This is a genomic window from Corynebacterium sp. HMSC28B08 (assembly GCF_001806865.1).
Classification (GTDB): domain Bacteria; phylum Actinomycetota; class Actinomycetes; order Mycobacteriales; family Mycobacteriaceae; genus Corynebacterium; species Corynebacterium auriscanis.
The window spans coordinates 57672-115342 of the sequence record NZ_KV786159.1; the positions used below are offsets into that span (position 1 = coordinate 57672).

Sequence of the window (57671 nt, forward strand, 5' to 3'; positions counted from 1 at the left end):
TCCGTGCGATCGCCGAGTTGGCATCGCGGGGAAAGCGATAGAAAAATCCCGCCTGCAAACGTTCTAGCCTCCCTGCCACAAAGGGAAAGAGGAGAAGCAATGCTAGGCGGGATAGTGCTCAACACCGTGGGGTGTTGAACCAAGCAGGCACTTAGGCCATCTTGTTGAAGCGAGCAGCCATGCCGGACTTCTTGTTCGCCGCGTTGTTGCGGTGAATGGTGCCCTTGGTGACGGCCTTATCGTAGAAACGGGAAGCAACGCGCAGCTGCTTCTCGGCGCCTTCCTTATCGCCCTGCTCTACCAACGCGTTGAACTTACGCGTTTCGGTGCGGAGACGGGAACGGATAGCCTGGTTGCGCTTACGAGCGATCTCGTTGGTGAGAACGCGCTTCTTCTGCTGCTTGATGTTTGCCATGGTTGGCATACCTCTTTCTATACAAATATTGGTTCACGTACTGAACAGTGACCGTGCAGCTGGGCGGGGTGTTTGTGCCTTCGTGATCTCTGACATTCCACCCAAGGTCCTGTGAAATGCGACGAACGCTCCAACCCAGCTAAGGTTGTGAACTTTGCATAATCTACCAGCTCACGGCTTGTGAACCAAAAATAGTTCGTGGCTGCGGGAAGGTCCAACGCAGTCTGCTGTGACCTCCGTATTGCCTTTCGGCATGACGAGGGAGTTGCAGCTCAGCGTGAAACCCGCGCGAAATTCTGCATGGCCATCCGGATTTCCTAATGCCACCCAAAACGCTTGCGCAATTGGGTGGCGATGCGTTCATATCTCCGTTCCGGCATGGAAACACCCCGGCGCTGGATGGATGCCTCGGGGAATTGCAGTACTTTGTCCAAACGCACCCAGTTCTCGTCGGCGTCGTAATTCCAAGGGCCATGCCCAATCCGCAACCAGTTGTCCTCGTTAGCATGGTCTGTATTCGAGCTGATCAGCAAACCCATGAGGTGGTTCCGATTACGACCAACGATGACGACCGCGCGCCGTTCCAGCTCACCCGATTTGTGGGTGCGGATGTTGACCCACACCACCTCGCCGCTATCAGCTTGGCCATCCATGTCCGGGGCATAAATCACGGAACGGGCTAGATCACGGGTTGGGGTTTTGACCGTTTCATCGCGTTCGCGAATGGTCTGCAGACGTGAATCAGTGAGTCCCAACTGGGAATCCATTTCCTGCAACCCCTCATCGAGACTGCCCGAACGCTGGAAAATGGAACGCAGGACGCGCCCTAGAGGATTGCCCTTTCGCTCACTCATGCTGCACCACGTTAACTAAATTTCCGCACTGCACATCAACGGTTGAAACCCGAAGCGGGAGGCGGAGGATTGGGGGATATTTCGGATGTATCGCTCAGCATAGTGGGTGGGGTGTGCCTGCGTGTGCGAGCGGGGGATTTCGCCCCAATTTGGGCTGTTGCGCGCGGGTGATTGGTGGCTGTGAAAGAGGAATATGGTGGCTGTGAAAGAGGAATATGTCGCCGGTGGTTCGCATAGTAGTGTGGACTGGTAAACGAACTAGGAGGGCACCCCATATGGCCGCGAAGCAGAAAAACTATGCGACGGAGACTTTTACCGACCCTTCTCGCATTCGAAATTTCTGCATTATCGCTCACATTGACCACGGCAAATCCACCTTGGCGGATCGCATTCTGCAGATGTCGGGGGTAGTGGATGACCGTGACATGCGCGACCAATACCTCGACAACATGGACATTGAGCGCGAGCGCGGTATCACGATCAAGGCGCAGAACGTGCGACTGCCATGGGTGCCTCGAACAGGTGCACACGCTGGCGAGGAATTAGTGATGCACCTTATTGACACTCCCGGCCACGTGGACTTCACGTACGAAGTTTCCCGTGCATTGGAGGCCTGTGAAGGCTGTATCTTGCTGGTTGATGCTGCGCAGGGAATTGAGGCGCAGACTTTGGCCAATCTGTACCTCGCCATGGAAAACGACCTGGAGATCATCCCAGTCCTCAACAAAATTGACCTGCCTGCGGCGGATCCGGACAAATACGCCGCGGAGATTGCCCACATTATTGGTTGTGAGCCAGAGGACGTGCTACGGGTTTCCGGTAAGACCGGCGAGGGTGTGCCGGAGCTGCTGGACCGCGTGTGTGAGCTGGTTCCTGCGCCACAGGGCGATTCTGATGCCCCAGCGCGCGCTATGATTTTCGACTCGGTCTACGACATCTACCGCGGCGTGGTGACCTACGTACGCATGATGGATGGCCGTCTTGAAAGCCGCCAGAAAATTCAGATGATGAGCACTGGTGCGACTCACGAGACCCTCGAGATCGGCGTGGTTTCTCCGGAACCCGTTAAAACCAAGGGTCTGGGCGTGGGCGAAGTGGGTTACATCATCACCGGTGTGAAGGACGTCCGCCAATCTAAGGTGGGCGATACTATCACGTGGGCTCACAACGGTGCGGATACCCCACTGAAGGGTTACGCCGAGCCCAAGCCTATGGTGTACTCGGGCCTCTTTCCCGTCACCGCTGCACAATACCCCGACCTTCGCGAGGCTATTGAGAAACTACAGCTTAACGACGCCTCGCTGACCTTCGAGCCCGAGACGTCCGTGGCTCTCGGTTTCGGATTCCGTTGTGGCTTCTTGGGGCTGCTCCACATGGAGATCACCCGCACCCGCTTGGAGCGAGAATTCGACCTAGATCTGATTTCCACCGCCCCCAGCGTTGTGTACCGCGTGGTGAAGGAAGATGGGGAAGAACTACTCGTGCGCAACCCCTCGGATTGGCCGGGCGGCAAGTTGCGCGAAGTCTACGAACCCATGGTGGACATGACGATCATCGTTCCAGAAGAGTTCCTAGGCGGAACAATGGAGCTGTGCCAGTCTAAGCGTGGCCAGATGAAAAACATGGACTTCCTTTCGCAAGAGCGCGTGGAGCTGCGTTACCGCATCCCGTTGGGCGAGATCATCTTCGACTTTTTCGACATGCTGAAGTCCCGCACCAAGGGCTATGCATCCCTCAACTATGAGGAAGCCGGCGACCAACTGGCCGATCTGGTGAAGGTGGATATCCTGCTGCAAGGTGATCCGGTGGATGCCTTTAGTGCCATCGTGCACCGCGATAACGCCCAGTGGTACGGCAACAAGATGACCGTGAAGCTCAAGGAGCTCATCCCGCGGCAGCAGTTTGAGGTGCCCGTCCAGGCTGCGATCGGTTCGAAGATCATTGCCCGCGAGAATATCCGCGCGCTGCGCAAGGACGTTCTTGCCAAGTGCTACGGCGGTGACATTTCGCGTAAGCGCAAGCTGCTGGAAAAGCAGAAGGAAGGTAAGAAGCGGATGAAGTCCATCGGCTCGGTTTCCGTGCCGCAAGAGGCCTTCGTGGCTGCTCTATCTACCGATTCGGAGTAGACCGATTCGGTGCAGCGAGTCTGCACCTGAAGAGGGGCTGTGCTTGTGACGCGCAGCCCTTTTTGTTGTAGGAGCCTGTGGCTGCGCTCGTTGTGGCTGCGTCAGTTATGGTTGCGCTCGTTGTGGCTGCGCCAATTTTGGTTGCGCTCGTTGTGGCTGCTCATCGAGACAATTCCGGGCGTTCCTCATCGAGCAATAACCGCACCTGGGCGGCCAGGCGGGACAGGTCGTCGAGGCTGGCCTCGTGGTGTCCCCGCCCGTGACAGTAATCCAGCAGCATATACCCAGTTCGCTGCATGTGCTGGTGCCGTTCCCACACTTCATCGGCCCGCAACGGATGATTCGCCGCCAGAGACATTACGGTGCGCCGTTCCGTGAGCAACTCGTACTGCAAGTCGCGGCGCTCAGGTAGGGCACGGCGGGGCGTCGTCACCAAAAGAGCGCCCAGTAAAGCGCCCATGGCACTGCGGCAGTTCTTGGCTACGAAGCTGTGATAGCGAGCCTCGGCTTTGGGGCGGAGGAACCACAGTACTGCCACGCTGGCCAGGACCGCGATGAAAACCTCCAGGGTTCGAGATGCGAGGACATGCCCAATGTTCTGGGTGGTGGAACTGCCCATCATCAGGGCGATGGGAGTGGTGAAGATAACGGTAATGGCGTAATTCCGCACCACAAAGATTTCCGCGCCGAATTGACCGATCGCCAAGACTGTGAGCATCCAAAATCCGCCGATCTCAAAGTGGTGAAGTAGCGCGAATATGCCGATGCCGACGATGGAACCGAACATTCGCTGGATGCCCCGTACCATCCCAGGGATACGTTCCGGTCCCCATTGCAACATGATGACTGCTGAGACCACGGCCCAGTCGGGACGGTCGAATCCCAGCGCGATACCAACGGCGGCTGAGATAACGCCGGCGAAAGCCATGCGCTGCGCGGCCACCATAGCGTGGGAATCCCACGTCAACGAACGATTGATGCGAGTGCGGACATCCGGCCGGGCCAGGGGAATGGTGGCCCGGGAAGGGTCAACGAGGGCTGGGGAGTCGCTCAGTTCATCGCTGACGGGAATCACGCCGGACGTGGCATTGATCCGCATTAAATCTTGCCGGGCTTGCAAAGTGCGCTCTACGAGGTGCGACAACTCGGGACGGATGATGCGACCACCGTTGATGATGCCCGCAGAGTCCAGCGCCGACCACGCGCCGGCCAGTGCTGTTTGCGCCTTATGATTGCCGGCGATCGAAGGGTTTTCCTCGAAATCTCGTACTGCCGAGCATAGGTTATCCACCGTTGTTTCCTCCGGCCCATTGGGATTCACGAAAAACGCGGCCATGCCGAAGATCAAACCGGACAACACGCCGAAGGCACACCACAGGCCCACATCCAAGGGGGTGAGTCCTCCGCGTGCGCTCATCGAGGCGCCACCGGTCACCATGATGATAAAAAACACTCCGGGAGGTGGCAGCAGTAGCGCGTTTTGGATGAACGTGCCCACCAAGCCGAAAATAATGGTCAGCGTGGCCGTCAATCCCAGCCACCAGATCGTGCCACCCGCATCGATGTGGCCCCACACCACGTGGCCCACTGCATTACCTGCCATCACGCCCCCGATTAGTAACGCGCCGGAGATAAGGATGTAGCGCCACCGAGTTCGATAGGGCTGCCCTTCGCCGTAGATGACAGAAAACACACCCGCTGCTAGCAGCAGCATGTGCTGTTCAAAACCCAACGCCAAGCAGATCAGCCCGGGAACGTACAGTGCCAGTGCAGCACGAGTGGCACCCGGCCATCGCGGGGCTGATGTGTGCATCGTGGTGAGTAGGGTCCAGGGGTGTGGTTGTTGTGGTCTTGGTTCAGAAAATTCACTCACACGTTGATTCACACATATAGCTTAGTCTCGCTCACGCGGGCTTGTTTGGCCTAGTCCCGCTCACGCGGGCACGTTTAGCCTAGTCCCGCCCACGCGGGCTCGTTCATCGGCTGGTTAGTGCCCGCCGATGGCTGACCCGAGTTTGCCCTAAGTCCATAGTTTCCCCGGTGGCCGCACCGCTAGCAAAGCTGTTTGGATCAAGCCTGCGCCGGCCCATCCGGCTCGAGTGGGCATGGGGGAACTCCGCTGCAGCGGCAGCCATCGCCAGTTTCTCGTCGGATTGCAACACCAGTGTTCCTGCGGTGTTTTCCGTCGAATACTCCACAGCGTGTGCGCGCTCGATATCCGCCAAGCGCTCGCACACGCTGGCTACGAACCCCGTCATCCAACTGCGCCGTTGAGTCTGCACGGAAATACCCACCACGCGGGCGGGCAGCGAAGCATCATACGCACCGGCCAGCATGTGCGAGACCAGCAATCCGTGCAGCATAATCACCCGATCGACATGGTGCGGGCGGCCGAACATGATGGCTTCCTCCACACGCACCGACCCACGGACTTTGAAGCGCAGCGTGCAGCAGTGCAACGCGGCGCTCAGACCATTGAAGAGGGCAAACTGCATGTCCGAATACGCGCCATTGAATTCCTGCTTATGGCGCTTGATCTGCGAACTACCCGCATGCGCGCCCGCTCCGTGCGCACTCGCCCCCTCGGCGGCCAACGCCGCAGCCGACACACCATACTTGGCCATCAACTCAAACGCCTTATTCTCAAACGTTTCCCCCTCCGGCGTGCCCTGGCGATCGCGCGCCAGCGCCAGCAGCTTGTGCACCTTCTCCTTCATCGCTGCGAGGTCGTCACTTCGTTGACTCATGCCACACCTTCCCCCTTGTAGGTTCTGTTTTTATTCCGACGCCCTGCGCCCATCACCATCACTGTGCTTCGCACCCTAGCACCCAGCGGCGACATCGCTTGCGGGATGCGTTGAGAACTTGGTGTGTAGGAGGTCGGTTTTCCACAGTCTGCTTAGCTTGGGGATTACCACCGGCCAACCGTCGGTACAGTGGAACGCATGAGCACCACTTGGTTCACGAGCGACCTTCACCTCGGTCATCCTTTCGTGGCTAACCTACGCGGATACGACGATGTCGATGAACACGATCAGCGCATCCTCGACAACCTGCGTGCCACGTTGGGCGCGGGCGATACACTGTGGGTTCTCGGCGATTGCTCCAGTGGTTGGGGACCACAAGAAGAACGCGCACTGCGCTTGCTGGGGGATACGTTTCATCACATCAGAACCCAGCTGGGTGTGGATTTCACGGCACATTTAATCTCCGGAAATCATGATTCCTGCCATCCGATGTACACCGATAGTGCCGCGGCACAACGCGACTTCTTGCGGGTTTTCGATTCCGTGCAGCCTTTCCAGTACTACGAATTCGCTGGCGAACCCGCCTGGCTGTGCCACTTCCCGCGGCCAGGTTTCGACCACGAAGGGATGGATTCCCGGCATGATGAACTGCGCTTGCGTGTGGATCGCCTTATCCATGGGCACCTGCACTCCCCAGCCCCGATAACGGGCCGAGGACAGGTGGATGTGGGCCTCGATGCGTGGGGGATGAAACCTGTGAGCGAGGACAGAGTGCACACTGCCCTCTTGAGAAGTTTTGAGGAATTTCCCATGGACTAATATTGTGGGGGCTGATCAGTGCGCCAGATCACTATTCCACTGCCACGGATAGTTGGAAAGGCGCCCAGTGCAGAACGGAATCTATCCTCGTGAAAAAGCTCAACAAGGCTGGGGGAGCATCTTTTTTAGTCGCCGTGGTTTGTGCTACGGGTCTTCAGGTTTCCGAGGCGCCAGCACAGGCGGCTCCGTGGCAACCACCGCGCTTCGAGCTGCCACGCGTCCCGCTGCCTGCTGCATCGAACCCGATGGGATCGCTGCAGAATGTGCCGATTCCTGGATTGCCGGGATTCCCGCAACCCAAGCCCAAGCGTCCCGGGGTCAAGCCTGTAGTGCACCGAGTGATCACCGGGGTTCCTGGGCGAACCACCATCGCCATCATTCATGACAATGGGGCAACGTCGCTGACTCCAAACGCCAGGGAATCTCGACCAGGTTTGTCCATCGTGAAGATGTATATGGCCGATTACGTTTTGCGCTACCGAAAGCCATCCGCCCAAGACAGGATGCTCTTGGAACGGATGATTCGCCTATCCGATGATGGCGCGGCGTCGACAATTAATCGGAAGTATCCCGGTGCCATTAACGCAATCGCCCGCGATTATGGCCTGACCAGTACAAAGGGAGCACCCCACTGGGAAACTCCGTAACAAGTGCTTACGATTCCGCCACGTTTCTTTCTCGCCTGCGCAAGAACTACCCGGGTTCGAGCATCCTGCGCTGGATGCGCCAAGCCGCGCCAGTGGCCGCGGATGGCACGCGCCAGAACTGGGGTACTGCTCACTTGCCACGCGTGCGGGGAACCAAGTGGGGTTGGTCCGATTCCGGCAGCCAGAATGTTGCTAGTGCTTCCTTTGGCGACTACTACACAGCTGCTGCCTTTACTTGGGGATCGGGTGGAACGCAGTCGGCGGATGTAGCGGTAGTCAAGAAGTACCTGCGGTAGGGCATGGAATGCTGGTAGCAGAAGTTTTAGCCGACTATTTGGTGCGCCACGATGTGGCGGCATTCGGAGTGGTTGGTAACGGCAATATCCACATGGTCAGCGCTATGGTCGCCACCGGTGGGAGGTACACTGCGGTGCGCCACGAAGCTGGGGCAGTGGCTGCAGCCGATGCCTATTACCGGGCCAGTGGCACGGTAGCGGTTGCTACGACTACGTATGGGCCGGGGTTTTCCAATACGCTGACCCCTCTCACCGAGGCGCATGCAGCTCGCGTGCCATTGGTTTATGTGACCGCGGACATTCCAACCACGGGGCCGCGCCCGATCGACATCAATCAGCGCGGTGTGTTGGATGCGCTGGGAATTCACTACATCACGTTGACGCTCGACAATGTAGCCGACATCATGCCCGAGGCTTTTTCATGGGCGAGACGGCATAGCGCACCGGTTGTTGTGATGGTTGCGCATGACTTGTGTGACCGCGTAGTGCCGGATCCTGCACTACCGAACGGTGCCGTTACCGATGCGGGCAGCGCAGAGAACAAGGCACTGGTGGGTGCTGTTTCCACCCCCGCCGCGAACTCTCAACTCACTACTGCTGCTGCGTCTCACCTTGGACAGCTCGCGGCCCAACTCCGTCACGCGCACCGCCCGTTGTTTGTCATCGGCAGAGGAGCCGTTGAATCCGGAACCCAACACGGCATTCTTCACTTAGCGGACACCCTCGGCGCCCTTGTCTGCACCACAGCCTGGGCCACCAATTGCGTGGAAACCGAATGGAGCTTGGGCATCGCCGGTGGTTTCGCGCACCGCGGGCGCTTAGAACTCTTCCGTGCCGCGGATCTCGTTGTTGTCTGTGGCGCCAGCCTTAACAAACTGCAGTCACGCGGTGGGCATCTTTTTGGGGCCGACGCCACGCTGGTCCGCATCGATTCCGCGCCCAGTCCCGGCGGGTTCATTCAACCAGACCAAGAGATCCAAGCCGACCTCGCCGAAGCCATTCCGATCCTCCTCCGCGAATTAGGCACACAGGGGGAGCAGCCCCACTCGGCATCCTCTGCCGAGACGCCGTGCCCAGCTGATGCAACCCTCATGACCGAGACGCCCTCCGACTCCGCTACGACCTGGCGGGACACGATCGGAAAGCTCCCCGAGTGTGAATCGGAAGAACTCGACCCCGGTTGTTTCGCCGAAGTCGATTCAACCGATGGGCGGTTGGATCCGCGCTTCGTTCTGCGTCGCCTGGCTGAATTGTTGCCCCAGCAACGCTCAATTGTCACCGACGGTGGGCATTTCCTGGGCTGGGTTCCGAAATACCTCACGGGTCCTGACCAACACGGATTGGTGCTCGTAGGTTCGGCCATCATGACCATCGGGTTGGGATTGCCTTCGGCGGTGGGAGTAGCAGCCGCGCGGCCGGAACGATTCACCGCTCTTATCACCGGTGATGGCGGATGCCTCATGGCCGCCGCAGATGTCGAATCCTTTTTGCGTGCAGAGCCAAGTGAGAGTCACGCGGGGCGGGGCGTCATCATCCTCAATGATGCAGCGTACGGCGCTGAAGTTCACCAATACAGCCCCAAGGGTTTGCATGTAGAGCCCATGTTGTTGGACGAGGTTCAGTTTGCCCAGTTAGGTGCGCCTTTCGGTGTGGAGGGAATCACCATCACCGCTCCGGAGCAACTGGCCGAAGGTGGGGAGCTGGCGCAATTCTTGGCCCGGAAATTCGACGAGGAACCCAACCCGCGGTTCGTTGTCGACGTGCACATTAGCCGCGGGCCGGTCGCGGATTTCCTGAAAGAGCTATAGCGCCTCAGCCACCCAACAGGACCTCCAGCTATGTGGCGCCCTGCGGTCACCTGGCGAGTCGCGTTGGCGTGCTTACAACCGCTCGGGCTCGCCAATGCGCTCGCGTTCAGCCCGGATCACGTCCTTGATCAGCTGCGCTTCGGAAATGTCCATGGCCTCGGGGTTGATTTCGGCGGCCTCGGACTCGCGCGCATAACGCTCAAACAGTGCGCGTTTATCCGCCAGCATCGCGTGCAATTGTTCTTCGACAGAATCTGGAGTGAGTAAGCGGTGCACTTCCACCGTCCGAATTTGTCCCATCCGGTGAGCACGCGCCACAGCCTGGGCCTCCACGGCAGGATTCAATTGGGGTTCGAACAGAACCACCCGGCTGGCCGCCTGAATATTTAATCCTTCGCTGGCGGCTGTGATCTGGCATACCAATACCGCACCGGGCCCAGCGACTGTGAAATCATCGACTGCTTTCTGACGCTCCTGGTGGCTCACCCCGCCGGCAATCGGCCCGAATGCCCGATCGCCCAATTGCGCCACCACGCCGTCAAGCACCGAACGAAAGTAAGTGAACACGATCGTTTTCGCATCTTCGGCGCCATCTTCGAGCAGCTCGATCATGCGCTCCATCTTGGCGCTGCGCGGCCCGCTGAAAGCCTGACGCATATCCATGAAATGCCCACGTTGCACGGCATTTTCATAAGCGGTGACATCGTCCGGCTTCGGTTCGATCCACTCTTCGACCTCCAGCAGTGGTGGTAGCTCGGCCAGTACATCGGACTGATTGCGGCGTAAGTAATGGGGCGCGATTGTCTTCTTGAACTTCCCGGCTCGCCCGCGCACCCGCTCCAGTTGCGTGGTGATCTCTGGATCCAGGTACCCCAGCAGCGCTTCAAACTCCGCCACGCGGTTTTCTAGTGGTGTGCCCGTGAGGTACACGCAGATCTCTGCGCGCTTCGTCAGTGCTTGCACCCCTTGAGATTGCAGTGACTTGGGGTTCTTCGCACGGTGGGCCTCGTCAACCACCAGCACATCGACGGGCCGCTCGCTGTCTGCACCCGTAAGCTGATCGTTCGCACGGACTTCGGGGTAACCGGCGATGGCCACTCCGCCGCGTTTCGTCCACGCCTCATACATCGCGTCCTTGTTGGGGCCGTGCATAATAAACGGCTCCAACTCCGTGAATTTACGTACTTCGCGTTCCCAGTTGATGCGCAAGCTGGGCGGGCACACCACCAGTGCGTGCGTTCTACCTTGGGCGGCCATGTGCACGATGGCTGCGAGGGCCTGCAGAGTCTTTCCCAAACCCATCTCGTCGCCGATCAGTACCTTGCGTTGCGCCAATGCGAATTTCGCCCCAAACGCCTGATAGCCGCGCAGGTTGGCCTTGATGGTGCCTTGCAGATTGATGTCTTCAATCCGCCGCGCCACTTCCTCGGGCACGTCGCTCGTGTGTTCGTCGTCGCCATACGCGTGGAACTCCGCTGCGCGAATGGCATAGATATTCCAGGCTTCCTCGGCCGAAAGATTCGGGGTGGGGCGGTGGGTCTCCACTTCTGTAAGCAAACTGTTGGTCCCGGCTATCGCTACCTTATATTCCGACGCCACCCGCTCCAGTTGAATCACGTCCGTGGGTAGGCCTCGGATGTCATCGCGGAATGTCAGCAGGTTGGCCAGCGCCGTCACATAGCCAGTGGAGGTGTGTTTTTGCTGGTAATCAATTCGCGGGATCTGTGACCGCTCGACGTCTTCAATGAAACTGCGCGCTGCTGCAATGGCTTGCGTGGCCGTCTTTTCCCCCACCCCGTCGTAAGGAGTGAGGTCAGCGGGGGTGGCTTGCGCGATCTGGTGCAAGGTGAGGTGCTGTAACGGGCCCAACCGCAAACGACCGTCGGTGATCTGATCCAACACGGAGATGTCTGTGCGCTGGATCTCCGCGCGCGCCTGTTGCTCGCACAACTGGCGCGCGGCCTCCTGCACACGCTGTTCCAACATCCGTTCGGTAGCCAGTTGGGTTTCGATACGTTCTGCGGCGGCAACGTGGGTGTTGACCTGCTGAGCATCCACCCATTCCACCGGACGGTTGGTGAGTTGCATCAGGTCGCGCGTGATGGCTTCCGTGGCCGCGGAGAGATTAATGCCCGTAAATTCATTCGTTGGTGTGGAGCCCAGGGCGGCGTCAATCCCTGAAAGAATTGAGTGCACCGCCGCAACATCCAGCGATCGCATCCAGGCGATGGCCTGCTCCCCGGCGACGGGGCGTTTGCGGAAGAACCGTAGAAAACCGGTGGAATCGGGAACCTTGCGGGCCTCGGCGGCGGAGAGCTCGAATTCGCTGGGGGAGGGGAGCGCGATCTGGGCAACCTCTTGGTGTAGATAATCGAAGTTGGTGCGGTTGATCTTGGCAAGGTATGCCGCGGTCTGAAGGTTGGGGCCGAATGCGAACACCCGAGTATCGTCGTTACTGCCGATGGTGGGCGCCACCCCACCAGCTGCGATGGTATCGACGCGCCACCTCGTGGCCTCGAGGTGCTGACATGCGCCACGCACATCGGCAATGAGGGTTTCTAGTTCTACAGCCGTGATCGTCACATTCAGCAGATTCTAATGCGCTGTGGCTAAGCGATGTCTGCAGTAGGTGGTAAAACAAGTGACTATGAATCCACGGGCCAGTACTCCCGAAACGGGTGGAGCAACCGCAACAAAGGTCGAGACCGATAGCCAGAGAGCCACAGCGTGTAAAGGCACAGCCCGCAAAGGCGCAGCCCGTAAAGCTGTCACTCGCCCGGCAGGGCTTGCCCGCAAACAGGTGACCAAGGTGCGACGTACCCGGATGGTGCCACGCATTTTGGGAATTGCCGTGTGTAGCTACGCCATGCTCGGCATGTTGATGATCGTGTTCTTCCCGTTGCGCCAGGAGCTACACGGGTTCCGAAAGTTCATGGATACCGTGTTCTTGCCCTTGCCGGGGTTGTCCTTGGCTTGGACGGTGGCACTGTTTCTGTTGGGCGGGGCGTTATTGGCTGGTAAGCGGGCCGGTTGGTGGATCGCATTGGTGGCACTGGGATCGATCGTGATCGCGGACCTATTGCTGGTGCTTGCTCCCGGCGCGTTCGACGTGCCAGCTCGGGAGCTGCCACTACTGCGTTTGGGGGCGATCGTCCAAACACTCATGTTCTGCACATTGCTGGTCGCCAAGCCCGCGTTCCCCGCACTCTCACGCCCTGGGTCGAGGCGCCAAGCATTCCTGGTGTGGCTGGGTGGCACCACAGTGGTCTTCCTCTTCGGGTGCGCCCTCATCACGTGGTTCCCGGGGACTCTGCATGGATGGGACCGCTACGGTTGGGTGCTCAACCACGCGGTGACGTTATCGCTGTTCGATCCCTCCCAATTCAACGGCCATGCCTCCAGGGGTGATGCGTTCATTCTGTCTGCGCTTTCCGCCGTGGTGATCGTTGCTGCGGTGTGGACGTTGCTTCGATCCCAACAACGCGTAGCGGCCATCAGCCAGACGGACGAGAAGATCATCCGTACCATGATCGCGCGGTTCAACATGGATGATTCCTTGGCGTATTTCGCCACGCGCCACGATAAGGCCGTGGTGTTTGCTCCCAACGGGCAAGCAGCGGTGACGTACTCCGTATTTGCCGGTGTGAGTTTGGCCTCCGCCGATCCCATCGGTGCGGAAGATGCGTGGGATGAGGCGATCAATGCCTGGCTGAAACGCTCCCGCGAATACGGTTGGACTCCGGCAGTTATGGGTGCCTCGGAGAAGGGTGCGCGGTACTACAAACGCCACGGATTGTCCGCCATCCAGCTAGGTGATGAAGCTATCATCTATCCGGAAAAGTTCCACTTGGGCGACCCCGAACTGCGCGGTGTGCGCCAAGCGGTCAATCGCACGAACCGGGTGGGCATGACATTCCGTGTGCGCCAGCACAGTGAACTTACTGAAGAAGAAATGGAGTTGGTCAAGCAGCGCTCCGACCAGTGGCGCGATACCACCGACGAGCGAGGTTTTTCCATGGCCTTATCGCGTTTGGGTAATCCGAGTGATGGTGGTTGCACGATTATTGAGGCGCTCATCGATGGCGAGGTTGTCGCACATTTGTCCTTCGTGCCCTGGGGGCGTAACGGATTGAGCCTAGACCTGATGCGTCGCGCGCCGGGTTCGCCTAACGGAACGATTGAAGCCATGGTGGCCCACCTGTGTACTAACGAACGCTTGGCCATTCAGCGGATCTCACTAAACTTCGCGGTATTCCGCAAGATCTTCGCTACTGAAACGAAGGTCGATACTGGGCCAGTCACCCGCGCCGTGCGTAAGGCTTTGGTGTTCTTTTCCCGCTGGTGGCAAATGGAGGCACTGTACCGTTCGAACGTGAAATACAACCCGGAATGGGCCCCGCGCTATATGTGCTTCGGTGAATCCGCTTCATTCGTCCGAACTGCGATGGCAGCCGGAATGGCAGAGGGCTTCGTGCCCGCGCCCCTGCGTGCGAATACGATCCAAGCTCAAGGAGAAACGGAAAACACGGTCGGAGGGCAGGCCGCCCTGGCGCTGCTGCCTGTGTGGGAAGAAGATATTGCGCAGGGGCGCCAGCGCCGGCGCAGCATTGGTGATCAAAACCGGGCACGTATTGATACAGCCCGCCGCTTGCAGAGCCAAGGGATCGATCCGTGGCAGCACGGTGGCAAGCCAACTCATGGTTGCGGTGAGATCACCCACCTCCCGGCCGATTCCGTAGCTAGCGTTGCAGGGCGGATCATCGGTCGTCGTTACTTCGGAGGGGTGCTGTTCCTCGACGTGCAGGATCACACTGGCCTGGCACAGGTCATCGTTGAACGCGATAGTCTTTCGGGTGCCCTTTCACCTGGTTCTTTATTCGACGCCAAGCCCGAGCGGCTTCGCTTAGCGACACTGGAAAGCTCCATTGATTTGGCAGATCTGGTGCGGGTGACGGGTACGGTCGGCACGTCGCGCAGGGGGCATCCGTCGTTGCTGGCGCAAGAGGTGCAGATAGAGGCGAAATCCTTGCATCCATTGCCAGATAAGCGAAAGGGGTTGCAGAATCCGGAAACGCGCCTGCGCAATCGGCACCTCGATATGACTTTGAATCCTCAAGTTGTGCAGTCCCTCAAGGCGCGCTCAGCAGTATTAAACGCAATGCGTGGCGAACTTGTACGCGGGGACTACTTGGAAGTTGAAACACCCATTCTGCAGCCCATTCACGGTGGAGCTAACGCGCGCCCATTCCGCACGTATATCAATGCTTATAACATGGATTTATACTTGCGAATCGCACCGGAGCTTTACCTCAAACGCCTGATGTGCGGCGGGTTACCAAAAGTATTTGAGTTGGGCCGCGATTTTCGCAACGAGGGAGCGGATAACAAGCACAACCCGGAGTTCACGGTGCTCGAGGCATACGAAGCACATGGTGATTACCGCACGATGATGGCACTGGCCCGGCAGCTCATCTGTGCTGCGGCCACAGCCGTTCATGGCAAGCCGGTCATTCGGGATCCCCGTACCGGAGAGTTGGTGGATATTTCGGGGGAGTGGCCCGTTCGCAGCGTGATCGATTCGATTAACCAAGCGCTGCAGGACCGGATGATTACACAGGCGCAGGGCCGCATGATTACACAGGCGCAGGAGCATCCCGATATAGGAGATGCGACCTTCGCACGTATTGGATTGGACAGCGACCTAGGGCACTTGCGCCAGGTCGCGCAGGCCGTGGGTGTGCATCCGCAGGCCACGTGGGATGCAGGCAAAATAATCGAGGAAATCTACGGCGAGATTGTGGAAGACTCCACCACACTGCCAACGTTCTATATTGATTTTCCCGCTAGTGTTTCTCCGCTGACACGCCCGCATCCCGATAACCCTGATCTTTGCCAGCGGTGGGATCTGGTTGCCTTCGGTATGGAGCTTGGCACCGCTTATTCCGAATTGACGGACCCATTGCTACAGCGCGAGCGACTTGAACAGCAGTCTCTGCTGGCTGCGGGCGGTGACGTTGAAGCAATGGAAGTCGACGAGGATTTCCTGCGCGCACTGGAGTTCGGCATGCCTCCGGCAGGTGGACTGGGCCTAGGTGTTGATCGCATCATCATGCTGATCAATGGTGGCAGCATGAGGGAGAATTTGGCTTTCCCTCTGGTGAAGTAGTGACCAGGCGGGTAGGGCCTCGGCAAGAATCCCGCAAAATCCCGCGAGAAGGCCCCCCACCCATCGAGATTGGCATAAAAACCGTAGGTATCGGAATACATGGAATTCTGTCTGACCTGCAAAAACAAGAAACCCCAGATGGAAAACCACCCGGGGAAACTTGCTGACGTTTCAAGAGGAGTAATAAATGACCGTTCGTATTCCTAGGATCCTTTCTGTCGACCGCTGAGCACTAATCTAGGTCATGATCCTGAAGAGCTTCTGTGAGGCCACTGCGAGGTCTTTACACATTATTTGCTATTTTCCGGCCGGCTGTGTGTGGTGTGCCTGACCCGCGGAGTGCCCCCACAAACCTGCGAAGTTATGAATGCAGCAGGGGTGAGGCATTAGACTGCTGAACCGGTTAATAAAAACCTTAGCGATGCAGCTACGGGTCTCACCGGACAAGGGTGCGTCGGTGAAAAGGTAAACACGAAAGGACGGGCGTAGGCCATGAGCCGCCTCCAAACTAATGCCGCTGTGGAAGAATCCTCAGCGGTACCCGGTCACGAATTCAGTAATCCTGACAACAAGAAGGGCTCGGCAGATCCTCTCATTTTCGGCCTCTCAGTAGGCTTCATTGGTGTCTTCGTTCTTGCAACGATCATCTTCAAAGGCAGAGCGCGCGAATTCTTCAGCGCGATCGCCGGATGGCTTCTCTCCAACCTGAACTGGATGTACATCGGTGGTGTATCCATCTCGTTCTTGTTCCTCATTGGTATCTTCGTCTCTCACTTTGGCCGCATGCGTTTGGGCGGAGACGGTGAGCAGCCGGAGCACTCCACTGCCAGCTGGTTTGCGATGCTCTTTGCCGGTGGTATCGGAAGTGTACTGATGTTTTTCGGTGTGGCTGAACCCCTCAACCACGTCACTAACGTGCCCATGCAGGACACGCAGCCGCTGAGTCGAGAAGCAGTTCGCGAAGCCATGGGCTTCACGATGTACCACTTTGGTGTGCACATGTGGGTGATCTCCGCGCTGCCTGGCCTGGCAATGGGCTACTTCATTTACAAGCGCCACTTGCCACCGCGCATTTCCTCCATCTTTGCGCCGATTCTTGGGGCCAAGATCTACAGCTGGCCAGGTAAATTGATCGACGCCCTCGCGATCATCGGGACCGTGTTCGGTATTGCAGTCTCGGTTGGTCTGGGTGCGCTTCAGATCAACGCCGGATTGGCCAAGCTTTTCGGCGCACCCACGGTGGCATGGGTCCAGGTTGCTGTTATCGCTGTGATTTGCGTCATCGCTTGCTTCTCAGTAGCCAGTGGTCTGAACAAGGGGATTAAGATTCTGTCCAATGCCAACATCCTCATGGCTGTGGTGTTGATGATCTTTATCCTCGCAACAGGCCCCACTCTGATGTTGCTGCGTGGCAGCATGGATACGGCATCCATCTACGCGGATTACCTGCCCAAGATTATGTTCTGGTCTGATTCTCAAGATGTGAACCCAGGTTGGCAGGGCAAGTGGACGGTCTTCTACTGGGCATGGACCATCTGTTGGTCGCCGTTTGTGGGTATGTTCGTTGCTCGTATTTCCCGCGGCCGCACGGTGCGCGAATTCATCGGCGGTGTTTTGGCGCTGCCAACGATTTTCTCCATTGTTTGGTTCTCCGTATTTGGCTTCGCCGGTTTGGACATTGAACAGAAACAACCCGGCGCTTTGACGGATCGGGTTGTTAAGGAGCAGGACACTGCGTTCGCACTATTCGGCTTCCTAGAGCACTTCCCGTGGGTATTCCCCGTGTCCATCTTTGCATTGATCATCGTCGCGATCTTTTTCATCACTTCGATCGACTCCGCGGCGATGATCACCGATATGTTCTCTGCCGGTGAAGAGAACAAGACGCCAACGCTATACCGTGTTTTGTGGGCGTTGCTCATCGGAGCGGTGGCAGCCGCGATCTTGGTCATGGCGCCAGAAGACGGCATCTCCACCCTGCAGGAAGTTGTGATCATCATTGGCTTCCCATTCTTCGTGATCAACTTCGTCATGATGTACTCTCTCTTGCGCGGCATGCACGACGATTACGCAGCACGACCAGAGCCCGTCACCCGGCAATGGGGTCGTACGGATTCCGCGGAGAAACTAGAAGAGCACGAGTCACGCCCAGCTCCGGGGTACGACGAAGAGGGCAATGAGCTCCCGCGTTTCGAGTTTGATGAAGACGGTAGCTTAGTGATCCCCGGTAACGTGCGCATTCAAGGCAACCTTGGTGTTGACGGTGACGTCGATGAGGACCCAGAACCCGTCAAGGACAAGCCACAGTACAACCAAGATGGGGACTTGGTTGATGACGAAGGGCGCCTGATCAACGACGAGGGCGAACTAATCGATGAGGACGGCAACCGTGTCGACGAAAACGGTGTGCCTCTCGACGAGGACGACCAGCAGATCAAGCCTGTTGCGGACGATCGCAACTAGCGCACCTCGATTCCACGCATCCTTATCCCTCATGTGCCACTGGCTCATGGGGGATTTTGGCGTCAAGTAAAAGAAAGCCGGCCCCCGGCGGTGGGAACGTCGTTACACTGGTAAGAAGTAAAGAACATATACCCGTATACAGATTTCAAGGAGCGAATATGGTTCAGCGCGTAGGTGTAATTGGTGCCGGCCTCATGGGCGCAGGTATCGCCGAGGTGGCGGCTAAGGCAGGTAGCGATGTTTTGGTGTGGGAGGCGAAGCAGGAATTTGCCGACGCCGGTAAGGCCCGCATCGAAAAGTCTCTCGCTAAGGCAGTTGAGCGCGGCAAGCTGTCAGAAGAAGACCGCGATGCAGCGGTACAGCGACTGTCGTTCACCACCAACCTCGAGGATTTCGCAGACCGTGAGATGGTCATGGAAGCGATCATCGAAAACGAGGATGTGAAAAAGGATGTCTTCGCCAAGCTGGATGCCATCGTGGAAGACAAGAAGGCTCCACTGTGCTCCAACACTTCCTCACTGCCAATCCAGACGATCGCATCCGCGACCGACAACCCACAACGCGTGATGGGGCTGCACTTCTTCAACCCAGTACCAGTGCTGCCGCTGGTGGAGGTCATCCCTGCGCTAACCACCGATGAGGAAATCGTGGAGCGTGCGCAGAAGTACGCCACCGAGCAGCTGGGTAAGACCGCGATCCGCGCGAAGGATCGCTCCGGCTTCATCGTGAACTTCCTGCTGGTGCCTTACATGCTGTCCGCTATCCGCATGGTGGAACAGGGTGTGGCGACTGCAGAGGACATCGATAACGGCATGAAGCTGGGTGCAGCGCACCCCATGGGTCCATTGACACTGGCCGACATGGTTGGCTTGGATACTTGTGCCTTCATCGCAGACGTGATGTACCAGGAGTACGGCGACCCTTCTTACGCTTGCCCACCACTGCTGCGCCGCATGGTTACCGCAGGTCACACCGGCCGTAAATCCGGCAAGGGATTCTACGACTACTCCAAGTAGTTTGCCGTTGATGTTGATGCGGGGCGGACCCTGCAGACCTCGCCTCGAGGCGAGGGCCACGTGATCTAAAGGTGGAAGCCACCCCACGGGGTCGCATCAACGCGTACAGTGGAAAACGTACGTTATATTCTCCGATCCAATACGCGATCGGCGAATCCTACACCGACGAAAGGAAGTTAACCATGGGTGCAGACGAGCTGAAGAACAAGGCAGAGGGCCTGGCTGGTAAGGCCAAGGAGACCGCTGGCGATGCTACCGGCAACGAGAGCCTGAAGAACGAAGGCCGCGCAGATCAGACGCAGGCTTCCGTGAAGGAAAAGGCAAACGAGGTCAAGAACAAGGCCGCGGATGCCATTAACAAGGTTATTGGCGACGCTGGCGATAAGTAAACCATCGCAGTCCTGCACCAATAGCAGGGCCAAGGCCCTATCTGGGAGGTGTGTTGCACTTCCTTGGATAGGGCCTTTAGCTTGTTTGGCGCCGTTTTACTATTCGGCGGTGTTAGCTGCCCGGCGTGTTCTCATTACCCCGCCCGAAAACCCGTCCAGGAATTTCAGCGCGCAGGTTACGCCACCGCAGCAATAGCCTTATCCAATTGCTCCAGCGCAAACATCAGGTCGGCTTCGCTCGTCACCAAGGGTGGCGCAACGTGAATGCGGTGGCCGGAAACAACTGGCCAGATACCGGCCTGCTTTAGCGCACCGCCGATCTTGCCCATGGTTGCACCATCCAAAGGGGTCTTCGCTTCCGCGTCCTGCACAAACTCCAACGCCCAGAAGAATCCCAAGCCACGAACGTTTCCAACAATTCCGTACCTCTCGCCGATCCGCTGCAACCCCGGGCCTAGAACTTCCTTGCCCAAGGTGGCAACGCGATCGAAGATTCCCTCTGCCTCGTATACCTCCAGCGCGGCAACACCTGGAGCCACTGCCAGTGGGTGACCGGAATACGTCAAACCACCGGGGTAGGGGCGCTCTTCGAAGGTCTTCTCCACGTCGGCCGTCATCATCACACCACCGAGGGGAACCATTCCGGCATTAACCCCTTTGGCGAAGGTCACCAGATCAGGCTGCAGGTCAGAACCGCCGTGCTCGTAAGCGAACAGCTTTCCTGTGCGGCCGAATCCAACCATGACCTCGTCGGCGATCCACAACGCACCGTGGCGATCGCAGATTTCACGTATGCCCTCGAGGTAACCGGCTGGGGGAGCGATCACACCGCTGGAGCCGACCATCGACTCGATCAGTACGGCGGCGACATCGTCTTCGGCGATCAACGTTTGTTCTAAGTGCTCCAGCGCGCGCTCGCACTCTTGTTCTGGAGAGCTAGCGTAGAACGCACTGCGGTAATTGAATGGCCCCCAGAAGTGCCGGATGTCCCCATCGGTAGTGGGATTGCCGTGACGGCGGGCCTCACCAGTGGCCATCATCGCTGAGCCCGTAGCACCGTGGTAACTGCGGTAGGCCGTGAGGATCTTCGATTTTCCGGTACTGAGACGTGCCATGCGGATAGCGTGCTCAACAGCATCCGCGCCACCGTTGGTGAAGAAGACATGACTGAACTCACCTTGTGCACGCGCAATGATGCCAGCGGCGAGCTCACTGCGCTGGTCGTTGGCGAATGCCGGGTTGAGGTTGGAGATCCGTGCAGCTTGGCGTTGAATGGCCCGCACCAATGCCGGATGTCCGTGGCCCAGATTGGCGGAAACCAGCTGGGAGCCCAAATCCAGGTATCCCTTGCCTTCGTAATCGAAAACCCACGCACCGCTGGCTGCTGCCAATGGTTGCGGATCAATCTTTGCTTGCGCCGACCAGCTGTGGAAAACGTGGGCGCGGTCGTTGGTGCGGGTTTGTTTCTCTTCTAGCCGAGCTTTTTCTTCTTTGACGCCGACCAGTTCGCCTTTCGTGTTCACATAACTCTCGATGCGGCGAGGTTCGCCGTCCTGACCGAGAATGTCAATGGTGGGAATCGAAAACTCTTCTTCTGCCTGAGACAACGCTTGGGCCTTTCCGTCAATGGGGTTTAGCTACTCAAAAGATGTATGCAAGCGCTTCGGGGTGCAAAACTTAAAAGCGCTGGTAGATACGCCCACTGTACGGCGATATATTGGGATTTTCATCCCATAATGCAAGACGAAGTGAATCTGCCCCATTTTTGGCCGTTTTAGTGTTGCTCGATCAGTTTTTCTTCGTCTTCGTCTTCGTCTTCGCCCTCGGCGTGGTCGTAGAACCCGAAAGCTTTCAACCGCTTGCGATCTGCCGCCGAATTGGAGTTAGTCAATCGCAACAGTTCGGAGTAGATGCCACCCGAAACGGCCAATTCCGCGGGGGAACCACATTCATCCACGCGGCCGTTATCCAAGGTGATGATTTTATCTACGTCCGCGATCGTCGACAGTCGGTGGGCGATCACCAAAGTGGTGCGCCCCACCATCAGCTCATCTAGGCCGGCCTGGACTACGCGTTCGGCCTTGGTATCTAACGCTGAGGTGGCTTCGTCCAGAATGAGCACGGGAGCATCCTTGAGCATGGCCCGGGCCACCGCGATACGCTGCTTCTGGCCACCAGACAGGCGCAGGCCCCGCTCGCCAATCAGGGTGTCGTACCCATCGGTGAATCCCATGATGAAGTCATGGGCAAAGGCTCGCTTCGCGACATCCTCGATTTCTTCCTGGGTGGCCCCTGGCTTGGCATAGGCAATGTTCTCGCGGATCGTGCCGGAAAACAGCGCAGGTTCTTGGAAAACCACCCCCACGGAGCTGCGCAGTTCAGCGGCGGTCAGTTCCGTGACGTCGCGACCGCACACCCGTAGGGTTCCCGAACTGGGCCGGTACAGGCCCAGCAGGAGATTGACCAGTGTGGATTTTCCGCCACCGGACTCACCTACCAGAGCCATGGTTTCGTTTTCAGAAGCCGCAAACGACACATCGTGAATCACCGGTTCATCGGCGAGGTAGCCGAACGTGACGGCGTCGAATTCAATAACTGGCCCAGAAGAAGGAGCCTGCAGCTGGGGTACGGCGGCCGACTTAATGTCACCCTCGTCCACCAACATCGGACCCCCGGGACGCGCGGCCTCCACAAGAGGGCGAGTCGCTGAGGGCTCGTCCAGCTCCTCCATCACTTCGAAGTATTCGCGTGAACCTGCGGCTGCACGCTGCGCGGTATCCACCATCCAGCTCATCATGGAGGCGGGCTGGCGGGCCATGGTCACAAGCTGCAACAGCAAAACCATGTCGCCGATGGAGAAATCCCCGTGAAGCGTGCGCCAAAACAGCGTGAGGTAGATGGCCGCGAAGATGACGTTCATACCACCCATGCGCAGCACATCCATCCAGTGCCAGAAGCGGGACTGCACCTTGGTGAGCTTGATAGTTTCAGCAAAGTGACCTTGGAACAGGCGCAGTTCGCGAAGCTCGGTGACGAAAGACTTTACGACCTTAACTTGTCCGATGACTTCAGCGAAGCGACCTTGAGCGATATCGATGTGCTCATTTTTGTCCTTCTCCCACACAATCCACTTTCTTGACGTGAGCATGGTGAGGTAGAGATACAGCGGAAAGATAACCGCCAGCAGCAGAGCGAGTGGCCAATAGTAGACTGCGGTAATCACCAAGATCATGATCACCGTGATGAGCATGGAGAAAAAGTTGTTGGCGAAGGATTTGATGAAATCCGTCAACCCCAAGATCGAGCGGTCTAGACGAGAAATGATGGTGCCGGTGACCTGCTTGTCGTAGTACGACTGCGGGAGGGCAAGCAGCTTGGCGAAATAGCGATTAGACAGGATTTGGCGCATCCGCATACTCATCACGTCGCCGTACCAACCGCCGATATTGCGAACGATCGTGCTGAGTAGTTCGGCACCCAGTAACGCCAGGGCTAGGTAAATCACCGTGCGGGAGGCATCGGATACGGCCTGGGGGTTTTCGCCACGACTGTTGACGGCTGCCACGATCGCGTCCGTCGCTTCCTTGACGAGGAAAGGGGCAACCAAGGCTAGTATCGCGGTAGCCAAACTGGCGATCACCACAATGATGTAGAAGGGCCAGAGCTCACGGGTAGTGCGGAAGATCCGCGCGAAGGATGCAATCACCCAACCAACGCTAGTCGGTGAATGAGACAGCCTCCAACCGGTCTAGAATTTCATTAAGAATAGCGCGTGACGTCGCAAAATTGATACGTACGTGCCCTTCGCCCTCGTCACCGAAACTGGTGCCCTCGCTGAAGGCCACACGCGCACGCTCCAGAATCTTGGCAGCCGGCTTTTCTGCCAGTCCGGGTACCTCACGCAGATCTACCCACAGCAGAAAGCTGGCTTCCGGCCGCTCGAACTGGGCGCCCGGCAGGGCCTGGGGAAGTCGCTGTTCCAGCAGATCGAGGTTCCCGGAGAGGTAAGCTAGCTCTTCATCCAGCCACTCTTGCCCTTGCATATATGCGGCCATCATGGATACTTGCCCCAAGGTAGAAGCCGCACCTGTGCGCAATGGATGCACCTTGTCCATGACCGCGCGGTCTTCTGGATTGGTGAATACCATCTGCGCGCAGTGCAGCCCTGCGGTGTTCCACCCCTTCGACGTCGCTGTCACGGTGACAGTTACCCGCGCTGCCACATCGGAAATCGACGCGGTGGGGGTGTGCGTGGCGGGGGAATACACCACGGGCGCGTGGATCTCGTCGGATATCAGGCGCACCCCGTGCCGATCGGCTAAATCCACAAGCCGCTGCAGTTCCTCGGGACGGAATGCGCGCCCCAGCGGGTTGTAGGGGTTGCACACGATCATGGAACCGGCCTGCTCAAAGGCGCTATCTAGAGCGTCGTAATCAAAAGCCCACTCCTCAGAACCCGATCCGCCTGTACCCGATCCAGCCGCGCGCACCATCGGCACGAAGATCGCCGGGCGTTTGGTGGCACGTGGCACGTCGAAAAACGGGAAGTAACTGGGCGTGGTGATAACGATGGCGCTGTCGGCGGGCGTCAGTTCGTCAATGGCGACCGCCACGCCCTTCACCACGTCCGGCACCAAGCGCACCCACTTCGGGTCCACATCCCACCCAAAACGCTCGCGCTGGAACTCTGCAAACGCGCGCTGCGGGGAGCCATCTCGGCGCTCATACCCGAAGTACTCGTTATCCACGGCCTGTCTGATGGCATCGTGCACCACAGGGCAGGTGGCGAAATCGCTCTCGGCTACCCATGCGGGCAGGACGTCATCCGGGTAGACCGTCCACTTCATCGTCCCGCGACGTCGCAACGTGGTTTCGTCGGGAACGCACACCAGCTTGAGATCAGTTGAATCGGTCATGGTTCCCACCATAGTGGACGGTTAATCAGCAAAGGGGAATAGACGGCGCACCTCACGTAGCGGATCGCTGGCCACAGATTCGGAGCAATCGCTCATATCGAACAACTTCGTCAGCCTCTCACCGTGGGGCTGGTAGCGGGGCCAATCGGGATCTTTGCCATGCGCGAAATCCACCACGATGTTATGGAAACGCGTTGCCAGTAGTTGCAGGCGCGCGGGCGCGTCTTTGCCACAGAAGCCTTCGACGGACTCGGGCTCGGTGGTGAGATCATCGAAAACCAACGGAAGGTCCCCACAGTGCTGCGCATCGGAATCCTTGCAGTATTGCTCCGGAGAATGCTGGCTCGCCTCCCCACTCCCACTGTGGAATTCATATGCCCAGGTAGGTGCATCCCCGCGCGCCTCCAATGCAGCGGACACAAAGCGGCGAATTGTTGAATCGCCCACCATGTGACCGATCGGCCGAAAGGGCTGCTCGCCGCTCTCGTAACGGTAGTAGGCCCGCAGATCGTGTGTCAGGGCTCGCCAATTTGTTTTCGACGCCACCCCGATCCCCAACCCCATAGTCTTAGCGGCAAGCACCGCTACTGCGCGGGCTACAAGGCGTTTGGCGGGGTTCTTGCTGGTGAAATACGGATCCCATTTCGTGGCAATCGGCGTACGTACGAACTCATCTCGCATGCTACCCATGATCATAGGTAGATCGCGCAGGGCCGTTGGGTCCCAGGGGAACGGTCCGACTGCACAATCCGACGGGTATTTGGCAGCGAAACCCTCATACGCAGATTTCACTTGTTCCCGGTTTAAGCTGCCGATGTGGTCCATGGTCAGCGGACCGCCGAGGACTTTGCGAGCCATATCCACGCGTTCCGGCCAGCCCGCGCGTGGCAACCCCATAGATAGGCACACACCGCGGTGCACCAATCCCTGGCTACGGGGATCCGAAAGCACCCAGTGCGTCAAGGCACCACCGGCGGACTGACCCATGAGCGTGACGTTGCTCGGATCACCACCGAAACTGGCGATGTTGCGCTGCACCCACTGCAGCGCGCAAAAGATATCTTCCACACCCCGGTATATCGGTCGACGGTGAGATTGCGCCACATCTGGTTCGTCGGCAAGTGGCAAGAATCCCTCAAAACGCAGACGGTAGTTCACGGCCACATAAACACAGTTGTCCCTAGCAAAATTGCTGCCACGGTACCACAGGGAATCGGCCTCACCCATCTCGTACCGACCACCATGGATAAACACGACGACGGGGCGCGCGGCGTCGGATAGACAAGCCCCAGCAGGAGAGGCAATGCTCAAAGTATGTCGCGAACCGCGACGGGAGCGATCGGCGATTAAAAGACCGTCAGGGTACGGGGAGGGGGCAGTGGGAAGGGAGAACAGATCCGCCGTATTGGCCAGATCGTTGGCATAGGGGACAGCGGTCCAATGGTCGGCAACATCTCCTCGCCAGCCACGAACCGTTCCTTGTTCAGTGGCGATATCCAGCGGAGGGTGAGCTTGCGAGGCGGGGGCAGTCATGAAAACAGATGCTAATTGAGAGCTGGTGAACTCGCGTGTCGAACCAAATAATTAGAGTGGGTGGCTATGAACTACTTCCTGCAACCTTCCGAATTGCCCTATGAGCTTCCTGACTTCGAAGCAGTGGATAAGGCGCTGGAAGACGGCTCGATAATCCCGGCTTTCCAGACCGCCATCGATGATCACGCGGCAGAGATCGCAGCGATCGCCAACAATCCCAGTCAGCCGACGTGGGAGAACACGTTCGAGGCACTCGAAGAATCCGGCGAGATGCTGGACCGAGTATTGGCAATTGTCTTTAACTATTCCGGCTCCATGGCCACCGACAAGATTCAAGACATCGAGGCCAAGATTTCCCCTGTACTGGCAGCGCACACCAGCGACATGCTGCTGAACGAGAAACTGTGGAAGCGGATCCAGGCTATCCCGGCTGCACCCGAGGGTGGGGAAGAAGAAGCACTGCAAAAGTACTGGACGCGCCGATTCGTGCGCGGTGGGGCCAACTTGGATAAGGATCAGCGCGCCACGCTGCGTGACATCGATGCACAATTGGCCGAACTGACGACTGCTTTCGGCACCACCTTGCAGCAAGCCACCGCCGATAACGCGGTTCTTTTCACCGATGCCGATCAGGTGGAAGGCCTGAGTGAGAGCGAAAAAGCCTACTTTGCGCAGGCCGCGAAAGATGAAGGCAAGCAGGGATGGCTCATCCGGTTGGGATTGCCTTCCGTGCAGCCGATTCTGGAAAGTTTGACTAATCCCGAAGCACGCGCCCACATTCACGAGGCATCCCTGCACCGTGCCAAGGGCGCCACGCACAAGGCGTTGCTGCAGATCGCGCAATTGCGAGCGCGCCGGGCTAACTTGCTGGGGTATGACACACACGCGGATTTCGTGGCGGAGGTGGAAACCGCAGGCAACCGCCAGGCTGTGGAGGAACTGCTGAACCAGTTGACCCCGGCGGCCGTGGCCAACGCGTGGGGTGAGTACAAGCGGGCAGCGGATAAACGCGCGGTCTCCGAAGACGCAGAAGGTACATTATCCAGCGCCGATTGGCCATATTGGGCAGGAAAGCTGCGCTCCGAAGAACTCAGCGTAGATGAAGCCGAGTTGAAGAAGTACTTCCCGCTGGATTCCGTGTTGGAGGCTGGGGCATTCTATGCAGCCGAACGCCTGTATGGCATCAAGGTCAACCGGCGCGAGGACCTCACGGGTTACCACCCGGATGTCAAGGTGTGGGAGGTGACCGAAGGGGATAGCGGCGAAGGCATCGGCTTGCTGCTCACCGATATGTACGCGCGCCCCACCAAACGCGGTGGCGCGTGGATGAGCAGCTTCGTGGACCAATCGAACCTCAAAGGTCAAGCCCCCGTTGTGGTCAATGTGATGAACATTGCGAAACCTGCGGCAGGTGAGCAGGCGCTGTTAACGATCGATGAGGTCATGACCGTGTTCCACGAGTTCGGGCATGGATTGCACGGTTTGCTCTCTGACGTGCGGTATCCCAGCTTGTCTGGCACCAGCGTGCCCCGCGACTTTGTAGAGTTCCCTTCCCAGATCAACGAAAACTGGGCGCTGGAGCCGGAGATCCTGGCTAACTACGCGCGTCACGTGGATACAGGCGAACCACTGCCTGCAGAGCTGGTGCAGGCTGTTCGTGAGCAGTCGAAGTGGGGCCAGGGATTTGCCACTACCGAGTACCTCGCGGCGTGCTGGGTGGACTTGGCTTGGCATACACTTTCTTTTGACGACGCCCAACAGGTCACCGATGTAGAGGAATTCGAGGCGTCCGCTTTGCAGCGGGCCGGGGTGGATATGGATGGCATGATCGCGCCGCGGTACCGTTCCGAGTACTTCAACCACATTTTCGCGGGAGGGTACTCCGCGGGCTACTGGTCCTACCTGTGGGCCGAGGTGCTGGATGCAGATGGTTTCCAAGCGTTTGTCGATACCGGCGCGGCGCGTGGGGAATCGGTAGATGAGGACATTGACCCAGACGACGTGCGTGCAGCCGGAGATCGGTTCCGCCGAATGATCTTGTCCCGTGGTGCAACTATCGATTACGAAGATGCGTTCTGGATGTTCCGCGGGCAGCAGAAGTCGGTGGAACCGCTGTTGCGCCGGCGTGGGTTGGACGGCGCCGTTCAATGAGTGCGCTGTGGGGATGGCTGTTTAACGCGCCGGTCTGGATTCAAACTCCGCTGGTTGTTGTGTTCCTTTTGGCACTCTCCGCCGTGTTGGCATTTCTTGTCCTGAAACTGTTGGCGGTCGTGGTTCCTACCTCATCCGAAGAGCGTGACATGCTGGCGCAGCCCGTGGAAGATCCGCAGACAGATGGGCATCGGGATTCCCCAAAGAATGTGGACGCGGTTTAAGCTGTCGATATATATGTTGTCGGAATTGATTGGTCGCCACGGGGTTGTTCCGGCGGGGACTGGAAGGAAGCGGCTGTGAAACACCATTCGAAGGTGAGGCAGGCCCTGATCCTGCTGCTCATTCTGATTCTTGTGGCATGGATGGCGGGGACGTTCTTCTAGAACCTAGCCGCCCTGTCCTACTCACTCATCTCTGTGCTGCCCGCAGTACGTCAAGCAGGGAATTCTCCACTTGCTCGTCGTAGCACTTATCCCCGCGCTGCCCGCAGTACGTTCCGGGCTAATGCCTTGTTGGGCAGGTCTTCCACGGTGACGGCGTTCCCATCGTGATCGCATAGAGGAATGCGCCAGTTGGGGTAGACGTCTTGGGTGGTGCCTGGTTGATTTTGGGCCCTCACGTCGCCGACCATATCCACCAGCGCAACGCATCGCATCGCGCTGGGGGTTAAGGCAAGGAAGCGGTGCATACCCTCGATAATGCCGGAGCTGTGTGCGTTGTCGGGATCCTCGTCGCTCAACCCATCGGCGCCACCGGGGCGGTTATCGCGACCATGCACAGGGTCCTGTAGTTCGTCGGCGATGCGCGCAAAATACTCCTCGCATGGCAACCCCGCGAAAGCGCCGGCTTGGGCAATCTTCGATAGCACCTGCACCTGCCACTGCGCGTCGTTAGAAAACTCTTCCTCCACAGTGGTCGTCAACACACCTAGTTCTTCGCGCAGCGTGATGTGACCACCCCGTAGGTAACTCGCCGTGGGTGGTAAATCGTGGGTGGTCACGCTTGTCAGGCTGAACTCTCGGTAACGATCCGGAGATTTTGGTCCGTTGGCATCGCCTTCGAACCACACCACGGTGGTTCCCAACACGTGTCGATCGGCAAGGTACTGCTGCACCCAGGGTTCGAACGTGCCGAGGTCTTCACCGACCACCACGGCCCCGGCGCGCTCGGCTTCGAGGATGAGCGCTCCGACCATCGCCTCGTGGTCATAGTGCACATATGTGCCCGTGGTGGGGGATTGCATGCGGGGAATCCACCACAGTCGGAACAACCCCAGCACGTGATCAACGCGGATCCCTCCGGCAGTGCGCAGAATTGTACGGAGCATATCCCGCCACGGGAGGTAACCGTGCTCGGCTAGCTTCCACGGATGCCACGGCGGTTGCGACCAGTCTTGTCCTTGCTGGTTGTACCCGTCCGGTGGCGCACCCACGCTGGCACCCGGAGCCAATACGTATTCCAAGCTGCGTGCATCGGCCCCACCGGGGTGCACACCCACGGCGAGGTCCGCCAGCAGCCCAATACGCTGGTATTGTTTCAGTTCGTTTTGTGCTGCCAGTTCTTGTTCCTGGCATAGCATTTGCACCCAAGCCCAGAAATTTGCTCCGAGGTTCGACCAATCGCCCGCGTTCGCTTGGCACCACGTGACGAAACCTTCTAGGCCCTCGCCTTCGCGGTCAATGAACTCCTGCAGCTGTCGCAGCCTGTCTACTGGCAGGCCCGCCTCGTAGATGGCCGCCAGTGCCTGCAGTTTGGCAGCCCAAACTGCGTTGCGATCTAGCAGCTCGGCCTGGTCGTTGGCCGTAGCCACGCCGGCGCGCAACTGGGCGATATCGTCGTGTAGTTCCGGCCGTTGTCGATACTCTGGGATGCTCTCAATACGCAGGTAAATGGGGTTGGAGTAGCGGCGCGTGGTCGGCAGGTACGGCGAATCCTCTACCGGGATTGCCACCTCGGCCGCATGCATGGGGTTGACCAGTAAGAAATCTGCCCCGCCCAATTGGTCGAGCGCCCGCCCCAGTGCTCCGATCGTGGCATAATCGCCTAGCCCCCACGCGCCGGCATCGCGCACCGAGTACAGTTGCGCCATCACCCCCGTGGCTGGGTTGTCTAGCAGTTCCTGGGTCTTGCTCAACCGATGCGGGCTCACCAACAACGTGGCCTCCGCCTGCGTGGTTTCGGCCTGCACTCGCAATGTATGCCACCCCGCGGGCAGCTTCGGCAGCTGGAAGGTAGCGGTTCCGAAAGTCACGTTGGTTTCGGTTGCTTCGTTGCTTTTTTGATTTGACGCCACCCCGGCCGGCACGGGCACCGTTTCCGGTGGCACCCACGTATTCAGCTGTTCGAGCACGTGCTCGGAGCCATCTTCGAGAATGGCCGTGACTTGGACGCGTTCGCCATCGACACAGTTCACCGTGAGGTTTTGTGCGCACTGCGCCCGTGCAGTCACTGTCGGGGGGATCATTCGCGCCAATTTGTGGTATTTCATCGTGGCCAGCGCGGCGTCGAGATGAAAAGCTTCCACACCGTCGGAAGGGATGTCGACCCCCAGCTCCCGCAAAGTAAAGATGATCGTGGCCTCGTCGACCGTAACTGTGCTGCCGTCCTGGCCCGTGTAGGACGTGGCTACGCCACAGTAATCGGCCAGCTCGTGCAGAGTGCGGGTGACATCTGAATTCATAGTTGTTCATTGTGCCGGTGGCGGGCAGTTTACGCCATGCGAAAAAGTGCGCGAGGTGGTCGAATGGGGGGTTTCTGCCGAGTACTGCAATGTCTGGGGTATGTGCCAAAATGGAATTCAGCAACGTGACGCGGAACACTAAGCTATATTTCTAGAAGTGTGCATCACGCTGGCTGTCGCTGCAACTACAACCCGCACACGCGTGTGTTCCGCGAGAAGCGCTGTGCTCGGGACAAGCCACCTGTATGCGAAAAAGAAGTTTCGATCCTCTTAAAGGAGAATGATGACGGAGTACACCTCTGAAGCGCTCTACACGGTCGGGGAAAAGGAAACCATCCTCACCGCCGTGCGCGATCTTGCCGCTGAACAGCCGAATACGGTGTTATTTAGTCGCCCAGTGAACTTCGAGTGGACGGATGTGACCGCCGAGGAGTTCTTAGAGAACGCATACGCAGTAGCCCGCGGTCTTATCGCCAACGGCGTGGAGCAGGGCGATCGGGTCATCATCATGTCCGAGACCCGCTACGAGTGGAGCCTCTTGGACTTCGCCATCATGGCAGCCGGCGCCACCTCTGTGCCGATTTACCCATCATCGTCCACCTCTCAGTGTGAATGGATCGCACAGGATTCCGGCGCGAAGATCGCTATCGGTGAGAATGAATCGCACACCACGCGCTTGGAAACCTTCCTCCGCGATGGGGAGCCCCAGCCGAATCAGGCGCATTTCAACCGTGTTCTGTGCATCAATGCAGGTGCGGTCGACATCCTGATCAATGACGGCAAAGAAGCCGGGATTGGCCAGGAGCAGGTAGAGGCGCGAATCGCAGACACGAAGAGCAGCGATGTGTGCTCCATCGTCTACACTTCCGGTACCACGGGGCGCCCCAAGGGCTGCCGTTTGCTGCATTCCAACTGGCTGGGCGAAGCACGTGCCATCCTGACCCACCCCGTGGGGCAATGCGGTCGCGCCGGCTCCCGCGTTCTCACATTCCTGCCGTTGGCACACGTGTTCTCCCGCGCGATCTCCCTGGCTTGCGTAGTCGGTGGCGCCACCCAGATCCATTGGTCGGACATGGGTTCGCTGGTCACTCAGTTCGAGCGCGCAAAGCCGCACCTCATCGTTGCCGTCCCGCGTATCTTTGAAAAGGTCCACGCAGGTGCCAAGGCTAAGGCCACTGATGGTGGAGGGCTCAAAGCAAAGATTTTCCTGCGTGCCGAGAAGGTAGCGGTCGACTACTCCCGCGCGCTCGATAACCCTGAAGGCCCTTCCGCTGCGCTCAAGGTTCAGCGTGCAATCTATGACAAGTTGGTTTACAGCAAGGTGCGCGAGGCCATGGGTGGCGAACTGGAATACGCTATCTCCGGCGGTTCCGCATGCAACCCTGACCTGCTGCATTTCTTCCGTGGCATCGGCGTGCGGATCTTCGAGGGTTACGGACTAACGGAATCCACCGCCGCCATCGCTGTGAACTTCGATCCGGACAACATCATCGGTACCGTCGGTCGACCCATGGGTGGCAACACCATTCGCATTGCTGAAGATGGCGAAATCACCATCAAGGGCACCGTGGTATTCGATGGCTACTGGCAGAACGAAGAAGCCACCAAAGATTCCTTCACCGAAGATGGCTTCTACCGCACTGGCGACCTGGGTCGTCTGCTGCCCAGCGGCCACCTGAAGATCACTGGCCGTAAGAAGGAGATCATCGTCACCGCCGGTGGCAAGAACGTCTCGCCGGGCCCCATGGAGGACATCCTCCGTGCGGCACCACTGATCTCGCAGGCCATGGTGGTCGGCGACGACCAGAAATTTGTCGGCGCGCTGATCTCCTTGGATGAGGAAGCAGTGAAGAAGTGGAAGGCCAATCATAACGTTCCGGAGAACACTCCAATCAGGGAGTTGGCGAAGAATGCGGTCCTGCGTTCCGAGATCCAGGATGCGGTCAACCAGGCCAACCTCAGTGTTTCTCACGCCGAAGGCATTAAGAAGTTCCGTATTGTCGAGCGCGATTTCACGGAGGAAAACGGTGAGGTCACCCCGTCGTTAAAGCTTAAGCGCTTTGTTATCGCGAAGAACTTCGCCGATGACATCTCATGGATCTACAGCGTGAAGTAAAAATTATCCTTCCCACACACCGGCCATGCCTCCCCGCTTGGCCGGTTTTCCTGTCCTAGAGTTGTCCAAGTACTGGCAACAAGATGTGGGAGAGGAGCCCGGCGCGTGCACTACAACGCAGCTTTGCGCGTTCGCGAACTCACCCAAAATATCTTCGACATCGGTGATGAAGTCGCAGCACACCTGGATAATCTCGCCGAAGCCATTGCAGACTGGGATCGGGAACTGGTCACCGATTGTCTGCATGAACTCAGTGAAATCATCGCTGAGGGACGTTCGGAAGTCCGCCCTCAGCTCGCCGAACTCAACGGCCTACGGCAGGCTTTTATCTCGGGCGTCAAAGCCGGGCGGATGTCCTACCTTGGTTCTTTTTCCGACGCCGGTCGCTTTCCTCACCCAGGCCGTACCCTGTCCTTCTTGCGGAATGACACAGGCCAGGCAACGAATTATTCCGTGGCTGAAGCTGCCCCCAACGGGGATAGCTCTCCCCGCGATGGGGGAGCAGTACAGGAGCCGGGCACGATGGCATCGACGGCAGCATGGAGGCTGTGGATGCGGCAGCGCTCCGAAGGGCTGCAATACGAACTCACGCAGCTGGCGGAATGGGTGGTGGAACAGACCGAACGGGGCTTAACCAACCAATCCGTACTGCTGACCCAGACGTACGCCACCGCGGAACGTTCCGCCTGCGCGCTCGTGGAACAGTGGGAAGAAGTAGTGGCGAAACAGCCCACATTGGCCCGCTCAATGCGAGGGGAAGCCCCGCCGACATTCCTGCAGGAGCGTGACCGAGTAGCAGCGGTAGTCTCCCGCATCCAACGCAAACGCCGAGGGGCTGCAGTGTGACTGAGCGCGGGCTGTATATTCACGTTCCCTTTTGCGCTTCGCGGTGCGGTTATTGCGATTTCAACACCTACACACCGTTGGAATTAGCGGCGGATTCGTCCACCCAAGCAACGATGGCCGCGCGCGGTAACACAATCGATGGGTACCTGGATGCCCTAGAACGAGAATTGGAATACGCCGCACAGCTGTGGGAACCAGAACCTGGGCGTGCTGCCGGCACCGCCATCGATACTGTTTTCTTTGGCGGTGGTACACCATCCATGTTGGGCGCCGAGGGATTAACCCGTGCCTTGCGCGCCGTGAAGCGAACGTTCGGTCTGGCCCCGGGGGCCGAGGTAACCACTGAATCCAACCCGGAATCAACCAGCCCGCAATTCTTCGAGGCGCTGCGAGCGGAGGGCTTCACCCGGATCAGCCTAGGCATGCAGTCTGCGGTTGGCCACGTTCTCAAAGTTTTGGAAAGGCAACACACTCCAGGTCGCTCCGTCGCCGCCGCCCGTGAAGCACGTGCTGCAGGATTCGATCACGTTAATCTCGACCTCATCTACGGCACGCCGACCGAGACGGATGAGGATCTGCGCACCTCCCTCGAAGCCGTGCTCTCCGCTGGCGTAGATCACGTATCGGCCTATTCGCTGATCGTGGAAGATGGCACGGCTATGGCTCGAAAAGTGCGCCGCGGGGAGCTCCCAGCTCCCGATGAAGATGTACTGGCCGATCGCTACCGTATGATCGATGAGCACCTCACCGAAGCCGGTTTTGGGTGGTATGAAGTATCCAACTGGGCTAAACCCGGCGGGGAATGTCGACACAATCTGGTGTACTGGCGCTCCGGTCAGTGGTGGGGTGCCGGCCCGGGCGCGCACGGGTGCGTGCAACTCAAATCCCACGTAAATGTAGGGGAGCCACCAGTCGGATTCAGTGGCCTGACCCGCTTGGTTAACGCCAAACGACCCGCCACGTATTGGCAGGGGCTAATGGAGCGGGGCGTCGGTAATAAACTGCCAGAAAGCGTGGTCACGGTGGAGCAACTCACCAGGACCGACCTGGCCACCGAAAAGGTGATGCTGGGACTGCGGTTGCGTGAGGGGTTGGATTTGAATGTGTTGCAGCCGACAGCGCAGTTAGACGAGGTGCTTTCGCGGTATCGCGAGTTGGGATTAGCTAACGTGGAAGGCGACAAAGTGGTGCTGACGGACGAGGGGCGTTACCTCGCTGATGGCATCGTGACGGATATTGTACTTTCGCAGGAATGAAGGAGTTGAGCGCCTCGTGTCCTCATCGACCGAAGAACGTCGCAACGAGGTGCTGCGGGCCATCGTCTCCGACTTCATTGCACTACACGAGCCGGTGGGGTCGAAAATGCTGGTTGACCGCCACAAGCTGGGGGTTTCTTCCGCCACAATCCGCAATGACATGGCGGTGCTGGAGGCGGAGGGGTTTATCACGCAACAGCATGCATCCTCCGGGCGGATTCCCACGGCCAAGGGATATCGCGCCTTTGTGGACGGACTGCACCAGATCAAGCCATTGAGCGCACCCGAGCGGCGCGCAATTCTGAACTTCCTCGATAACGGAGTGGATCTAGAAGATGTACTGCGCCGCGGTGTGCAATTGCTGAGCCAACTGACGCGCCAAGTGGCCGTGGTCCAGATGCCCGATCTGCGACGGGGTCGAGTGAAGCACTGCGAAGTCGTCCAGCTGGGAAGCCACCGAGTGCTGTTAGTACTGATCACAGATACGGGGAGGGTGGATCAGCGCAATGTGGACCTCACGCGGCCGCTGGTGGAGGATGACGTGCAGCGACTGCGCGATATCGTGAATTCCGCGATGGTGGGCCGCACGCTGGATGACGCCTGTTCGCACATCGCCCGGGTGGCGCGGGACGCGCAGAACAACCACATGCCCGCGGAACTTCGCGGACCAGTGTTGGCGGTGGCTACTGTGTTAGTCGAAACCCTGCTGGAGCGACCCACGGACAAGCTCATTCTGGCTGGCACGCCGAACCTAGTGCGCACCGGCGAGTTGACCCCCGTGTTGGAAGCTCTCGAGGAGCAGGTAGTGGTGCTGAAACTGCTGTCCAGCGCCCGCGATCTGCAGGTCAAAGTCAGCATCGGGGAGGAAAACGAGGACGAAGAGTTGCGTGGCGCGTCCATTATCTCGACCGGTTACGGGAATAACGATGAGGTGCTGGGCGGTTTGGGAGTATTAGGGCCCACTCACATGGATTACACCGGCTCGATCTCGAGTGTGACGGCAGTGGCCCACTATGTTTCCCGGATTCTATCGGGTGAGTAAACTACTACAGGTTATTGCAGCATTTTCGTCTAGAAGGTAAAGGATTACAGGTACACCGTGGCTCGTGACTACTACGGCATCCTCGGCGTGAGCAAGGACGCTACCGATTCCGAGATCAAAAAAGCTTATCGCAAGCTGGCCCGCAAGTATCACCCCGATGTCAACCCCTCTGAGGAGGCGGCGGAGAAGTTCAATGAACTCTCGGTCGCCCAAGAGGTGCTGCTCGATCCGCAAAAGCGACAGATTGTTGATGCGGGTGGTGATCCCGAAGCTCAAGGTGGTGGCTTTGGCGGCGCTGGTGGCTTCGGAGGTTTCGGGGGCGGCGGCCTGGGCGATATATTCGACGCGTTCTTTGGCGGTGGAGGCGGAGGTCGGCGCCGCGGGCCGCGCGTTTCTCGTGTCCGCCCGGGCAACGATGCGTTGGTGGGGATCGAGGCGACGTTGGAAGAAATCTATACCGGTGTAGAACGCGAAGTGACAGTGGAAACCGCCGTGCGCTGTGACACGTGCGACGCGACCGGTTCGAAATCCAAAAAGGCACCAGAGACCTGCCCCACGTGCCAGGGCTACGGCGAAGTCATGGAGATTCAAAACTCTATGCTGGGGCAGGTTCAGGTTGCCCGCCCGTGCCACCGCTGTGGTGGAACCGGCGAGATTATCCCCGATCCCTGCGAGGTCTGTGCCGGTGACGGTCGCGTGCGCTCCCGCAAGACCATCAAGGTCAACGTCCCCGCAGGGATTTCCGACGGTATGCGCCTGCGCTTGGCCGGCAAGGGGGAGGTGGGCCCTGGTGGCGGGCCAAATGGCGACCTTTACGTGGACGTGCGTACTCGCGAGCACGCACACTTCATTCGCGAGGGCGATGACCTCCACATAACGATCAAGGTGCCTGCGGTGGAGGCCACGTTGGGTTCCAGCGTGGAGGTTCCCATGCTGGACGAATCCGTGCAGACTGTCACGATTGAACCGGGAACCCAGCCGGATGCTGTGATCACCGTGCCGGAACGCGGTATGCCGCATTTGCGGCGGGAGCGCGATGGCTACGGAAACCTATATGCCCACGTTGAGGTGATTATCCCAACGGAACTCAGTCGTGCGGAAAAGGAACGGTGGGAGGAACTGCGTGATCGTTCCGAGGAGTCCGTATCCGTCGGGACCAAGAACGATCACAGCGAGGGACTGTTTTCCCGCCTGCGTTCCCGCTTCGCCCGCTAGGCTTCACACCAACTTCCACAGTGATGAGATTGCCCCGCCATGACTGACCCAGTATTCATTCACCCCATCCCTATAGAAGCGGCCGCCGATGGCAGTGCGGGATTTCGCTTTGCCCTCACAGGGGCCGAAGCCAAGCACGTAGATGTCAAGCGCCTCAAGGATGGGGAACCGCTGGTTATCACAGACGGTCAATCGCGGGCCGTTCGTGCGGTTTGGCGCGGGGGGCAAGTAGAGGTGACGGAAGGGTTAGCTGTTCCGGCACCTCGGCCTATCGTGACAGTCGTACAGGCCATCCCGAAATCCGAGCGAGCCGAACTCGCCGTGGATCTCATGGTGCAAGCCGGTGCTGATCGGATCATCCCCTGGGAATCGGCCCGCACGATCGCTAAGTGGGCAGGCAAAGAGCACAAGGCGCGTGTGAAGTGGGAAAACGCTGCCCGATCTGCGGCCAAGCAGGCGCGCCGTTTGCGGGTTCCCGCGGTCACCATGCCAGTTCGCTCAGTCGCGCAGATTGCCGAGTTTTTGGACGACGCCCCCACGGCTAGTCGCCAAATTCTCGTCTTGCACGAAAGTGCCTCTGTGAGCGTGAAGTCCTGTGATTTCACCACCTGTGATGAGGTCGTCTTGGTTATTGGTCCCGAAGGCGGCGTGGCGCCGGAGGAGATTGACCAGCTGGAATCCCTAGGCGCCCGCACGGTTGTTCTTGGACCCGAAGTGTTGCGTACGGCTTCTGCAGCAGCTGTGGCCCTCGGGGCAATCGGTGCGCTCAGTCCTCGCTGGGCTGCAACCACCGACTAGGCTGGCAGATAGTTCGCCCAACCCGAACTCCAGCGTTCGCCCAACAAGTGAAGGACATACCTCGTTTATGACCCCATCTCAGGCTCACCCCCGCGTGGCCAGCTCTACCGTTGAGCTGGACCCAGATGCTGCTGTGGCCGTTGCCGGCCCAGGGGATGAAAACCTGCGTGTGATTGAGAATGCCTATGACGCGGACATGCTCACCAGGGGCAACCGTGTGACCATCCGCGGTGAGGCCTCCGAGGTTTCGCGTGTGAGGCAGGTCCTCCAAGAAATGGCCAACATGGTCAGTCGTGGCAACACGGTTACACCAGATACCACTCGACGGATCATCGCGTTGCACAACGATCGTGGCTCCCGTAGCCCCCAGCTGGATGGGGCGCCGGAGGAGCCCCAGCAAGTGGGTGCTCCTGTCCTTGGGTCCGATGATCCGATCGTCAGCTACCGTGGCAAGACCGTCCGGCCGAAAACTCCCGGCCAGTCGGAATACGTGGAAGCTATCGATGATCATTCCGTCGTGTTCGGTGTGGGACCGGCGGGGACGGGTAAAACGTATCTGGCTATGGCCAAGGCGGTTCAAGCCTTGCAAAACAAGGACGTGACCCGCATTATCCTTACTCGTCCCGCGGTGGAAGCGGGAGAGAAATTGGGATTTCTGCCGGGCACTCTTGGCGATAAAATTGATCCGTATCTGCGCCCGCTGCATGATGCACTGCGCGAGATGGTTGATCCGGAGATGATCCCGCGCCTCATGGAAAGCGGTGTTATTGAGGTTGCTCCGTTGGCGTACATGCGCGGTCGCACACTTAACGATTCCTTCGTGATTCTCGACGAGGGCCAGAACACCACGCCCGCGCAGATGAAGATGTTCCTTACACGCCTAGGCTTCGGTTCCAAAATGGTCGTTACGGGCGATCTCAGTCAAACCGATTTACCGCACCATCAGGAATCGGGTTTGCGCGTGGCACAACGGATTTTGCGGGATGTTCCCGGCGTGCACGTCACTGCCTTTGACAGTGACGATGTGGTGCGTCACCGTTTGGTCTCTAGGATTGTCGACGCCTACGAGGCTTTCGAAGCCGAAGAGGAACAAGCCCGCATGGACCGCGAAGAAGAACTCCAAGAGCGCCGCCTCGGACGTGGCAAGAAGCACAAAGGATAGGGCCCAAAGACGTGAGTATTGAAGTTTTCAATGAATCCGGTCGTGGAGAAGTCAATGAGGAGGAGCTCATTGATGTAGCTAGGTACGCACTGTGGACTCTCGATGTTCATTCTGCGGCGGAACTGTCGATCCATATTGTGGATCTGGACACTATTGCTGATCTCCATGAACGGTGGTTGGACTTGCCAGGCCCCACGGATGTCATGAGTTTCCCTATGGATGAACTCACACCGGGTTGGGGCCGTAAGGACGGTCCTCCGCCGAGTCCAGCGATGTTGGGAGACATCATGTTGTGCCCGGACTTCGCGGAGCGCCAGGCCGACCGAGCTGGCCATTCGTTAGCTCATGAGCTGGACTTGCTGACGGTGCACGGTGTGTTGCACCTGTTGGGCTTTGATCACACCACGCCAGAGGAGGAGCAGCGCATGTTCTCCCTCCAGAATGAGATTCTGGCTAATTGGTATGACTCGCAAGAGGAGCGTGGCGTCAGTTTTGCACCAAAGCCCAGCGGGGCCGGAGCCTTCCCTACGGCGGCGGACCGCGTAGATGCTAAAGACGATTCGGGCGCAACGAACATCGACACCAGCGCCAGCCACCCCGACAAAGACTAAGACACCTAAACCAACAGCATGGACTCATTCGCAATTTTCGGCCCCCTCGGTGTTTTCCTCGCACTCCTGATGGGTGGTGCGTTGTCGCTTGTGGAAACAGCGGTATCCGCGATTTCGCGCGCGCGAGTGGAAGTTCTTGTTAAGGACGAGAAGCCGGGTGCGGGGCGACTTCTGGATGTCATCGATAACCGTGCGCAGCACATTAACCTGTTGATCTTGCTGCGAACGGTGTGCGAGGCCGCCGGGGCAGTGTTGGCAGCTGGGCTGCTGCTTACGTGGCGGGGTGATAGCGCGAGCACGTACGTGATCGCGATTGCCGCTGTGACCGTGATCACGTTCGTCGTTATTGGTGTGCTGTCGAGGACATTGGGCCGCCAAAATCCGTATTCCATTTCGCTGAAAACCGCGCCTCTACTCTTGGGTATGCGGCGACTACTGGGGCCCATTGCAAAGTTACTGGTGGCTGTGGGTAACTTCCTCGCGCCGGGCAGGGGATTTCGGGATGGTCCCTTTGCGACAGAAGTGGAGTTGCGCGAGCTGGTAGATATCGCTTCGGAGCGAGGGATCGTGGAGCGCGACGAGCGCCGCATGATTCAGTCGGTGTTCGATCTCGCCTCGACCTCCGCACGTTCGGTGATGGTTCCGCGTCCGGAGATGCTGTGGATCGAATCCGATAAGACCGCGGGACAGGCCACCAGCTTGTGCGTGCGATCTGGCCATTCGCGCTTGCCGGTGATCGGTGAGGACGTCGACGACATCGTCGGTGTGGTGTACCTGAAGGATTTGGTGGCCAAGACCTATTACTCCCAGGACGGCGGCCGATCGGTTAGTGTGTCGGATGTGATGCGCCCTCCGGTGTTTGTGCCGGATTCGCGGAACCTGGATGACCTGCTGGAAGACATGCAGCGAGACCAGGTACATATCGCCATGCTGGTTGACGAATACGGGGCTATTGCCGGGTTGATTTCCATTGAGGACATCCTGGAAGAGATCGTCGGTGAGATCGCGGACGAATACGATGCCACGGAAATGGCACCAATCGAAGAACTGGGGGATGGCAAATATCGTGTTGTCGCTCGCCTCAGCTTGGAAGAACTGCAAGAACTCTTTGCAGAATCCGACCGCCAGCAGTTCTTAGATCACCGAGGCGATGATCCGGACGAGATTCACGACAGCGCAGCCGAAATCTCGCGGCACACTAGTCCGCTGGAGTTTAGCGAGGAACAGCTCGACGAGGTCGATACCGTGGCCGGCTTAGGTGCTTTCGAGCTGGGTCGCGTGCCCATTCCCGGAGCTGAAGTTACTACCGCTGGACTGCACATTGTTTATGAGGGCGGGCGGGATCGCCGTGGGCGATTGAAGATCCGCTCCGCAGTGGTTTCTCGGGTAGCGGAAAGCGCGGAGCCCGAGGGGTAGTTTTACCCCCAAATGTGTAGGATCTTGCGCCGATTCGATGTTCTTTTGGCGCTAAAAGTAAACGTGTGAGATTGTTTGCTTTGAGCCCGAAAGCTCCCGATGTCGACTCCACAATTCTGCACACGATCGCGAACGTGGCGAGATGTACGACGGATTCATCCGCGCCCGGCGCAACTGCGGTCGTAGTTGACGGCGGTGTGTTTTTGGGAAATCTAAGTCCACTTTTCGATGCAAGGGAGTATGCCATGCGCAAAATGACCACGATTATTACTGCGGTTGCTACTGCGACCGCATTGGGGATGACCGCGTCCCCCGCTGGTGCCGTCACTGGACCGGAGAAGCAAGCAGCCGAGGAATCGGGAATTAAAGCTATCGTTACGGAGCTCACGACCGCTCACGATGCACTAACCGGGCCAGTGAAGATGGTTCGGGATGGCAAGACGCTGTCCGTGACCTACACCAATAAAACGGAAGCTCAGCAAAGCTGCTCTGGTCTGGCGTTGCCATACAAGGATGTTAAAGCTGCCGGCCTGAATAAGCCTGGTGCAGAGGAGCAAGAACCTGGCGTGCTGGTGGAAACTTTCGCTGGCATTCTTGCCAAGAACGAATCCGCCGTTTTTGGTGTGGAAAATGATAAGAATACTGTTGCTGAGGGCGACAAGGCTGCATCCCAGATTTTGAGCTTGGGTCTGCAGGGGGCCATTGGCAGTGGTGCGAAAATCCAGCCGGGCAAATCCCAGACGTGGACGATGACCCTTCCAACTGCACAGGCGACGGGCATCGTCTTGTGTGATGGCAACGCCTTCCTCGGTGTTTCCCCAAAGGTATATAAAGGCATCGAGCAGGACGTGCTTTTCGAAAACGCCAAGGATAAGCTGGGTTCTGCGGGTTCCATTGTCGATGGGTCTTCGAAGAACCCCACTGTGGCCGGCTCGTTCATCAATAGCATTCCATTCCTGACTAAGCTGCTGGAGTTCCTGGGCGGAATCTTCGATTTCTTCAAGAACCTGTTCAACCCACAGGGTGAAAAGGGCTCCAGTTCGAAGGGATCTTCCGAGGCCAAGGAACCGGAAAAGGACTCCGAGAAGCCTGCGAAGGATGAGGCAGCCACCACAAAATAGTGGGGTTAGCATTGCGGCAGTGGGGTTAGTTAACTGTCGCTGCGTCGGGCACAATGGTTAGCGTGAACAGTGATATGCATTTCCCCGACGAATCCCAGCTACCTGCTGAAGCCGTAGCTGATTCAGCGGTAGCTCCAATTGATTTCAGTGCGCCGGAGGGATTCCGCTCCGGCTTCGTGAGTTTTGTGGGCCGACCCAATACCGGTAAATCCACACTCACCAATGCGTTGGTGGGACAGAAGATTGCGATCACTGCCGACCAGCCGGAGACGACCCGTCATCCAATTCGTGGGATCGTGCACCGAGAGAATAGCCAGATTGTCGTTGTTGATACTCCCGGCCTGCACCGTCCGCGGACGCTCCTAGGTGAACGGCTGAATGAGATGGTGAAAGACACCTACCAGGATGTCGACCTCATCGCCGTGTGTGTGCCGGCTGATGAAAAGATCGGTCCCGGTGACCGCTGGATCGTCGATGCTGTTCGCAAGGTAGCGCCGAAAACAGGGCTCATCGGGGTGGTCACGAAGGTCGATAAAGTTGGGAAAGACCAAGTCGGCGAGCAGTTGCTTGCGTTGCACGATCTACTCGATGGGGCTGATGTCATTCCCGTCAGCGCCACTGAGAAAATCCAATTGGATGTGCTGGCTGACGTCATCGCGGAGCACCTTCCTGAGGGGCCCAAGTTTTATCCGGACGGTCATGTCACGGATGATGACCGGGATACTCGCATGGCTGAGCTAATTCGTGAGGCTGCTCTAGCCGGATTGCAAGATGAGTTGCCACACTCCGTAGCAGTTCAGATTGACGAGGTGTTCCCTTCCCCTACGCGTGAGGGAGTACTGAACGTCCACGCGGTCATTTACGTGGAGCGGGAGGGGCAAAAGGCAATTCTGCGCGGCAAGGGTGGCCGTAGGCTGGGCCGTACAGTCCATAACGCGCGACTGCAGATCATTGAAATGCTGGGACAAAATATCTATCTGGATGTCCGCCTGAAGGTCGCCAAGAACTGGCAATCCGATCCAAAGCAACTGGGCAAGCTTGGATTCTAAACATCAGTTAAGAGGCGGGTTGCCTCCTGCAAAAGAAATGCCCATCGTTTACATTGTGTGAGTAGATCACATTCCCCTTTTTTTGGAAGGCACTGCATTCATGACTAATCCAAACCAGCCCGAAGGTGGCTCCCACCCCGTTGGTTCCGGGAACAATAACCCAGATGGCGTACAGCCCAACGGGTACGGAAACCCAGGTGGGGCGCACTCTAACGGTTATGGTGCCCCCGCCAATGGCAGCAATTTCGGATCCCATGCCACCGATGGATATAACCCAAACGACAACGGCGCCGCAGGTTTTAACCAGAATTACGCAGGTTACGGCGCCCAACAGCAGGGGAACCCGCAGTTCGGTGCCTACCCAAACCAGGCGCCTGGATTCGGCCAGACCGGGGTGCAAAAAGACAGCTTCTTCGGCGCCCTGTTTGACTTCAGCTTCACCAAGTACGCCACGCCATCGGTCGTCAAGGCAGTGTACATCCTTGCGATGGTTGGAATCGGGTTTTTCCTTTTCATTGGTGTCATCGCGCTGCTGATTGGCCTCACCCAAGACGGTGGAGCAATCGGACTGTTGTTGCTGCCTCTGTTGGTTGTGGGCGGGCTGTTTTACCTAGCAATGATCCGTGTGGGATTGGAAGTGTCCACTGCGATCATTCGCACTTCTCAATCGGTCCAGTCGATTGATGAGCGCCAGGCACGTGAAGAGACTTCGGGACAAAGCTACAGCGGCCCATTTGGGGGCTAGTAATGACTAATCAAAACACGCCATATCGTGATGGCGGCCCGAACATCCAGATGGGTTCAAAGCAGGATACGTTCTTTTCCGCTTTGTTCAATTTTGGATTCACTAAGTACGTGACCCCCAGCCTCGTCAGGGTCCTTTACATTCTAGGCATCGTGGTAATTGTCCTGTGGGCACTCATGCCGTTCTTTGGCGCGTTGCTCGGAATCTCATTGCTGGATTCTTTGCAAGACGAACTTCGCCCATCGGGCGCGTACGGTGACTATAGTCCGTACACGAATTACCCCACCTACGGCTCCGAACTGGACTCGCAGATTGATAAATCACAAGGTGCGGTTGCAGGTTACGCGGCAATGTCCCTGGTGACGGGCGCCATCGGAGCCCTTATCCAAATCGGTTTGCTGCGCATTTCACTCGAAGTGCTGATGGCACTCATGCGCACAGCTGAAGCGTGGCAACGCATCAAGCAACGCCACGAGGCAGGAATCGCCACCCTGTAGTCGCTTGGGCTTATACTTGCGGGCATGCCTCGCCGAACGTCATCGCCTCGCCCCACTTACCGGGACGAGGCTTTCGTCTTGCGCACCCATAAATTGGGCGAGGCAGATCTGATCCTCGTGCTATTGACGCGCGACCATGGGCAGGTGCGGGGCGTCGCTAAAGCAATTCGCAAATCGAAGTCACGGTTCGGCGCCAAGTTAGACCGCTTCACGCGAGTCAACGTGCAGATTTACCCAAGCCGAGGATTGGCCAATATCACGGATGCGGATGCGGTGGAATCCTACGCCGGCCCCATTGTTGCTGACCCCGATCGCTATTTCGCAGGGTGCGCGGCGCTTGAGGTTGCACACTTATTTGGCGGGGAGGATAGTTCTGTCTTTCTTCTTCTCGACGCCACCCTCCGCGACCTCGCCGCTCCTCATCCGTCGTTGCCCCTAGTGAACGTGGTTGATCGCTTCGTATTGAAAGCGTTGGATATGGCCGGATGGGCACCCAGCTTGGTTGACTGTGCGCAATGTGGGAAGACGGGCCCGCACCGCGCGTTCCACCCCATGGCCGGCGGGGCAGTGTGTGTTACGTGCCGTCCACCGGGGGCAATGACACCCCCTGGGCAAGCTGTTCGGTTGTTGTGGTTGCTAGCCAACGATCGCAACGATATTGCTGCGGAAGTTGCGACGGATCGTGCAGTTTCTCAGCAAGCACACGAATTGCTTCTCAGCCACGTTCGTTATCACCTGGAATCGGGTTGTCCCGCGTATGCGGCCCTGTAAGTATTGATTCCGCTAGTAGTCAGTAGCACCTTCCCGGTTTCCCCGTCATTGCCCCTCTCTTGGCGGGGTAGGGAATCGCTGGCAGAATGGAACGGGTGAACACGCAACGTCCTGCACCAGCCGCCACCCATATCGATCGCAGCTCCATTCCGGCTGAGCTCGTGCCCAAGCACATCGCGATCGTCATGGACGGGAATGGGCGGTGGGCTCAGGATCGGGGGTTGCCCCGCACCGAGGGGCATAAACGTGGAGAAGGTGTGCTTCTCAGTTTGGTGGAAGAGTGCCTCGAGCTGGGTGTGGATTACCTCTCGGCCTATGCATTCTCCACCGAGAATTGGCGACGAAGCGCCGAAGAGGTCCGTTTCCTTATGGGTTTCAATCGCGATGTGTTGCGCAGGCAGCGTGATTACCTCGACAGTTTGGGGGTACGTATCCGTTGGGTGGGACGGCGCCCACGACTGTGGCGTTCGGTCATCGCGGAACTGGAAAAAGCTGAGTGCCAGACCGCAACGAACTCGAAGATGACTCTTGCCATGTGCGTGAACTATGGTGGCCGGGCCGAGATTGTCGACGCCGCCAGGGCCATCGCGGACGACGTGGCCCGTGGGGCGCTGAAGCCCCGACAGATTAGCGAGGCCAGGTTCGCTGATTACCTTGATGAACCCGATATGCCAGATGTGGACCTGTTCCTGCGTCCCTCGGGCGAGCAACGTACGTCGAACTTTTTGCCTTGGCAATCGACGTATGCCGAGATGGTCTATCAGGACGTTTTGTTCCCGGATTACACGCCCAATGATCTGCGGGCAGCTGTGTTGGAATTCGCCAAGCGGGACCGTCGCTTCGGCGGCGTGAAGTAAGAGGAGCTGGGCGTGGATCGCAGTCACGATTCAGCAGAAACGAAGGCGGGTCACGTGCCCACCCAACCACCGACGAAGAAGCAGATCGCTAGGTGGCGTCAATATTTAGCGAACGAGCGAGCCGAAGGAGCGGTGTACCGGGAGCTGGCACGCAAGAAGACCGGCGAGGAGCGAGAGATTCTGCTGGCGATTGCCGAGGCCGAAGCGCGCCACGAGGCCTACTGGCGGAATCGCCTGGGGGAATACGTCGGCTTGCCACGGAAGGCCAGCCTGGGCACGCGCATGATGGCCTGGATGGCGCGACGCTTTGGATCGGTGTTCGTTCTGGCGTTGATGCAATCGGCGGAGTCCCGCAATGAGTACGTCAAGGACAACGATGCCAGCGAGCAAATGGTGGCTGACGAAGCGATCCACGCCGAGGTGGTCCGGGGGTTGGCCACACGCGGCCGGGCCAAAATGAGCGGTGACTTCCGCGCAGCGATTTTTGGTGCCAACGACGGGTTGGTATCCAATTTGTCCCTGGTCTTGGGAATGGTGGGCACCGGGGCCTCTGCGAATGTGGTGTTGGTGACCGGAATCGCCGGATTGCTGGCGGGTGCACTTTCGATGGCGGCGGGGGAGTATGTCTCCGTTTCATCGCAACAGGAATTATTGGAAGCTAACACGCCGAACCCCGAGGCTGGCCGGTCGGTGCCGAAACTGGATGTGGAAGAAAACGAGCTGGCGCTTGTGTACCGCGCCCGAGGCATGAGTTCGCACGATGCAGCAGCCAAGGCACAGCGCGTGTTCGAATCCATCATCGCGAACGACCGCGATGAAAAGGCGGTGCCGACTTTCACTGATGATATCGAGGTGGAACGCGAGGATGGCGGGTCGCCCATGTCTGCGGCGGTATCCAGCTTCTTCCTCTTCGGGATTGGTGCGCTGATCCCCGTTCTGCCGTATTTATTTGGCGCAGAAGGACCTACCGCAGCCGTTGTCGCGTGCGTGTTGGTAGGGCTATCCCTCCTGCTGACTGGGGGAGTGGTGGGAATACTCTCTGGGACTACGCCCGCTAAACGTGCCTTGCGCCAACTGGTCATCGGTTTTGGCGCAGCGGCGATCACCTATGGTTTGGGATCGCTGTTTGACGTCTCTGTGTAGCTGAGGCAGGGAGGACAGCGGAGGAGGCCCTTACTCGGGGTTGTTTGAGTCACTTGGATTGGCAAGCGGAGCACAGGCCGAAGATTTCGGCCGTGTGACCGGATTTGTGGAACCCGTGTTTTGCTGCGATGTGCTCGGCCCAATCCTCCACCGGGCCGCCGTCGATTTCGACGGTCTTCCGGCACTTCGTGCACACGAGGTGGTGGTGATGGTCGTCCATTGCGCAGCTTCGGTAGAGGGTTTCTCCCGATTCGTCGTGGAGAGTATCGATGGCACCGATATCCGCCATTTGTTGCAAGGTGCGGTAGACCGTGGTGAGGCCCACCTTTTCGCCCTTGGTAGTCAATTCGTGGTGGATGTCCTGCGCGCTGGAGAAAGTGGTGATTCCATCCAAAACGTCGGCTACTGCCCGGCGCTGGCGCGTATTGCGCTGGCCGATCTTGGGGCGACGTGAAGATGCAGCGGTTTCCTGCTGAGCCATGAACTCAGATCTCCTTGGAGTTAGTGATGATTTGTCATCTACTCTAGGCACTTCGCTCACCATATTCAATTGGTTTTCAATTGCCGTAGACGTTCACTGAGAGGTCCAGGGCGGGTCAGTATGGGGGGCGAGGTGTGAGTGGCCTCCTTTCAAGGGAGCGCACTAGGCGCTCGGAAAACGCTTAGATTAGGTACTTGACATTCTTTGGGATGATTCGTTAGATTACAGGTAGTTCCCCTGAGGTGACGTAACCCCCCCCCTTCGTCGCCTCTACTTGGTGGGAACAGGCCCCATTCACTTCGGTGGACAGTGTGGCCGGGACCCGCAGTGATACCCCCCCCTTTAACTGCGGGTCCTTTTTAATGCCCAGCGGCGGACGAGTCGCGCGGTGAAGGGGTATGAGTCACTCATCCTGTTGGCGCTCCTTGCCCTCTTTAAAGATCACGTTGGACCGCCCCCTCACGGCTACCGACCCAGTGAGTCGTTAGGATAGGGGGAGTTGTGATCCCCTATTTCAGCCTCGCAACCAGCGAGGTCTACACAAGGAGAATAATAGAGCCATGGCCGGAAACATCGATTCCGTAGTTAACCTCGCGAAGCGACGGGGGTTGGTCTACCCGTGTGGAGAAATATACGGAGGAACCCGGTCTGCATGGGACTACGGGCCACTGGGCGTCGAGCTGAAAGAGAACATCAAACGCCAGTGGTGGCGCCACATGGTGACTTCTCGCCGTGATGTGGTAGGTCTGGATTCGTCCGTGATCTTGCCCAAGCGGGTATGGGAGGTTTCCGGCCACGTGGATGTATTCACTGATCCGCTGGTGGAATCCCTGCACACGCACAAACGCTACCGCGCAGATCACCTGCTCGAGGCTTATGAGGAGAAGCACGGGCACCCACCAGCCAACGGTTTGGCAGATATCAACGATCCCGAAACCGGCCAGCCTGGTAAGTGGACCGAGCCACGGGCGTTTTCCGGCCTGCTGAAGACCTACCTGGGCCCAGTGGACGACAAGGAAGGCCTGCACTACCTGCGTCCAGAGACCGCCCAGGGTATCTTCACGAACTTCAAAAACGTGATGACGACCTCCCGTCAAAAGCCACCATTTGGTATCGCTCAGGTCGGTAAGTCCTTCCGTAACGAGATCACACCGGGTAATTTCATCTTCCGCACCCGCGAGTTCGAACAAATGGAGATGGAATTCTTCGTTAAGCCCGGTGAGGATGAAGAATGGCACCAGAAGTGGATTGACGATCGCTACCAGTGGTATATCGACCTGGGTATTAGGGAAGAAAACCTGCGGTTGTACGAACACCCACAGGAGAAGTTGTCTCACTACTCCAAGCGCACCGTAGATGTGGAATATGCATTCCACTTCAAGGGATCCAAGTGGGGCGAGCTGGAGGGCGTAGCAAACCGTACCGATTACGACCTGCGTGTGCACTCCGAAGGTTCCGGAGAAGATCTCTCCTTCTTCGATCAGGAATCCAATGAGCGTTGGATCCCATATGTCATCGAGCCCGCGGCTGGCTTGGGCCGAGCCATGATGGCATTCCTCTGCGATGCCTACGAGGAAGAGGAAGTCCCTAACTCCAAGGGTGGCACGGATACACGTACGGTTTTGAGGTTGGATCGTCGTTTGGCGCCCGTCAAGGTGGCTGTGCTCCCGCTGTCTAAGAAAGACACACTGACCCCCACCGCGGAGAAGGTGGCCGACAAGCTGCGTGGACTGTGGAACACCGACTACGACACTTCCGGTGCCATCGGTCGCCGTTACCGTCGCCAAGACGAAATCGGCACCCCGTTCTGCGTGACCGTCGACTTTGATACCCTCGAGGACAACGCGGTGACCGTGCGCGAGCGCGATACCATGGAACAAGAGCGCGTGAAGATCGAAGACCTGCAGGCTTACCTTGGTGAGCGCCTCGCCGGTTGCTAGGAAGGATATCTGCGTGAATTCCGATATCCGTTGGGGCCTGCCCAGCGATGGGCACACCTTCCCGATTTACGCCGGACCTGCTGACGACATGGATCGCGTTGCCGAATTCGCTCAAGAACGCGGAGTAAACCACCTGCGATTCGGCGGGGACACGTGGGCACTCCATGCTGATGAGGGCCCAGAAATCAGTGCCCAGACAGGCACCGGAACATGGACTGCTACGGCTCTTGACGCCGAAAAGTTCTCTCGTGCAAAAAATATTGAGATCAAAGCTGACCGGCACACAATCCGAATCATTAACGAAGCCAAGCAGAACTTTGTCTTGGACATTGATGGCGAAAAGGTCGGTCAATTTACGGGAGACCAGCGCGGGCTGCGGAATCTCCACGTGGAATTCGAAGGACCGGGGCAAAAACTGCCACTCGACGTTCAGATCTTTACGTCGTGGGTGGCTCGCCGCTGTCTCGAAGGCCGGATGCTCAATGCCAACACGGCCGTGCTGTGGTTCTTGGCATTCATCGCCGTGATGGCAATTGTGGTGTGGCTCGGCACCCTCTAGTGTGACCTAGAAGCTGGCGGAATCCGAGCCACCACCAAAGTCTCCGCCACCGAAGCCTCCGTCGCCGTCATTCCAACCGCCACCGAAACCGCCACCGAAACCGCCACCGCCGCTAAATAACGATCCGAGCAGCATGCCGGTCAGGATGTCTCCACCGCCATAGCCTCGGCCGTATCCGCCACCACCGTAGAAGTTGTTGCGATTGTTGAAGCGGTCAATATCCTCGCGGACCAGTTGAGTAGCTCGCTCTGCCCAGCTGGAAGCCTGCTGGGCCGCGGACATCGCGGACTTCGGATTGGTGGCCCGTGCCTGCTGCGCTTCGGCCAGGTATTGCCGAGCGGCGTTGGCAGCGGAACGTGATTCCACGCTGATGATCGAGCCGCGGTTGTTAATCACGTCCTCTACCGACTGCAGCTGCAAAGCGGCATTATCAACCATTCGGCCAACAATGGCATCGGAGCGGCGGAAATCGCTCTCGGCGCCCCGCGCGGAATCCAAGCAGTCGTCCAACTCTGCATCGGCGTGCAATAGTGTGTTGTACGCGCCCAGCAGATCAGTGTTGCTGGTACGCGCCTCATTTGATTGTTGCAATGCTAGCCGCGCGTTGCTGATGGCCTGTTCCATCGCGGTGCGATCGAAGGAAGCCGGCCCTTGGAGTAGCCGTTCGGCTTCGGCGATCTCGCCTTCGACCTCAGACATCAAGGACGTGAGGTTGTTGTGCGCTTGGCGCAATTGCTCCTCAGCGCGCTCGACCGCGGTGAGCTGGCTATCCGCCTGATTGATCGCCATGCGGGCCCCGCCGATGACGTCGATCAACCCGCCTTGTTCACCCGCCGGACGCTTGAGCAGCTCGTTGGCGCGGTCCAGAGCCTTATCGGCTTCGTTAATCTCCTCCTCGGCCACGTCAGGGTTGTTCTGCACAGAGACTAACAGGTTGGCATCTAGACGACTGTGCAACTCGGTGAGCTTATTGCGAGCACGAGGAATCCGCCCTCGCAGCTCGATTGTTCGCCGACGCAGTTCCTCCACTCGCTCGGGCGCGTTAATGAGCTCCTGGCGCAGGTTATTGAACTCCGCTGTTTTGGCATTGAGGTTCTTATCGGCCTTGCCACAGGAAGAAATGACCTCGATTAAGATGCTGCGCACCTGGTCTTCTTGCATCACCACTCCGCTGCGCACCTGGTGCTCTAGCTCGAAAGCCCGCGTCAAAGTGCTGCGCGAATGCTCCAGGGCCCGCGCGAGATCGCGGGTGCGCTCCGGGCCGAACTCGTCCGTCGCCACCTGCAGTTCTTGGGCTCCCTTTCGGATGGACTCATCGGTGCTCTGCAGTTCGTCAGCCGCCAGTGTGCGCAACACGCTCGTGGGCTGCTGCGCGTAATAATCCACATCGTCTGGATCGATTGTGCGTGCGGCCTCTAGCTGCTGTGATTCGGTTTTGCGACGGTTTCGACGTGACCACCACACCGCTCCACCAAGACCACCGACCACAGCGGTTGCCCCAGCACCCATCCACACCTTGGACTCGGTACTAGCGCGCCCCGCGACCTTATTGGCCGCAGCTTGGGCGCTCCCAGTCCAATCATCATTGGTCAACTTGGCCACAGCCGCATCGCGAATTTCACCGGCTAGCGAGCGCGATACACGCTCACCCCAATCCATTCCGACATTTCGCGAGGTCGTGCTGATCACCATCACCATGGTGTTGGCGGAGGAATCCTGAGCACGAAGCTGCTGCGCCACACGAGTTGGATTGTTGCTTTGCTGATCCGTGTACACCAAATACAACTTGGTCTTGTTCTTCTGCACTCCCTCGCGGAGCGCTGCCTCGATGTCGGATTTTGCGGACCCGTCGATCACACCAGCTTGATCGACCAACCGGCTGGATAGTTGTAACCGCTCAACAGTTACGCCCTGAGCTTGGGCTTGGACGCTGGCCAAGTGGGCGTCGGCCCATAAAATAGCAGGTGACAACAGTAAACCGGCGCCCATTGCGCCAGCTAGTGATACCCGGGTGATGCGCCACCCGGAAGTTTTAGGAAGCATGCAGTCCACCTTAACGCAATTCGCAAGCTTGACCGCGTATGTTTATTAGCCATGGCAGGCTACAACTCACTGGGTCAGGGGCGGGGCTCCGCGGTAGGGGCATTTTTCGGCGGGATCGCGCGCTCGATCACCTACCTAATTTTTGGAACGCTGTTGGCAATAGCGCTCATTACGGGAGCCACCGCAGCCCACGTGTGGTCCTTCGCCCGGGCGGACGACCGCCAGCAGGCGGATGTCATTTTCGTCCTCGGTGCGGCGCAGTATGACGGCAAGCCCTCCAAGTGGTTGGCGGCCCGGCTGGATCACGCCGCGGAGTTGTATAAGGAAGGGACCGCCCCCAAGATCGTGACGGTGGGTTATAAAAAGGACGGTGATCGCTTTACCGAGGCGGAAGCCGGAAAGAATTACCTCACTACCGGCTATGGTGTTCCCGAGTCTGACGTGGTTGCCTTGCGCACCGGCGTGGATACCATCTCCAGCGCCGAAGCCCTCCACACCGAAGCTCAGTCCCGTGGCTGGTCCACCGCCGTTGTGGTGACGGACCCCGGCCACTCGTTGCGGGCCACCACGATGGTTAAGGACCAGGGGCTCGACGCCTGGGGCTCCCCGACCCGAAGTGGCCCAAGTGTGTCGAGCCGAGCTGCACAGGTCAACAGCATTCTTCATGAGACACTGGGATTGATGTACTACAAGACTGCCCAGCGCGAAGATATTAAATTCCCCGAGGTGGCAGTATCCTAAGTCGCCGCCATGCGCGGTGGAGAGGGAACTCGAGTTGGTCAGGGAGGAACGCAACGTGGATGCGAAAACGCACCGGTACACCGCACACGACCGGGAGCGGATTCACGAATTGGGACGCAAGCGGTTAGGGCTGCCGGGATCCGTGGATGACCGCCGCGATGATTTCGACCGCGATCGCGCCCGCGTGCTGCACAGCGCGGCTTTGCGCAGGTTGGCTGATAAAACCCAGGTGGTCGGGCCGGGAACTGGGGACACGCCGCGTACGAGGCTGACCCACTCCTTGGAAGTAGCGCAGATCGCGCGTGGGATTGGTAAAACCCTGGGGTGTGATCCAGACCTGACGGAGCTGGCTGGGTTAAGCCACGATATTGGGCATCCTCCGTACGGACACAACGGGGAAGTGGCGCTCGACATAGTGGCGCAGAAGTGCGGGGGATTTGAAGGCAATGCTCAAACGTTGCGGATCCTCACCCGGTTGGAACCCAAGACCTTGGATGCCGACGGCAATTCCTATGGTTTGAACCTCACCCGCGCCAGCATCGATGCGGCATGTAAGTACCCGTGGGGGCCGATCGCCGACGATGGCAGTGTGCGGCGCAAGTACAGTTGCTACGCCGATGACTTGCATGTGCTGGAATGGGCCCGCGACGGCGCGCCGGGGGTGCGAAAGTGCCTGGAGGCCCAGATCATGGATTGGTCCGATGATGTGGCGTATTCCGTGCATGACGTGGAAGACGGGATCGTTTCCGGCCGCATCACCATGGATGTTCTGTGGGATCTGGTTGAAATTTCAGCATTGGCAGAAAAAGGCGCGAAGGTCTTCGGCGGCTCTGTGGAGGCTCTGCTGGAGGCCGCCGGGCGGTTGCGGGATATGCCTCTGGTGGCGCGGGCGGCCGATTACGGGGGCAGCTTGCGGGATTTAGCGGGATTGAAGGCAATGACCAGCGAGCTCGTATCGCGTTTCGTCACGGCATGTGTGACGGCGACACGAGCGGAGTACGGGCCGGGGCCGCTTGGTCGATATGCCGCAGACTTGGTTATTCCACCCGTCGTGGAAGCTGAAGTGACGCTACTGAAGTCCGTAGCGGTCTTGTATGTGATGGACGAAACCCGGCACCAGGCCCAGCAGGAGCGCCAACGCGACCGCATCTTTCGTGTGACGGATTATTTGTGGCACGGGGGAGCAGGCGCACTCGATCCACAGTTCCAGGGATGGTTCGAGACTGCGGAAGACGATCACGCGGCGTTGCGGGTTGTGATTGACCAAGTTGCATCGCTCACCGAATCCCGATTGGAACGGCTGGACAAGCTCGCCAGTGGTGCGAGTGCTGCGTGGGCCTAGCGGTCTTCGGCATCCGGAATGTGGCAGAAAGACTCAAAGTGATCGTCGGAGTAGTACCACACATCGGGATCAGTTTTTGACCCGCCACCCACGACAATGCGGCGTTCACCGCGGTGCTTCAGCCCAGGTGTTTTGACGGTGTATTCCCGGTAATAGCTGGACTTTTTCTGTGGCAAGAGGTTTTCGTAGTTGCCGAAATGTTTACCATCGGCCTGACCGTCATCGGGCTCGGCGCCCATGAGGATGTCCTTGACCTGCTGTGAGGTTTCTTTCGGGAGCGAGGAGAGCCGGCAGTCTGGAATGCCGGAGGAAGCAGTGGTATTCGTGGCCGTGGAGCCGTGATTGTCATCGGACTGTGTGGACAGCCACCCCAATCCAGACAGCAGGGCGATTGCGGCGGCAGATCCGATACCGACTAGACGCGTGGGTTTTTTCTTGTCCATTGGTAGTCAGATTCTAGTGCACTGGCTGGCGCTGGTGCACTTAAGGCGAGGCTACTTCGGGGTGATTGGCAAACGCAGTGCCGCTGGTGCCGTGAGCGGAACCATGGGTGAATGTGGCTCCACGGGCGCAATGCGACGGTAGCCCTCGGACTGCGCGGGCCGTGGATCGGCTTCACCCTTGTTCGGCCACATTGCGGCTGCGCGTTCTGCATTGGCAGTAATTGACAAGGAAGGGTTCACGCCAGGGTTGGCTGTAATGGAGGAACCGTCTGTGACAAACAGAGTGGGGTAGCCCCATACGCGGTGATACGGATCCACCACGCCGTGCTGTGGGCCCGAACCAATTACACATCCGCCCAAGAAGTGCGCAGTTAGTGGGATATTTGCAACCTCAGACCACACCCCGCCGGCAATGCCCTGTGGCATGAGGCGAGCCATAATTCGCGTGGCGCGGTTACCCTCTGGAATCCAGGACGGGTTGGGCTCACCCGTGCCCTGTTTGGAGGATAGAGATACGATCGGGCCCGTCTTTTTCAAAAACGTTGTCAGGGAGTTATCGCGGGTCTGCATCACTAGGTTGATCACCGTGCGCTGGGACCATTTGCGCAGGTTGAGCAAGCGTGGAATGGCCTTGTATTGCACAATGGCTTGTTTGACGAACTCCAAGACGCGCGGCTGCAACTTGTCGCCATCGGTCATGAGGGTCTGCAGTAGCCCCATGGCATTGGAACCCTTGCCGTAACGCACGGGTTCGATATGGGTATCCGGGGCAGGGAAGTAGCTCGATGTAATGGCCACGCCCTGGGAATAGTCTACGGAGGAATCGAACTTGGAGGAGTTCGCACCCAAGAGGGCCTCAGAGTTCGTGCGAGTCAGGTGCCCCAGCGTGGTGGGCAGTTGTGGCAAGTTGCCATTGGCCTTCTGGCGGTGCAGCAGGTTTTGGGTGCCCCACGTTCCTGCGGCCATCACCAGGTTATCGGCGGTGAAGGTACGTTTTTGGGGTTTGCGCTGCCAGAACGTGGCGGTGGCCTCGGTCTCCACGACCCACGTGTCACCGTTGCGCTTAATCGCTGTTACGGTCGTGCGATCGTGAATCCTAGCTCCGCCCTTTTCCGCGAGGAAGAGGTAATTTTTCAGCAGGGTGTTCTTGGCACCGTGGCGGCAACCTGTCATGCATTCACCGCACTCATGGCATGCGGTGCGGTCTGGTCCCACGCCGCCGAAGTAAGGATCCGCAACTGTCTCCCGGGGCTTGCCCTTGAGTCCTACCTTCTCGCCGAAGAACACGCCGACGGGCGCCAAGCGGAAGGTATGCCCCACGCCCATTTCCTCCGCGACTTGCTTGGAGAGCTTGTCAGCAGGGGTCATTGTTGGGTTGTCAACCACGCCAAGCATCTTCTGAGCTTGCTCATAATACGGCGATAGCTCATCTTCCCAATCGGTGATCCCCGCCCACTGCTTGTCTTGGAAGTAAGGGGAACCGGGTTTGTACAACGTGTTGGCGTAGTTCAAGGAACCACCGCCCACACCGGCACCGGCCAAGATCATGACGTCCCGCAAGAGGTGAATGCGCTGAATACCGAAAAAGCCCAGTTTAGGAGCCCAGAGGAAGTCCTTGAGATGCCAGCTATTCTTGGCGAAATCCTTGTCCTCAAAGCGGCGCCCCGCTTCGAGGATGCCGACCTGATATCCCTTTTCTGTCAACCGCAAAGCGGTGACAGATCCACCGAAACCAGAGCCGATCACGAGTACGTCGTAATGAGTCATGTTTAGTAGCCTAGAGCGTTCTTTTTGGGTGCTTGCTGAAAACACAGAATTCTTAAGTATTTTTCATGCCACCGGCCGATTTGTACCCAAGTATTAGCATGGTGGCTATGGCACAAGGACGAATTCCCCAAGCGGATATCGAGGCAATTCGCGAGCGCACCCCCATTGAGGAGGTTGTGGGGGAATATGTTCAACTTAAACCGGCTGGTGTGGACTCGCTGAAAGGGCTGAGCCCCTTCAAGGACGAGAAGACCCCTTCCTTCCACGTGCGTCCGAACAAAGGCTATTTCCACTGTTTCTCCTCTGGTGAGGGCGGTGACGTTTTCAGTTTCTTGATGAAGATGGAGCACGTTACATTCCCCGAAGCCGTGGAACAGTGCGCAGAGCGCATTGGCTACCACATTCGCTATGAAGGTGGTGGCCCCGGCAAACGTGAGGAACCCGGCACCCGGCAGCGGTTAGTCGCCGCCAATAAGGCGGCTCACGAGTTCTATCGTGAACAGTTCCATAGCGACGTCGAGGGGGCCGATTCCGCTCGTAATTTCCTGTTGGACCGTGGCTTCCAGATGGAACATGCGGATCAGTTCGGCTGTGGTTATGCCCCTGCCGGCTGGGATACGTTGACTAAGCACCTGTTGCGTAAGGGGTTTAGCTTTAAGGAACTGGAGGCCGCGGGATTAT

47 protein-coding genes (2 of these 47 cut by a window edge) are annotated in these 57671 nt (G+C 58.4%); 33 read left to right on the forward strand and 14 right to left on the reverse strand.

The window, feature by feature from the left end:
• On the forward strand, nucleotides 1-41 hold the final stretch of the coding sequence (gene holA, locus HMPREF3098_RS03135) for a DNA polymerase III subunit delta (RefSeq protein WP_070434001.1). 937 nt of this gene lie to the left of the window's left edge; the window shows 41 of its 978 coding nt (coding positions 938-978); its start codon lies beyond the left edge, outside the window; it ends in the stop codon at nucleotides 39-41.
• Nucleotides 42-151: 110 nt separating this feature from the next.
• Here the strand turns inward: holA and rpsT are convergent, their stop codons facing one another.
• The gene (gene rpsT / locus HMPREF3098_RS03140) at nucleotides 152-415 is read right to left on the reverse strand and encodes a 30S ribosomal protein S20 (RefSeq protein WP_035113456.1); all 264 of its coding nucleotides are present in this window, start codon (nucleotides 413-415) and stop codon (nucleotides 152-154) included.
• A 317-nt stretch (nucleotides 416-732) separates the two neighbouring features.
• A complete protein-coding gene (locus tag HMPREF3098_RS03145) occupies nucleotides 733-1269 on the reverse strand; it encodes a type II toxin-antitoxin system PemK/MazF family toxin (protein ID WP_070433959.1) in 537 nt (178 codons plus the stop codon).
• A gap of 275 nt (nucleotides 1270-1544) precedes the next feature.
• Here HMPREF3098_RS03145 and lepA point away from each other — a divergent pair, with 275 nt between their 5' ends.
• A complete protein-coding gene (gene lepA, locus HMPREF3098_RS03150) occupies nucleotides 1545-3395 on the forward strand; it encodes a translation elongation factor 4 (RefSeq protein ID WP_070433960.1) in 1851 nt (616 codons plus the stop codon).
• 160 nt (nucleotides 3396-3555) lie between these two features.
• Here lepA and HMPREF3098_RS03155 read toward each other — a convergent pair whose 3' ends face one another.
• Both HMPREF3098_RS03155 and HMPREF3098_RS03160 read right to left on the reverse strand, forming a co-directional pair.
• Nucleotides 3556-5208 carry an FUSC family protein gene (locus tag HMPREF3098_RS03155; protein WP_246815824.1) on the reverse strand — a complete coding sequence of 551 codons (1653 nt, stop codon included), beginning with the start codon at nucleotides 5206-5208 and terminating at the stop codon, nucleotides 3556-3558.
• 163 nt (nucleotides 5209-5371) lie between these two features.
• On the reverse strand, nucleotides 5372-6142 hold the full coding sequence (locus HMPREF3098_RS03160) for a DUF2786 domain-containing protein (protein ID WP_083284015.1): 771 nt from the start codon (nucleotides 6140-6142) through the stop codon (nucleotides 5372-5374).
• 198 nt (nucleotides 6143-6340) lie between these two features.
• Here HMPREF3098_RS03160 and HMPREF3098_RS03165 point away from each other — a divergent pair, with 198 nt between their 5' ends.
• From HMPREF3098_RS03165 to HMPREF3098_RS03175, 4 genes are all read left to right on the forward strand, one after another.
• On the forward strand, nucleotides 6341-6961 hold the full coding sequence (locus HMPREF3098_RS03165; RefSeq protein WP_070433963.1) for a metallophosphoesterase: 621 nt from the start codon (nucleotides 6341-6343) through the stop codon (nucleotides 6959-6961).
• A gap of 89 nt (nucleotides 6962-7050) precedes the next feature.
• On the forward strand, nucleotides 7051-7608 hold the full coding sequence (locus HMPREF3098_RS10915; protein ID WP_246815825.1) for a hypothetical protein: 558 nt from the start codon (nucleotides 7051-7053) through the stop codon (nucleotides 7606-7608).
• A gap of 74 nt (nucleotides 7609-7682) precedes the next feature.
• Nucleotides 7683-7904, forward strand: a complete 222-nt coding sequence (locus tag HMPREF3098_RS11790) for a hypothetical protein (protein WP_083284020.1) — start codon at nucleotides 7683-7685, stop codon at nucleotides 7902-7904.
• Between the two features lie 8 nt (nucleotides 7905-7912).
• The gene (locus HMPREF3098_RS03175; protein WP_083284022.1) at nucleotides 7913-9712 is read left to right on the forward strand and encodes a thiamine pyrophosphate-binding protein; all 1800 of its coding nucleotides are present in this window, start codon (nucleotides 7913-7915) and stop codon (nucleotides 9710-9712) included.
• A 72-nt stretch (nucleotides 9713-9784) separates the two neighbouring features.
• On the opposite strand, the gene HMPREF3098_RS03180 is transcribed toward HMPREF3098_RS03175, so the two are convergent.
• Nucleotides 9785-12295 (reverse strand): DEAD/DEAH box helicase, encoded by a 2511-nt coding sequence (locus HMPREF3098_RS03180; protein ID WP_246815826.1) that lies wholly within the window; start codon nucleotides 12293-12295, stop codon nucleotides 9785-9787.
• A gap of 64 nt (nucleotides 12296-12359) precedes the next feature.
• On the opposite strand from HMPREF3098_RS03180, the gene lysX reads away from it, so the two are divergent.
• The 4 genes from lysX to HMPREF3098_RS03200 all read left to right on the forward strand — a co-directional run bounded on the left by lysX (nucleotide 12360) and on the right by HMPREF3098_RS03200 (nucleotide 19746).
• Entirely contained in the window at nucleotides 12360-15878 is a 3519-nt protein-coding gene (gene lysX, locus HMPREF3098_RS03185; RefSeq protein ID WP_246815829.1) for a bifunctional lysylphosphatidylglycerol synthetase/lysine--tRNA ligase LysX, read from the forward strand.
• Between the two features lie 492 nt (nucleotides 15879-16370).
• Nucleotides 16371-18341: a BCCT family transporter gene (locus tag HMPREF3098_RS03190; protein WP_070433965.1), complete on the forward strand. Its 1971-nt coding sequence runs from the start codon at nucleotides 16371-16373 to the stop codon at nucleotides 18339-18341.
• 158 nt (nucleotides 18342-18499) lie between these two features.
• Entirely contained in the window at nucleotides 18500-19357 is an 858-nt protein-coding gene (locus HMPREF3098_RS03195) for a 3-hydroxybutyryl-CoA dehydrogenase (RefSeq protein WP_035113291.1), read from the forward strand.
• 182 nt (nucleotides 19358-19539) lie between these two features.
• Nucleotides 19540-19746 (forward strand): CsbD family protein, encoded by a 207-nt coding sequence (locus tag HMPREF3098_RS03200; RefSeq protein WP_035113292.1) that lies wholly within the window; start codon nucleotides 19540-19542, stop codon nucleotides 19744-19746.
• Nucleotides 19747-19922: 176 nt separating this feature from the next.
• Here HMPREF3098_RS03200 and HMPREF3098_RS03205 read toward each other — a convergent pair whose 3' ends face one another.
• The 4 genes from HMPREF3098_RS03205 to HMPREF3098_RS03220 form a co-directional block, all read right to left on the reverse strand.
• Complete coding sequence (locus tag HMPREF3098_RS03205) at nucleotides 19923-21269, reverse strand: aminotransferase class III-fold pyridoxal phosphate-dependent enzyme (RefSeq protein ID WP_235700684.1); 1347 nt, start codon at nucleotides 21267-21269, stop codon at nucleotides 19923-19925.
• Between the two features lie 251 nt (nucleotides 21270-21520).
• Nucleotides 21521-23452 (reverse strand): ABC transporter ATP-binding protein, encoded by a 1932-nt coding sequence (locus HMPREF3098_RS03210; RefSeq protein ID WP_070433966.1) that lies wholly within the window; start codon nucleotides 23450-23452, stop codon nucleotides 21521-21523.
• Between the two features lie 10 nt (nucleotides 23453-23462).
• The gene (locus tag HMPREF3098_RS03215) at nucleotides 23463-24662 is read right to left on the reverse strand and encodes a MalY/PatB family protein (protein WP_070433967.1); all 1200 of its coding nucleotides are present in this window, start codon (nucleotides 24660-24662) and stop codon (nucleotides 23463-23465) included.
• 21 nt (nucleotides 24663-24683) lie between these two features.
• Nucleotides 24684-26195: a carboxylesterase family protein gene (locus HMPREF3098_RS03220; protein WP_070433968.1), complete on the reverse strand. Its 1512-nt coding sequence runs from the start codon at nucleotides 26193-26195 to the stop codon at nucleotides 24684-24686.
• Between the two features lie 66 nt (nucleotides 26196-26261).
• On the opposite strand from HMPREF3098_RS03220, the gene HMPREF3098_RS03225 reads away from it, so the two are divergent.
• Together HMPREF3098_RS03225 and HMPREF3098_RS03230 are read left to right on the forward strand one after the other, a co-directional pair.
• Nucleotides 26262-28346: a M3 family metallopeptidase gene (locus HMPREF3098_RS03225; RefSeq protein WP_070433969.1), complete on the forward strand. Its 2085-nt coding sequence runs from the start codon at nucleotides 26262-26264 to the stop codon at nucleotides 28344-28346.
• On the forward strand, nucleotides 28343-28570 hold the full coding sequence (locus tag HMPREF3098_RS03230; RefSeq protein WP_070433970.1) for a hypothetical protein: 228 nt from the start codon (nucleotides 28343-28345) through the stop codon (nucleotides 28568-28570). The genes HMPREF3098_RS03225 and HMPREF3098_RS03230 overlap by 4 nt, the downstream gene beginning before the upstream one ends.
• Nucleotides 28571-28818: 248 nt before the next feature.
• Here HMPREF3098_RS03230 and HMPREF3098_RS03235 read toward each other — a convergent pair whose 3' ends face one another.
• Entirely contained in the window at nucleotides 28819-31029 is a 2211-nt protein-coding gene (locus HMPREF3098_RS03235) for a 4-alpha-glucanotransferase (RefSeq protein ID WP_070433971.1), read from the reverse strand.
• Nucleotides 31030-31312: 283 nt separating this feature from the next.
• On the opposite strand from HMPREF3098_RS03235, the gene HMPREF3098_RS03240 reads away from it, so the two are divergent.
• The 16 genes from HMPREF3098_RS03240 to HMPREF3098_RS03315 all read left to right on the forward strand — a co-directional run bounded on the left by HMPREF3098_RS03240 (nucleotide 31313) and on the right by HMPREF3098_RS03315 (nucleotide 47674).
• Nucleotides 31313-33145 carry an AMP-dependent synthetase/ligase gene (locus HMPREF3098_RS03240; RefSeq protein ID WP_210385927.1) on the forward strand — a complete coding sequence of 611 codons (1833 nt, stop codon included), beginning with the start codon at nucleotides 31313-31315 and terminating at the stop codon, nucleotides 33143-33145.
• A 105-nt stretch (nucleotides 33146-33250) separates the two neighbouring features.
• Nucleotides 33251-33991, forward strand: coding sequence for a hypothetical protein (locus HMPREF3098_RS03245; protein ID WP_070433973.1), 741 nt, complete (start codon nucleotides 33251-33253; stop codon nucleotides 33989-33991).
• Nucleotides 33988-35247 carry a radical SAM family heme chaperone HemW gene (gene hemW / locus HMPREF3098_RS03250; RefSeq protein ID WP_070433974.1) on the forward strand — a complete coding sequence of 420 codons (1260 nt, stop codon included), beginning with the start codon at nucleotides 33988-33990 and terminating at the stop codon, nucleotides 35245-35247. Before HMPREF3098_RS03245 ends, hemW begins: the two co-directional genes overlap by 4 nt.
• A 16-nt stretch (nucleotides 35248-35263) precedes the next feature.
• Nucleotides 35264-36289 (forward strand): heat-inducible transcriptional repressor HrcA, encoded by a 1026-nt coding sequence (gene hrcA / locus HMPREF3098_RS03255; RefSeq protein WP_070433975.1) that lies wholly within the window; start codon nucleotides 35264-35266, stop codon nucleotides 36287-36289.
• Between the two features lie 57 nt (nucleotides 36290-36346).
• Nucleotides 36347-37504 carry a molecular chaperone DnaJ gene (dnaJ, locus tag HMPREF3098_RS03260; RefSeq protein ID WP_070433976.1) on the forward strand — a complete coding sequence of 386 codons (1158 nt, stop codon included), beginning with the start codon at nucleotides 36347-36349 and terminating at the stop codon, nucleotides 37502-37504.
• Between the two features lie 39 nt (nucleotides 37505-37543).
• Nucleotides 37544-38302 (forward strand): 16S rRNA (uracil(1498)-N(3))-methyltransferase, encoded by a 759-nt coding sequence (locus HMPREF3098_RS03265; protein WP_070433977.1) that lies wholly within the window; start codon nucleotides 37544-37546, stop codon nucleotides 38300-38302.
• A gap of 67 nt (nucleotides 38303-38369) precedes the next feature.
• Entirely contained in the window at nucleotides 38370-39464 is a 1095-nt protein-coding gene (locus HMPREF3098_RS03270; protein WP_070433978.1) for a PhoH family protein, read from the forward strand.
• An 11-nt stretch (nucleotides 39465-39475) separates the two neighbouring features.
• Entirely contained in the window at nucleotides 39476-40075 is a 600-nt protein-coding gene (gene ybeY / locus HMPREF3098_RS03275; protein ID WP_035113304.1) for an rRNA maturation RNase YbeY, read from the forward strand.
• Nucleotides 40076-40093: 18 nt separating this feature from the next.
• Nucleotides 40094-41491 (forward strand): hemolysin family protein, encoded by a 1398-nt coding sequence (locus tag HMPREF3098_RS03280; protein ID WP_070433979.1) that lies wholly within the window; start codon nucleotides 40094-40096, stop codon nucleotides 41489-41491.
• Nucleotides 41492-41571: 80 nt separating this feature from the next.
• A complete protein-coding gene (locus HMPREF3098_RS03285; protein ID WP_141739646.1) occupies nucleotides 41572-42612 on the forward strand; it encodes a hypothetical protein in 1041 nt (346 codons plus the stop codon).
• Nucleotides 42613-42665: 53 nt separating this feature from the next.
• Nucleotides 42666-43661 (forward strand): GTPase Era, encoded by a 996-nt coding sequence (gene era, locus HMPREF3098_RS03290; protein WP_371440941.1) that lies wholly within the window; start codon nucleotides 42666-42668, stop codon nucleotides 43659-43661.
• 100 nt (nucleotides 43662-43761) lie between these two features.
• Nucleotides 43762-44406: a DUF4282 domain-containing protein gene (locus HMPREF3098_RS03295; protein WP_070433981.1), complete on the forward strand. Its 645-nt coding sequence runs from the start codon at nucleotides 43762-43764 to the stop codon at nucleotides 44404-44406.
• 2 nt (nucleotides 44407-44408) lie between these two features.
• Complete coding sequence (locus HMPREF3098_RS03300; protein WP_070433982.1) at nucleotides 44409-44903, forward strand: DUF4282 domain-containing protein; 495 nt, start codon at nucleotides 44409-44411, stop codon at nucleotides 44901-44903.
• A 24-nt stretch (nucleotides 44904-44927) separates the two neighbouring features.
• A complete protein-coding gene (recO, locus tag HMPREF3098_RS03305; RefSeq protein WP_070433983.1) occupies nucleotides 44928-45674 on the forward strand; it encodes a DNA repair protein RecO in 747 nt (248 codons plus the stop codon).
• A gap of 86 nt (nucleotides 45675-45760) precedes the next feature.
• Nucleotides 45761-46531 (forward strand): isoprenyl transferase, encoded by a 771-nt coding sequence (locus tag HMPREF3098_RS03310; protein ID WP_070433984.1) that lies wholly within the window; start codon nucleotides 45761-45763, stop codon nucleotides 46529-46531.
• A 54-nt stretch (nucleotides 46532-46585) separates the two neighbouring features.
• Nucleotides 46586-47674, forward strand: a complete 1089-nt coding sequence (locus HMPREF3098_RS03315) for a VIT1/CCC1 transporter family protein (protein ID WP_070434005.1) — start codon at nucleotides 46586-46588, stop codon at nucleotides 47672-47674.
• 49 nt (nucleotides 47675-47723) lie between these two features.
• On the opposite strand, the gene HMPREF3098_RS03320 is transcribed toward HMPREF3098_RS03315, so the two are convergent.
• Nucleotides 47724-48155: a Fur family transcriptional regulator gene (locus HMPREF3098_RS03320; protein ID WP_070433985.1), complete on the reverse strand. Its 432-nt coding sequence runs from the start codon at nucleotides 48153-48155 to the stop codon at nucleotides 47724-47726.
• 560 nt (nucleotides 48156-48715) lie between these two features.
• Between HMPREF3098_RS03320 and HMPREF3098_RS03325 the strand changes: the two genes are divergently transcribed.
• Nucleotides 48716-50095, forward strand: coding sequence for a glycine--tRNA ligase (locus HMPREF3098_RS03325; protein ID WP_070433986.1), 1380 nt, complete (start codon nucleotides 48716-48718; stop codon nucleotides 50093-50095).
• Nucleotides 50096-50108: 13 nt separating this feature from the next.
• Nucleotides 50109-50654: a hypothetical protein gene (locus HMPREF3098_RS03330; protein WP_035113311.1), complete on the forward strand. Its 546-nt coding sequence runs from the start codon at nucleotides 50109-50111 to the stop codon at nucleotides 50652-50654.
• 6 nt (nucleotides 50655-50660) lie between these two features.
• On the opposite strand, the gene HMPREF3098_RS03335 is transcribed toward HMPREF3098_RS03330, so the two are convergent.
• Nucleotides 50661-52697, reverse strand: coding sequence for a TPM domain-containing protein (locus tag HMPREF3098_RS03335; protein ID WP_070433987.1), 2037 nt, complete (start codon nucleotides 52695-52697; stop codon nucleotides 50661-50663).
• Between the two features lie 51 nt (nucleotides 52698-52748).
• Between HMPREF3098_RS03335 and HMPREF3098_RS03340 the strand changes: the two genes are divergently transcribed.
• Entirely contained in the window at nucleotides 52749-53438 is a 690-nt protein-coding gene (locus tag HMPREF3098_RS03340; protein ID WP_035113313.1) for a YdcF family protein, read from the forward strand.
• A 55-nt stretch (nucleotides 53439-53493) separates the two neighbouring features.
• Nucleotides 53494-54780 carry a deoxyguanosinetriphosphate triphosphohydrolase gene (locus tag HMPREF3098_RS03345; protein WP_070433988.1) on the forward strand — a complete coding sequence of 429 codons (1287 nt, stop codon included), beginning with the start codon at nucleotides 53494-53496 and terminating at the stop codon, nucleotides 54778-54780.
• On the opposite strand, the gene HMPREF3098_RS03350 is transcribed toward HMPREF3098_RS03345, so the two are convergent.
• Nucleotides 54777-55223: a guanyl-specific ribonuclease gene (locus HMPREF3098_RS03350; protein WP_070433989.1), complete on the reverse strand. Its 447-nt coding sequence runs from the start codon at nucleotides 55221-55223 to the stop codon at nucleotides 54777-54779. The genes HMPREF3098_RS03345 and HMPREF3098_RS03350 overlap by 4 nt on opposite strands.
• Before the next feature lie 51 nt (nucleotides 55224-55274).
• Complete coding sequence (locus HMPREF3098_RS03355) at nucleotides 55275-56990, reverse strand: FAD-dependent oxidoreductase (protein ID WP_070433990.1); 1716 nt, start codon at nucleotides 56988-56990, stop codon at nucleotides 55275-55277.
• Between the two features lie 107 nt (nucleotides 56991-57097).
• On the opposite strand from HMPREF3098_RS03355, the gene dnaG reads away from it, so the two are divergent.
• On the forward strand, nucleotides 57098-57671 hold the 5' portion of the coding sequence (gene dnaG, locus HMPREF3098_RS03360; protein ID WP_210385928.1) for a DNA primase. The gene runs 1373 nt beyond the window's last position; the window shows 574 of its 1947 coding nt (coding positions 1-574); it begins with the start codon at nucleotides 57098-57100; its stop codon lies beyond the right edge, outside the window.

Coding starts and splice junctions, on each gene's coding strand:
- HMPREF3098_RS03230 (WP_070433970.1), top strand. CDS start 28,343: ATGAGTGCGCTGTGGGGATGGCTGTTTAACGCGCCGGTCTGGATTCAA.
- HMPREF3098_RS03155 (WP_246815824.1), bottom strand. CDS start 5,208: ATGCACACATCAGCCCCGCGATGGCCGGGTGCCACTCGTGCTGCACTG.
- HMPREF3098_RS03195 (WP_035113291.1), top strand. CDS start 18,500: ATGGTTCAGCGCGTAGGTGTAATTGGTGCCGGCCTCATGGGCGCAGGT.
- HMPREF3098_RS03280 (WP_070433979.1), top strand. CDS start 40,094: ATGGACTCATTCGCAATTTTCGGCCCCCTCGGTGTTTTCCTCGCACTC.
- HMPREF3098_RS03225 (WP_070433969.1), top strand. CDS start 26,262: ATGAACTACTTCCTGCAACCTTCCGAATTGCCCTATGAGCTTCCTGAC.
- HMPREF3098_RS03160 (WP_083284015.1), bottom strand. CDS start 6,142: ATGAGTCAACGAAGTGACGACCTCGCAGCGATGAAGGAGAAGGTGCAC.
- HMPREF3098_RS03175 (WP_083284022.1), top strand. CDS start 7,913: ATGCTGGTAGCAGAAGTTTTAGCCGACTATTTGGTGCGCCACGATGTG.
- HMPREF3098_RS03325 (WP_070433986.1), top strand. CDS start 48,716: ATGGCCGGAAACATCGATTCCGTAGTTAACCTCGCGAAGCGACGGGGG.
- HMPREF3098_RS03215 (WP_070433967.1), bottom strand. CDS start 24,662: ATGACCGATTCAACTGATCTCAAGCTGGTGTGCGTTCCCGACGAAACC.
- lepA (WP_070433960.1), top strand. CDS start 1,545: ATGGCCGCGAAGCAGAAAAACTATGCGACGGAGACTTTTACCGACCCT.
- HMPREF3098_RS03320 (WP_070433985.1), bottom strand. CDS start 48,155: ATGGCTCAGCAGGAAACCGCTGCATCTTCACGTCGCCCCAAGATCGGC.
- HMPREF3098_RS03265 (WP_070433977.1), top strand. CDS start 37,544: ATGACTGACCCAGTATTCATTCACCCCATCCCTATAGAAGCGGCCGCC.
- HMPREF3098_RS03165 (WP_070433963.1), top strand. CDS start 6,341: ATGAGCACCACTTGGTTCACGAGCGACCTTCACCTCGGTCATCCTTTC.
- recO (WP_070433983.1), top strand. CDS start 44,928: ATGCCTCGCCGAACGTCATCGCCTCGCCCCACTTACCGGGACGAGGCT.
- lysX (WP_246815829.1), top strand. CDS start 12,360: ATGAATCCACGGGCCAGTACTCCCGAAACGGGTGGAGCAACCGCAACA.
- HMPREF3098_RS03240 (WP_210385927.1), top strand. CDS start 31,313: ATGACGGAGTACACCTCTGAAGCGCTCTACACGGTCGGGGAAAAGGAA.
- HMPREF3098_RS03270 (WP_070433978.1), top strand. CDS start 38,370: ATGACCCCATCTCAGGCTCACCCCCGCGTGGCCAGCTCTACCGTTGAG.
- HMPREF3098_RS03145 (WP_070433959.1), bottom strand. CDS start 1,269: ATGAGTGAGCGAAAGGGCAATCCTCTAGGGCGCGTCCTGCGTTCCATT.
- HMPREF3098_RS03200 (WP_035113292.1), top strand. CDS start 19,540: ATGGGTGCAGACGAGCTGAAGAACAAGGCAGAGGGCCTGGCTGGTAAG.
- rpsT (WP_035113456.1), bottom strand. CDS start 415: ATGGCAAACATCAAGCAGCAGAAGAAGCGCGTTCTCACCAACGAGATC.
- HMPREF3098_RS03235 (WP_070433971.1), bottom strand. CDS start 31,029: ATGAATTCAGATGTCACCCGCACTCTGCACGAGCTGGCCGATTACTGT.
- era (WP_371440941.1), top strand. CDS start 42,666: ATGGTTAGCGTGAACAGTGATATGCATTTCCCCGACGAATCCCAGCTA.
- HMPREF3098_RS03350 (WP_070433989.1), bottom strand. CDS start 55,223: ATGGACAAGAAAAAACCCACGCGTCTAGTCGGTATCGGATCTGCCGCC.
- HMPREF3098_RS11790 (WP_083284020.1), top strand. CDS start 7,683: ATGCGCCAAGCCGCGCCAGTGGCCGCGGATGGCACGCGCCAGAACTGG.
- HMPREF3098_RS03340 (WP_035113313.1), top strand. CDS start 52,749: ATGGCAGGCTACAACTCACTGGGTCAGGGGCGGGGCTCCGCGGTAGGG.
- HMPREF3098_RS03220 (WP_070433968.1), bottom strand. CDS start 26,195: ATGACTGCCCCCGCCTCGCAAGCTCACCCTCCGCTGGATATCGCCACT.
- HMPREF3098_RS03355 (WP_070433990.1), bottom strand. CDS start 56,990: ATGACTCATTACGACGTACTCGTGATCGGCTCTGGTTTCGGTGGATCT.
- HMPREF3098_RS03335 (WP_070433987.1), bottom strand. CDS start 52,697: ATGCTTCCTAAAACTTCCGGGTGGCGCATCACCCGGGTATCACTAGCT.
- HMPREF3098_RS03190 (WP_070433965.1), top strand. CDS start 16,371: ATGAGCCGCCTCCAAACTAATGCCGCTGTGGAAGAATCCTCAGCGGTA.
- HMPREF3098_RS03310 (WP_070433984.1), top strand. CDS start 45,761: ATGGAACGGGTGAACACGCAACGTCCTGCACCAGCCGCCACCCATATC.
- HMPREF3098_RS03295 (WP_070433981.1), top strand. CDS start 43,762: ATGACTAATCCAAACCAGCCCGAAGGTGGCTCCCACCCCGTTGGTTCC.
- HMPREF3098_RS03300 (WP_070433982.1), top strand. CDS start 44,409: ATGACTAATCAAAACACGCCATATCGTGATGGCGGCCCGAACATCCAG.